Below are 50,220 nucleotides of genomic sequence, written 5' to 3'. Positions count from 1 at the left end.
AATGTCTGGTCAAATACACGTCTTTTCTTCATGGGTACTTTTGGGTTTGTTCCCAAATGTGCCTAAAATCCGTCTCCAGTCAAATGTAGCAAGTCCACGTTTACGTTTGCTGAGGTTACAGCTTTAGGCTCAACAATCGGTGCAAAAACAGATCATGATATAAGAAGCTGGAATAGAAGTAAGTACATTTTTTGAAATCAACATAGAATTGAATGCCTTCCAAACCAAAGCAACTCATCCTTTGGTGCTGGACTTTTCGACTTATGATGCAAACGCAGGAGTACAATCAATCAGAGGATTTCCTGAACGATTTTAGCAGTAGCTGATGTTAATCCAACCTATTCATTGGCAGAGAGTTACGAATTCAATAAATAGCATTAGCCACCCATTTACAGGCCAAAAACGGTCGATTGAGTAGAAGGGGGAGCCTGTACAGACATAAACATGTAAGTTACGCTAAGAAAATGCGACGCAACCTATACTAGAAGCCTGAGAAGGAGTTATCGATCCATTTCTTGTTCTAATCGACTTTACTTCCACAAACACTTGTTTCCCTACGACTATATTACTACCCAACTTTAGCCATTTCCGAGTTGAACCGGTTAGCGCAGGCGGAGAACAGGCGTTAGCCCCGGTGATGATCTGATTTTAGCTTGCCTTGCTGGGGGTTGTACCGTATTTCTTCTTGAAGGCCCGCCCAAAGTAGTTTGGGTCGTTAAAGCCGACTTCAAATGCGGCTTCGGCCACGCTCATTCCCCGCTCAAGCAGTTGGCGGGCCAGTGTGAGCCGGTGATTGTTCAGGTATTCTTTGGTGCTAAGGCCGGTGAGCGTTTTGAGTTTAGTGTGGAGTTGCGATCGGCTACAGTTCATGCGTTGAGCCAGTAGATCGGCGGTGGTATCTTTGTCTTTATACTGCTGGTTCACGAGTATCGAAAACCGCATGATAAACTCTTGCTCTTTGTTGCGTCGCGGCAGTGTCGTCAGGAATGAGTCGGCCAACCCACCCACTAGTTTGTCTTTCAGTACCGCCACCGATTTTAGTTGATTACCAATCATCAGGTCCAACTCTCTCAAGTTGAATGGCTTGCTGATATAGCCATCGGCACCGCTATTAAGGCCGTCGATGATGGAGTTGTCGTCTTCGTCCGTCAACAGTAAAAGAACGGGTATAGTCTGGGTAAGTGGATTATTTTTTAGCATTGCGCACAAGTTTCTGTTTTCTCGGTCGCGCAGGTCGCTGTCGCACAGGATTAGGTCAGGCAGCGTGGTTTCCGCCTTTTTCAAACTTTCAGCGAATGTGTTGGCCAGACTGACCCGGTACGTTTCTCCATAGTGGCGTTTTAGAAACTGAGCCAGATCTTTGCTCCGGTCAATGATCAGAATGGCTGATCTATCATTCGCAAACCGCTCGTCGAATGACTCGTTGACTAACCCGCTTTCGGCCGATATTTCGTCGGGTATGTCCACAATTTGCGTCGGTAGCAGGTCGTTTTTTTTCAGCCCAGCGGCCATTTTATTAACTGGACTTTTCCGAATGGGGAGCTCAATGGAAAACCTGTAGTAGTTATCTACATCGGAGAACGATACAGTTCCCGACAATAGCTTCACTAAACTAAATGTCAACAGCAGGCCGATGGATGAGTTTGTTTGCAAAAAAAGCTCTTCGCTGTCTTGCGCAAGGTGGTAACTGGTTTCGATGCGCTCGAACAGATCGGGTTGTCCGTTGAGAGAGAAGGTGGTCGTGAACTGGCAATTGGAGGGCTCCAACGTGTTCTCCGCCCGTACGTCGAGGATCAGTTCATCGCCTTCGGCTACTTCGTTGGTAAGAAAAAACAAAATGTTGCCAATAATCATTTCTACTTTTCCCGCGTCGAACGACGCCATCAAATAAGGGGGCGACAAATTGAGCCGCCTGTGGACGTGTCGGGACTGGAGCAGCGGATCGAAACCCTGCACGGTTTCCTTCACGAACGCGATGATGTCCGCATCAGTCAGGTGCACCTTCTGCGGTTCACTGCCGGTTTTGCGGAGTTCGGTGATTTGGTCAATTAACGACTGTAATCGCTTTGCATTTTTCTTGATAACGCCGTAATTGGTGGATGAATCGGCCCGCCCGGTTTGGTGAGACCGAATCAGCTCGTCAATTTCAGCCATAATCAGGGTGATAGGCGTCTTGAATTCATTGGAGAGAAACGTGAAAAAATTTAGCTTCTGCTGATTTAACCCCTCGCTTTTTTGCCGTTCAACCCGCTCCATCTGAACGGCTACCTTCTGGTTATTCAAATACGTAATGACTCGCCGATACAGCACCAGCAACCCAATACCAAATAGCGCGTAGAGCAGATAGGCCCAGGTCGTTCGCCAAAAAGGCGGGTTCACAACAAAGTGAAGGGTCCGTTCAATCGGCGACAAATCGCCGTTTGATTGAAACGACCGAACGTGAAACGTATAACTTCCGGGTGATAAATTCGTATAGGTCTGCGAGTTTACGGTGGTTTTAGGCCCCCAAGTTTCTTCAAACCCTTCGAGGTAATACGTGTAGTAATTAGTCTGTTTCGAGAAATAATTAATGGCTACGAAATCGAACGTAATGACATTTTGGGCGTAATCGAAACGTAGTTCTTTTGTTTCGTCAAGGCGCTTTGTCAGCATAAGTTCGCCATTAGCTTTGACTTCTTTATTGAACAGTTTAAGGTCAGTAAAATAAACGGGCGGGTCAAAAACCCGTTTCGCAATGTGATCGGGATTGAAATAACAAAGCCCGTCTACACTCCCAAAATACAGGTAGCCCCGCCGATCTTTTAAGGCAGATCGGAAATTAAACTGGGTAGCCTGAAGCCCGTTGCTTTCATTGAACACCCGATGCATATTCTGCTTTGAATTAAATGAAAACAGACCGCTATTAGTTGAGAACCAATAAGTTCCGTAATTATCTTCCAGCGTTTCGTAGACAGTTTGATTCGCTAATTGTGCCTGCATCGGGTGCCGGATAAACTTTTTTTGCCGGTAATTCCACTGATATACACCGCCGTTCAAGCTGCCAAACCACATGTTATGGCCAGAATCTTCGTATATACTCGTGACCTGGTTGCTCCGCAAAACGGGCGTATTACTGGCATCGTAATGGGTCAGTTTATCGCGTTCAGGATCGTACCGGTACACGCCCGAACGAGACGTAGCAATCCAGATCTGCCCCGACGTATCACCCAGTATGTCAATGATAAAAGGGTCTCCAAGCGCCTGGGGTTTGAAGAGCCTGAAAGTGCCCGTTTTCTCATCAAGAATGTTTAGGCCCCGGGTTGTGCCCACCCAAAGCTGACCGGTACGGTCGCGGTAGAGGGTATTTACGTAATTGCTTGCCAGCGTTGTCGGATCGTCCGGATTGTGCAGAAACACCCGCTTCTTTCCCGTTACCGGATCAATTCGGTTTAGTCCCCCCAGAAACGTACCCACCCAGGCCGCTCCCGACTTATCAATCGAGATGGCGTGTACATTATTATCACTCAGGCCATTCGACCGGTTATGGTACGTATACCGACCCGTAACCCGGTCCTGAACACTGATGCCCCCATCTTCGGTGCCTACCCAAAGCCGTTCCCGCCCATCAATGGTAATTTCGCTGATGGCCTTACCCGCAATGGTTTGCCCGTCAGCGGCCGGAAAAAGATGCTCAAAGGAAACACCAATGGGTTTGGTGTAATTAACACCCCCAAAATAAGTACCCAGCCAAACCATTCCATCCCGGCTGACGTAGCTCGAATAAACGGCCCGGTCGGTCAGGCCGTAGGGCGAGGCTGTAAACGATTTGTCGTAGGAACGGGCACTCTGGCGTTGACTGTCAACCATAATTACGCCCGACTCACCGCCGATCCATACGTTTCCGGCCTGGTCTTCCGCAACGGTACGTACAATTCGTACCTGGTCTTTCACTAATCGCCCAAACCACTCCAACGATTTGAAGACCATCAATCCTTCATCCAACTGGAGCAAATCGGTTTCTGTACTCATCCAAATAGCTCCGCGCCGATTCTTAAAAAGCTTGTGATTGCGGTGGACGTGTGATTTTTCAGGATTACCGCCAACCGTTGGGAGCGTAACAATGGTTTCACCAGCCGCATTTATGACGCAAGGCGTATTATTCCGCAGAATCAGAAAAGAGCCTTTACGAAATTCATGAATACCGTGCGTAAGCTGCCCCGGCAAAATATGATGTATGGCCCCGTGCTCCGACAAAATATATAGTCCATCATGGCCGCCAATCCACAACTCGCCCGTTGACACCCGTTGAATGACCAGTACGTTGACCGGCTTTTTTGACAAATACACGGGCACAAACTCATCCTTGTCGAAGAGGTAACGAAACAATCCGGTAGTAGTGCCTACCCACAGCTCATGCCCTACGGTATAAACGCAGTTAACCCTGGCCGCTTCGGCACTGGGGTTGAAGGCATTCAGCGGATAATTTTTTATTCGCTGGCTATCGTAGCGGCCAAGCCCCGCCCGCGTCCCGAACCAGATAAACCCTTTGTGGTCCTGCGTAATGCTGAAAACACTGTTGTGCGACAGGCCTTCTTCGGAGGTAAGTGCATTGAAATGGAATGGCTGGGCAAGGCACTGGTTTTGGGTGAAAAGTATAAAGGTGACAATCAGCAGAATAAGTTTCATCGGTTTAACTCAGTATTCGGTAGTTTCTAATTACTCCTGCATCAGGCTCCGTGTGTTTCATTCCGCACAAAGATTCAACACACCATTACAAAGGCCCAAAATTGTACATCTATACTATTTGTCTGCACAAAAGTGATGATTTGCATGGCACTATATTCTTAAAATTGCAAAACCAATCCTTTGAATTGTACCAGTATCGTTGCGAAAATGAGTTAATTATGTTACTTCCTTGCAAACCCCAATCACGTCTATGAACAGGAGAAATGTCTACCAAACTCTACCTTTTCGCTTTGTCTGGATCCTGCTGCTACTAATAGCCGGATCGGTTGCGTTCGCGCAACAGCGAACGGTAACGGGAAAAATCAGCAGCGAAAAGGGAGAGCCTCTTCCGGGTGCTACGATCCTTCTTAAGGGAACTACAAATGGCACCTCAACCAACGCCGACGGCAATTATACCCTGTCTATTCCTGATGCGCAGCCGAACGGTACGGTGGTTATCTCGTTTATCGGCTATCTGTCCAAAGAAATTGCCATCGGCAATCAGTCGGTGATTGATGCAACCATCGAGCCGGATGCTAAAGGCTTGCAGGAAGTGATCGTTGTCGGTTATGGTACCCAAAAGAAAGAATCCCTAACGGGGGCTATCTCGGCGGTGACGTCCCGCGACGTGGGGCGGGTTCACTCGGCTACGGTATCGGGTACGCTGGCGGGTAAAATTCCGGGGGTGCAATTCCGCCAACCCGATGGACGACCGGGGGCGGCTGCCAACATTCAGATCCGCAACATGGGCGGTAACCCGCTGTTCATTATTGATGGGGTGCCCAAAGACAAATCGCAGTTCGATAATATATCGCCCAACGACGTCGAGACAATTACCGTGCTGAAAGATGCGTCGGCGTCCATCTACGGGTCCCGGGCGGCTAACGGAGTCATCATCGTGACCACCAAGCGCGGAACTGTTGGTCAGAAAAGCACCATTAATCTGGACGCGTACTACGGATTCCAAAACTGGACCCGGTTCCCTAAAGTTATCAACGCCTACGAATGGAACCTGGGCAAGGCCGAAGCGGAAATCAACCGCAATGGCACAACGGCCTACACGCAGGCCGAGCTGGACAAATACAAAGCCGGAACCGAGTACGGTTACCAAAATTTCGACTGGTACGATTTCATCGTCAAGAATAATTCTCCCCAGTCGAACATCAACCTGAGTGCCAGTGGCGGTTCGGAGCGGATCAATTACTACATCTCGGCCACCCGGCTGGATCAGAACTCGGTGATGGGTCGGGAGTTTTTGTTCAATCGCTCCAACATTCAATCGAACATCGACGCGCGGATCTCGGACAAGCTCAAGGTGGGACTGACGATTGCCGGGCGGCAGGAAACCCGCAAGAATCCGGGTGTGCCGGGTGGGGATGATTACTTCGCGCCTAAGTTTGCCATTCTGCGCAACCGCCCCGGTGAGCGGCCCTACGCTAACGACAACCCACAGTATATCAATACGATTAGTAACCCAGCCTCCAACTGGGGGTATCTGAACTACCAGCGGTCGGGTTTTCTCGAAGAAGTGTACAGTTCCATCACGCCCCAAGTTACCGGCGAATACCAAACGCCCCTCAAAGGGTTGGTGCTGAAGGGCCTGTACTCGTACATGCTCCGGGATGAGCAGCGCGAGGTGTTCGAGTATACCTACGATACGTACACCTACAACCCCACGACGCAGACATATAACCGGACGGGCGGCAGTCAGAATCCCTACCGGCAACGCGTCAACAACAAAATCGACGAAACCGTTGGGCAAATTCAGCTTGCTTACTCAAACGCGTTTGGCAAACATACCATCACCGCCCTCGCCCTGCGGGAGCAGCTTAGGAAACGGGAACGGAGAGTTGAGGCCCGGTCGGTGCCAAAAACCAATTCCCTGCCCATCCAGCAATTTGCCGATTTTGTCGCGTATGACGATCAGGATTTTACCCAGGCGCGGGTGGGCTACGTAGGCCGGGTGAACTACGGATACGCCGATAAGTATTTCGTGGAAGTAGCCGCCCGCCGGGACGCTTCCTGGAAATTCTCGCCCAGCAAACGGTGGGGGACATTCCCATCCGTTTCAGCCGCCTGGCGCATCTCGGAAGAACCTTTCTTCAAGTCGTTCACGGGTGACGGTCGGGTGTTGAGCGACCTCAAACTGCGGGCTTCCTACGGGCAGTTGGGCGATGACAACGTGCAGTGGTTTGACGTAGGACTCAACAGAATCGTCGATCTCGACCCATTTGCCTACACGCCGGGCTATTCTTACAATACGGGCACGGGCATCATCGGGGGAACGGCAACGACAGCCGCCCGCGACCGGGGCATCGCGTTTGACCGGCTGTCCTGGTTGACCGCCAAGGTGACCGATATTGGGTTGGACTTTGCGCTGCTGAACAACAAAATCACGGGTACGCTTGATTACTTCCGTCGCAATCGGGATGGCCTTCCTGTGGTGAAGAGCGATGTGTTTGTGCCGAGTGAATTAGGCTATAATTTACCCCGGGAAAACTTAGAGCGGGACGCCGTAGTTGGTGGCGAGGGTTCATTAGTGTACAATGGCAGCGTCCGGGGCATCCGATTTACCGTTGGCGCCAACATTTCTTACGCCCGGAACCGGTTCATTCGTCCTTACAACCCACTGTACGGCAACTCGTTGCTGGAATACCGCGACTCGCGCGAAAACCGATGGAGTAATATCTTCTGGGGCTACGAGGCCATTGGTCAGTTTAAGTCGCAGGATGAAATCAACGCCTACACGGTCAATAACGACGGACAAGGTAACCGTACCATGCTGCCCGGCGACCTGATTTACCGGGATGCCAATGGCGATGGCATCATCAATAACCGCGACGAACGGCCCATTGGTTACGGGATAGCTCCCGGCGTTACAACAGGTAACACACCGATCTTATCGGGCGGGTTTAACATGACAATGTCGTATAAAGGCTTCGATTTCGCGGCCGACTTTTCGGCGGGGTCAGGAATGTCCATCAACCGGCAGTTTGAGCAGCGCAACGCGTTTCAGAACACGGGTAACGTACCGCGTTTCCTGTTCGATGACCGCTGGCGCCGGGCCGACCCGCTCAACGCCGATAGTCCGTGGATAGCGGGCAGTGAAATTCCCCTTCGCTATAATGACGGAGGACACAGTAATTTAAATCGGAACTCAACCTGGTGGATGCTCAACGTCAAATACCTCCGTAACCGGACGATGGAGTTGGGGTACACCCTACCCGCTACCCTGACAACGAGGGTCAAGATTCAGAAGCTACGGGTGTTTGTCAATACGTATAATCTGTTTTCCATCGACAACGCCCGGCCCTACGGTATTGACCCGGAGGTAATTGACGAGAATGGGTTACAGTACCCGCAAACGAAGTTGCTTAATTTTGGACTCAACGTAAGCTTCTAATCCTAACCCCGCCATGAAAAAACCCAGTTTATTATTCATAGCAGTCTTTTTCCTCACGGTAGGCTGTAGCGATGAGCAGTTCTTAGACGTAAAATCGACGAATATTCTGCTGCTGAACGAAGTCTACAGCGATCCCCGCCTGACGCTATCGGTTGCCACTGACCTCTACAACCGGATTCCCGACCTGGTCGAACCGGGCAACTTCGGCATCTATGCCAGTTTCGATGAAGCGTTTGCCTCCGGCGATTACGGCCGTCACCAGAATCGGGAGTACAGCTACGACGACTGGAACTACTGGGACTATGGCTACATCCGGGAGATCAACTTGTTCATTGAGCGCGTCAACGCGGCCACGGGCCTGACGCCTGCCGATAAGGAACGGTTTGCGGCCGAGGGTCGGTATCTGCGGGCTAATGCTTACTTCGAATTGGTGAAGCGGATGGGTGGGGTGCCGCTCCTTATTGAATCGCTCGAATATGATTATAGTGGCGACGCCAGCTACCTGCGTAAGCCCCGCGCGAAAGAATCCGAGGTATATGACTTCGTTATCAGTGAACTGGAGGCCATCAAAACAATCCTACCTAAAACACCTGGCGAAAAATCACGGGCAACCTACGGTCTGGCGTTAGCGACCAAAGCTCGGGCCGCGCTCTACGCTGGTTCCATTGCCAAGTACGGGGCTACTACGCCAACGGTATCCCTGCCGAATGGTGAAGTCGGCATTCCCGCCGATAAAGCGGCCGGGTACTACCAAACGGCGTTGGCGGCCGCTCAGGAGTTGATTAGCTCCGGGCAGTATTCGCTGTACCAGAAAAGCGCCGACCTGTCGACCAACTTCGCCAATATCTTTTTGGACAAAGGCAACAACCCGGAGGTCATATTTGTCGAGGATTACAAACTACGGAGCGCTAAAATACACGGGTTTGCCTTAGACAATCAGCCCCGCGCCATCACGGAAGAGGGCGAGCGGGGTGGCCGGTTGAACCCGTCGCTGAATCTCGTGCAGTCATTCGAGAAGTTAGATAACACGTTTGCGCCGTTAGCCATCAACACGGGGGCCGCCACAAACTACGTCTATTACGACAAACCCGAAGATCTGTTTGCGGGTCGCGATGCCCGGCTGCGGGGGACGGTGCTGGTGCCGGGTGCCACGTTTAAAGACCGCCCAATTGATATTTGGGCGGGGCTGCTGCTGGGCAACGGCAGCATTTTGTCGGGCGATCAGTTAGGGCAACTCAAGACCGTCAACGGCGTTTCGGTGCAGGCGGTTGGTTTATCGGGGCCAATTGAAGGGTATGACGGGTCGGCGCAGAGCGGCTTTTACATGCGCAAATACAACGATCCGGTGCCGGGGTCGGGTCAGATTGGGACGCAAAGCGAAGTCTGGCACGTGCGCCACCGTTACGCTGAAGTGTTGCTCAACGCTGCCGAAGCCGCCTTTGAACTGGGGCAACCCGGCGTCGCGGCCACCTACATGAATCTGGTGCGGAGTCGGGCCGGGCTAACCGTACCCCTGACAGCGGCTAACATCACCTTCGACCGGATCGTGCACGAACGGAAAGTAGAATTGGCCTTCGAGAATCACCAGCTCTGGGACATGAAGCGGTGGCGCTTGGCGCACGTTGTCTGGGAGGGCAGCAACTCCGATCTGACCACGCAACCCGGCAAGGCGACCGAACCCAGTACGCGGGTCTACAGCCTGTGGCCTTACAAAGTCTACAATCCGGGTGGGGCTAACGACGGTAAGTGGGTGTTCCGCAAGGTGCTGTCGAGCCGGGTCACGCAGAGTCATATTTTCCGGCTGGGAAATTACTACTCCCGGATCAGCGACGCCATTATCAACAACAACCCGTTGATTACCAGAAATCCAAATCAATAACGACCCGATCTATCATTCCTAACCGATTATACCCATGCGATTTCTCATTTTACCGGCGTTGCTGCTAACCGTTGGGTTAGCAGGCTGCGAATTTGATAATTTTGAACCGCCAAAATCAACCTTCGACGGGCGGCTTGTGTACCAGGGCGAACCCCTGCTGATTCAGAGCGCAAACGTGGCCGTAGGCAACAACTCCGACTTCCCGGTTTTTCTGGAACTGTGGCAAAAAGCGTACAATAACCGGAGTTCGATTCGGGTGCCCATCAAGCAGGACGGCTCGTTCTCGTCGCTGCTCTTCGATGGTGATTACAAACTGATCGTACCTAACGGTCAGGGGCCGTTCCTTTGGAAGCGAACGGCGACCAATGCGCCCGACAGCGTAGACGTGGCCATTCGGGGCAGTAAGACAATGGACATCGAGGTAACGCCCTATTACATGGTCCGCAGCCCGCAGTTCACGGTCGCCGGTCGCAAGGTGTCGGGCAGCGTAAAACTTGAAAAAGTAATTACCGACGCTATCAACGGTAAAACGGTGGAGCGCGTCTCGCTGTACGTGAACCGGTCGCAATTCGTGGATGCGGGTAACAGTATCAACAAGGCAGATTTGGCGGGTTCGGCCATCACGGACCTCAATACCGTCAGCCTGACCACCGCCGATATTCCCGCCCTGGTACCGTCTCAGGGCTACGTATTTGTGCGCATCGGCCTGAAGATTACGGGTGTGGAAGATATGCTGTACACACCCGTTCAGAAGGTTGATTTGTGATATTTTGTTTGCGTTAGCAAATAGTCGCGTAGCCGCACCGGCGGACCGGACAGGATGTTTGTAGATTGATGTCTACCGTCGTCAGACCGCTGGTCGCGTAGCGATTAAACGAAGCGTTGGTTTGATCGCTACGCGACCTAAGAAGAATCTTAGCAAGCCTTTCTACAAACATCCTGTCCGGTCCGCCGGTGCGGCTACGCGACGAAACGTCAAACGGATTGGACTGGTAAAGTCGTCTCTTTGCTTTCTTACACCTCGTTATGAATAAACTCTTTCTTCTGTTTTGGTTAATCGGCTCAACTACCTACGCCCAAATCCGCGTTGATTTGTCGAAATACCCCAAGAACAGCCGCACGACCGTCGTGCAGCGGGGCAACGATGTGGTGCTTAGCTGGCCGACGACGGGTAAGGAGACGGGTCGTTTGGTCGTCAACTTAGAAACCGGCAAGCCCCTGTTCAGCCACATTCAACTTTCGAAAGGGGGACGTTTCGCCGAGATTGCGACCGACGTGAACCCGGCGTTTGTCCTGACGGTGGGCAAGCGGGATTTGATTTCGCAGAACGGCTGGAACATCTTTTTCGATAAAACCAACAAACGACCTTCCAAAGCCTACGCCGTTGAGCTGACCAAGCGTCAGGCCAGCGTCAGCACGATGGGTACTCGAACCGTACTGAGAATCGGCGACGTGCAGGCCGCTTCGTTCCGGGGTGCCGTCGAGATTACGGTGTACCAAGGCAGTCCGCTCTTTAACGTAGCCGCCGTGGTAAGCACCGAAATCGACTCGACCGCTATTCTCTACGACGCGGGTCTGGTGGGCAAAAAGCCGGGCTGGGAAACCTTGTCGTGGTCGGACACGGACAACAAAATGCAGCAGATTCCGGCGGACCTGAGCCAGCCCAACAAAGCCCAGGCCGTGAAATACCGGACTATCATCGGCAGCAATGCAGCCGGTAGCCTGGCTCTGTTTCCGGCTCCTCATCAGTATTTTTACCCGCTGGACGAAGCTTATAACCTCGATTTCACGTGGTATGGTACGGGCTACCGGAGTTTGGTGCCTGACTTCGGCATTGGCATCCGGCAGGATTTGATGGGTGACAACCGCTGGGTGCCGTGGGTGAATGCTCCGCCGAAGACGCAGCAGCGGCTCAACTTTTTCTGTTTGCTCAGTACCGGCTCACCGACTGATGCGCTGGCCGAGGTCAAGAAGTTTACCCACGGCGACTCGTATAAGCCGGTGGCGGGTTACAAGACCATGTCCAGCCATTTCCATAATGAATTTACAACGAAAGTAGTGCTGGCGGGTAAGCCTGTACCGGAGAATCCTAATTTTGTCAAAGTCTTCAAAGATCACGGCGTCGATATTGTCCACTTAGCTGAGTTTCACGGCCCTGGCCATCCCAAAGGTCCCGACAGCCTGCGGCTGCTGGAGTTGAAAACGTTATTCGAGCAGTGTAAACGATTGTCTGACGAGAATTTCCTGCTCCTGCCCGGTGAGGAACCGAATAACTTTTTTGGGGGTCACTGGCTGGAGTTTTTCCCGAAAGACGTGTACTGGATTATGTCGCGCAAGCCCGATATGCCGTTCGTGACGCAGGACCCGCAATATGGTACCGTCTATCGAATTGCCGATAAGAACGACATGCTGAAACTGCTTGAAGCCGAAAATGGCTTAGCGTGGACGGCCCACGCCCGCACCAAAGGCTCAACCGGTTTTCCCGATAAGTATAAAGAAGAAGCCTTTTTCAAATCAGACCATTTCTTCGGCGCGGCCTGGAAAAACATACCCGCTGACTTATCGGAACCCCGGTTGAGCCGACGCGTACTGGACCTGATGGACGACATGGCCAACTGGGGGCACAAGAAACACACCATCGCCGAAGCCGATATTTTTACGATGGAGCCGGAAAACGAAACCTACGCCCACCTCAACGTCAACTACCTTCAGATGGACAAACTACCCGAGTACAGTGCGGGTTGGCAACCCGTTCTGGACGCCATGCAGCGGGGTAAATTCTTCGTCTCGACTGGGGAAGTGCTGCTGCCAACATTTACCGTCAACGGAAAGGGCGCGGGCGAAACCCTGTCGCTGCCCGCCGATGGCAAGGCAACGGTGACTCTCGATGTTGACTGGACGTTTCCGCTCAACTTTGCCGAGATCATTTCGGGCGATGGCAAACAGGTATTTCGGGAGCGCATCGACCTTACTAACACATTGCCTTTTGGAAAGAAGCAGTACCAGTTTGCAACCAATCTGAAAAACCGAACTTGGGTGCGGGTCGAGGTGTGGGATGCCGCCGTCAATGGAGCTTTCACGCAGCAGGTCTGGCTGGAGATGTGATCTACCTCACCCCCCGGCCCCCTCTCCTTTTTTCAAGGAGAGGGGGCCGGGGGGTGAGGTAAACAGCCGATAAATTTAATTTACCCAATATCTTAACCGCTCAACCCACTTATGAGAGCATGTATTCTTTTCTTGGTACTGGCCGTTGGGCTGCACCAAAGTTGCACCCGCGCGAGCCGTACGATCCAGCGAGGAACCGATCAGAACCGGTCAGAACAGTCAACCGCCCGTCGGGGTGAGGTACTGTTTCTGGGCAACACCGGCAAGCACCACGATTCGGGAAAATTCGCGCCCTGGCTGGCCATTTCGTTGTTCAAACAGGGCGTCAACCTGACATATACCACCGATCTCAACGACCTGAACGCCGACAACTTAGCCAACTACGATGGCTTAGTTATCTACGCGAATCACGATAGCTTGTCGCCCGCGCAGGAGCAGGCCATGCGGGGGTTTGTCGAGGGCGGGAAGGGACTGATTCCCCTGCATTCCGCGTCGGGCTGCTTCAAAAACTCGGCCTGGTACATCAACGCCATCGGTGGGCAGTTCAAGTCGCACGGCACCGGTTCGTTCACCACGGCGATTGTCGACAAAAAGCACCCCGTCACGCAGGGATTAGACGAATTTACGACCTCGTGGGACGAAACCTACGTGCATCAGAACCTCAACCATGACATGACGGTGCTAACGACCCGCGCGGAAGGCAGCCGAGTGGAGCCGTACACCTGGGTTCGAAATCAGGGTAAGGGACGGGTTTTTTACACGGCCTACGGTCATAACGACAGCACCTGGACGAATCCCGGTTTTCAGAAATTAGTCAACAACGGCGTACTGTGGGCCATCGGTTCGGGCGTTCAGCAGCAGATTGCCAAACTGACCGCGCCCGACGTCGATATTTACGCGTCGTCCAACATAAACATCACTGATTACACCAAGCGCCATTTCGTACCAAAAATGCAGGAGGCTCTGAAACCCGAAGACTCCAAAAAACTGATGCAGGTGCCGGTCGATTTCGACGTGCAGCTCTTTGCCGCCGAACCTGACATCACCAACCCCATTGCAATGGCTTGGGACGAGCGGGGCCGGTTGTGGATCGTGGAATCCGTCGATTACCCGAATACGTTTCTGGAAACGGACGGGGCCGCTAACGACCGCATCAAGATCTGCGAGGACACCAATGGCGACGGTAAAGCCGACAAGTTCACGATCTTCGCCGACAAGCTGAACATCCCGACCAGCATGGTTTTTGGCAACGGGGGCGTGGTCGTCGCGATGGCTCCACACTTGGTCTTCCTGAAAGATACCAACGGCGACGACAAAGCCGACGTGCGGGAAAATATCATGACCGGCTGGGACAAAAACGACACTCACTTTGGCCCCTCGAACCTGCAATATGGGTTCAATAACAAAATCTGGGGTGTGGTCGGCTCGGGTTTTAGTGGCACGACCAAAGACGGCAAAACTATGAGTTTCCGCACGGGCGTCTACAACCTGAACCCCGACGGAACGGGCGTTGATTTCCTGGCTAACACCAGCAACAACACCTGGGGCCTGGGCCTGACGGAAGACAACAACGTATTCATTTCCACGGCCAACAACACCCACAGCGCGTTTTATTCGATGCCCGCCCGGTTCATGCAGCGGAATCTGCCCGGCTCGACGGTGCAGGCCGTGCAGAAAATAGACGGCCATTACGACGCCCACTCGATGACGCCCAACTTGCGGCAGGTGGACGTGGTTGGGGGCTTCACCGCTGCCGCCGGGCACCACTTTTACACCGCCCGCAGCTTCCCCAAAAACTACTGGAACCGGGTGGCTTTCGTGTGCGAACCGTCTATGCGGGTCGTTCATAACGCCATCATCGAACCCAAGGGCGCGGGCTTCACCGAGAAAGATGGCTGGAATCAGTTGGCCAGCTCCGACGAGTGGGTGGGTCCCGTCCACGCCGAAGTCGGGCCGGACGGTGCCCTGTGGGTCGCTGACTGGTACAACTTCATCATTCAGCACAACGTGTTTGTGGAGCGGCAGGCCCCAGCCCGGACGGTACTTCCCTTTAGCGAACAACCCAAGGGTCAGGGGAATGCCTTCGACAGCCCCCTGCGCGACATTAATTTTGGCCGGGTGTACCGGGTTGTCTACAAAAAAGCGAAGCCTTACCAGCCCATGACCCTGAAGCGGGACGACCCCGCCGGACTATTGGCCGCGTTGCAGAGCGACAACATGTTCTGGCGGATGACCGCCCAGCGGTTGCTGGTTGAATCGAAAAATGGGGCCTCTCTGCCCGAATTGTACAAGCTAATTGCCAAAACAGACGTGGACGAAATTGGGTTGAACAGTCCGGCGGTTCACGCCATCTGGACCTTGCACGGACTGGGTGCCCTGACCGGGAGCAACGCCGAAGCCCTGCGGGTGGTGAGCGCGGCCCTGACGCATCCGGCGGCCGGGGTTCGTAAAGCGGCCATCGAAACGCTGCCGACCACCGGTCAGCTGGAGCAGATGCAGAAAGTTGGTTTGCTGAACGATCCCAGTCTCAACGTCCGGCTGGCGGCTGTGCTGGCCACGGTGCTGATGCCGCCCTCCGAAACCGTTGGCGCTGCGCTCTACCGGGCGTCGCTGCAACCCGACAATGGCGCGGACGAGTGGATGACGCGTGCCCTGTTTGCCGCTGCGGCCACCCACCGGACGGGTTTTCTGGCCGAAGCCGCCAAAAATCCCGAAGCCGCTTCGGTGGATGAAAAAAGCTTGAGCCGTCGGCTGCTGGCGGGCCTCGATAAGGAAGTATACGCGCTGCAACGGCGGGCTATCATCACCCTGCCGCCCGACGTGACGGACAAAGAAATCATTGTAAAGGGCAGCGTGGCCAAAGGCAACCGTGATCTGGAAGGCTTCATTGTGGGACAGGGTGGTCAGGATGGCGGTTACGGGTTGTATGTTAAGGATAATCGCCTGACGATGGCCGTGAAGCAAAACGGTAAGGTATACACCGCCACAACGACCGAACCGCTGCCCGAGAAATTCGAGTTCGAGAGTCGCCTGACGACCAACGGCACGATGACCTTGCTCATTGATGGGAAACAGGCCGCTGTCGGCAAAGCTCCATCGCTCTTTGCTAAACCCCTGACCGGTGTGGTTCGGGTGCAACAGGATATTATTGGCGACAATTCGATTGGTGGGTATGCCGGGGCCTACACCAACAGCTTCGATTTTGCGGGCAATGTCCAGAACGCTACACTCGAAGTCCGAAAACCCACCGCAGACAGTCAGGCGTTAATGGGAAAACCATTGGCTAAGGATGCTGCGGTGTTGACCATCAAGGTGGTGGAGGAGCAGATGAAATACGATACGAAGATGATAACGGTACGCGCCGGGCAGTCCGTGGTGCTGACGCTGGAAAACCCCGATATCATGCAGCATAACTTAGTGATCTGTAAAATGGGCACGGTCGACAAGGTGGGGAAAGCCGCCGATGTGATGGCGCAGGACCCCAAATCGGTCGAGAAAGGCTATGTGCCGCAGATGCCGGAGGTGCTGGCGGCTACGAAGCTGGTCAATCCCGGCGAAGCCTACACGCTGGAGTTTACGGCCCCTACCAAACCCGGCGATTACCCGTTTATCTGTACCTTTCCCGGCCACTGGCGCATCATGCAGGGCATCATGCGGGTCGAGAAATCGAATGTGTCCGTCAGTCGATAACCGAGCTAAGCGGGGATACCGCATCCCACAATTACTATAATTACCCTTTTACCTGATCACTATGATTCAAATTCCTTTTCTATTCACCATTCGGGCATTTACCCGCGCTCTGCTGCTGACTGGCCTGCTTTTGGGCTTCGCCGTCTGGTTCACCCAGTGCAAAACAAGTTCGGCCAGCACCGCAAAAGCCGACAAACCCATCCGGGTACTAATGGTGGGTGGCGGCACGTCGCACAATTTCGGCATGTGGTACAAAAACGTGGATGGGCAGACGCTGAGCCGCGACGGCTTCGCGACGGTAAATTACGTGGGCGACCCGGATTCAATTTCCGTTTACCTACCCCAAACCGACGTATTGTATCTGAGTAACAATCGGGCCATCACCAATCCGGCGGTGCGTCAGGCAATTATGGCCCACGCTGATGCCGGAAAGGGCCTGCTGATTGCGCACGCGGCCCTGTGGTACAACTGGAAAGATTGGCCGGAATACAACAGGACCATCGTTAGTGGTGGGTCGCGGGGCCACGACAAGTACGGCTCGTTCGACGTGTCGGTTACGGAGCCGCGGCACCCGGTCACGAAAGGCGTGGCGCCTAAATTTACGCTGAAAGACGAACGCTACTATTACAAACCCGACTCCACCGGGCCGGGCGTAACGGTGCTGGCCAGTTCGAGTGTGGCTGGGGCCGAGACGGTTTTCCCGTCCGTGTTCGTCGTTAAGCACCCCAAAGCCCGCATCGTGGGGTTAGCGCTGGGCCACGACGCCGAGTCGCACAACATCCCCAACTATCAGGCCCTGCTGCGTAATTCCGTAAAATGGGTTGCCCGTAAGTAACTGCTGTAACACCACACCCCCAACCCCCTGAAGGGGGCTAAAACCTGCCGGGTGAGAGGCCCCCTTCAGGGGGTTGGGGGTGTTTATAGTTTGCAAAATTATCTAACTGTCTCAATCCAATCTTACCCTGTTATGAGTGACCAGAAAATTACCGTTGTCATCGTTGGCATGGGCTTCGGCAAAGAATTTATCCCCATCTATCAGCGTCACCCTAACATCAAAGCCGTGGGCATCTGCACCCGCAGCCAGAAAACGCGGGACGAGCTAATGGCTAAGTTCAATTTAGACCCTGACCTGTGTTTTGAGAATTTTGACGATGTACCGGGCCGGGCCGACGTCGATGCCATTCACGTGGTGACGCCCGTGCCGGAACACGCCAAAATGACCATAGCGTCGCTCAATGCTAACAAACACACCGCCTGCACTATTCCAATGGCTATGACGGTGGACGACTGCAAAGCCATTGTCGAGGCCAAACGGCGGTCGGGCAAGGTGTACATGATGATGGAAACGGCCCTGTACACCCGTGAGTTTCTGTACGGGTTGCAATTGGCCGAGAGCGGGCAATTAGGGCGGATTCAGTTCGTCCGGGGATCGCACATTCAGGATATGAGCATGGATGGCTGGGGCGACTACTGGAAAGGCTACCCGCCGATGCTCAACGGTACCCACGCCATTTCGCCCCTGCTACGCATTAACAATACCAAAGCCGAAACGGTGGTTTGCCACGGCTCCGGCCGGTTGAGCGACGATCTGGCGAGCCGGTATAACTCGCCGTTTGCCGTCGAGACCGCCACCTTTACCCTTAAAGATTCCGATGTTATCGCCGAAGCCACGCGGTCGCTGTTCGACGTGGTGCGGCAGTACCAGGAAAGCTATGACGTGTACGGCACCAAAATGTCGTTCGAGTGGGAGCAGTTGCAGGACGAGGAGCACATTATTTTCGACGGGGGCGAGAACGCCCGGCGCATTAACGTACCCGACACCGACGAGATGCTGATTGAGCCAATCAAACACTTTACCAAACGCGAAAAAATCGACGATCCCAACCACGTTTCTTTTCTACAGGGAGCCGGGCACGGCGGCTCGCATCCGCACTTAGTGCAGGAGTTCGTAGCGGCTATTGTGGAAGGTCGTGATTCAGCCGTTGATGCCGAATTAGCCGCTAATTATACGATGGCGGGCATCTGCGCCCACGAGTCGGCCATGAACGGCGGCAAGCGGGTCACCATTCCAGTGCTTTAAATCATAGGTTAGTGATCCTTGTTCTGGTGAGGGCACATGCTTTCACCAGACTTCAATTTGTTTTTTATTTTGGCCGTCCAGGATACGAATAACCGGCTGGTTTCATAACCGAATTGGCCGGTAGAGGTGAAATTCTAAACAGCTCCAAAGAAGCCTAAACAGGTTCGCTAATTTTCAACCATGATTCAGTTCGGGGTTAGTACGTTTGTGTGGGTGTCGCCGTTCTCCACGGCCAACTTTGACCTGCTTCATAAAGTAGCCGATATGGGCTACGACATCATTGAGGTGGCCGTTGAAGACAAAGAGTTGATTGACTGGACGCGGCTGAAAAAAGTAGCCCACGAAACGGGTCTAAAGGTTACCATCAGCGGGGCGTTCGGGCCAAACCGGGACATCTCCAGCGACGATGCCGCCATCCGTAAAAACGGCTTCGACTACATCGTGGACTGTCTTCACATTGCCGAAGCGATGGGTAGTCCAATCTTTACGGGGCCGGTGTATTCGGCGGTGGGCAAAACCCGGATTGTATCGGCTGGGCGGAAGCGTCAGGAGCGGGACTGGTGCATTGAGAACCTGCGTGAAGTGGGTAAAATTGCGCATGCGTGTGGCGTCGTTGTGGGTGTGGAACCGCTGAACCGCTTCGAAACCGATATGATCAATACGGCAGAACAGGCACTGTCGCTGGTGCGTGAGATTGGTCATCCGGCCATCAAAATTTCACTGGACACCTTCCATAATAACATCGAGGAGAAAAGCATTCCGGCTGCAATTCGCGCCATTGGCCGGGAATTGCTGTGCCACGTGCAGGGCAATGAAAGCGACCGGGGAACGCCCGGCACCGGCAACGTTGATTGGCCGGGTATCAAAGCCGCCCTGGCCGAAATTGGCTACGACGGAGCCGTGGTGATTGAAACCTTCGGTGCCCCGTCCGAAGAGATGGCTAAGGCCGCGTCCATCTGGCGTCCGCTGGCCAATAGTCCCGACGAGTTGGCCCGTGAAGGCCTGGATTTTTACAAAACGCTGTTCAGTAGTTAGTGACCACCTTCAATGAATAAATCCATTGTTATTATTGGCTGTTTTGACACGAAAGGCGCTGCTTTTTCCTTCCTGAGAACTTGTATCCTGACCAGAGGGGAATCGGTCATTACGATTAACACGGGCGTGATGGACACGATCGTCGATTTCCCCATCGATTACGGAGCCGCTGCGGTAGCTGAAGCAGCCGGGTGTTCACTAACTGAACTTCGGACGAGTCGTGATCGGGGACAGGCTATGCGGGTCATGGGCGAGGGGGCGGCAACCATTGTGGGGGACTTAGTCCGCTCAGGACGCACAAAGGGAGCAATCGGCATGGGCGGTGGGGGCGGCACGTTCATCGCGCTGTCAGCCATGCAGGCGATTCCGTTCGGCACACCAAAGCTCTGTCTCTCAACGCTGGCCGCCAAAGATTTGTCTCGTCAGGTTGGAGCCAAAGACATTCTGCTGATGCCGTCGGTTGTGGACGTAGCCGGTTTCAACAGCATCCTTGCCCACTTGATTGAGCAGGCTACAGTTGCCCTCTGCGCCATGGCCCATGTCGGGTGGACGCCGGACCGACAGTCAGCGGGCCGGATCGCGGTCAGCATGTTTGGCAATACGACGGCCTGCGTTGAGCAGTGTACTGAACTCCTGGAGCAACAAGGGTATGAAGTCATGGCTTTTCACGCGAATGGCATTGGGGGCCGGACGATGGAAAGCCTTATTCGGGAGGGTTATTTTGATGCTGTTCTGGACATAACTACGACTGAACTGGCCGATGAATTATGTGGCGGCATCTGCAGCGCCGGTCCCGACCGGCTACTAACTGCGGGTCGGATGGGTATTCCGCAGGTAGTGGCACCGGGCTGCTTAGACATGGTTAACTTTGGCCACCGGGATACAGTGCCGGCTCAGTACAGGAACCGGGACTTATGCGGTTGGGCACCGGACGTCACGCTTATGCGAACCGATGCAGCCGAAAATAGATTACTCGGTAGCCTTCTGGCCCAAAAACTGGCTCAATCCAAGGCGGCCGTGACTGTGGTGCTGCCCCTGAAAGGCATTTCTCAGATCGACGCCGAAGGGGGTGTCTTTTATCGGCCCCAAATTGACGACGTGCTTTTTGACGCGATTAAAACCAATTTGCCGGACAACATAACGCTGATTGAGTCGGCGGCTCACATCAACGACTGGTCGTTTTCGGAGTTGCTGGTAACGATGCTATTGACCTTACTTCAAAACGTAAACTCAGCGCGGGCATAAATGTCAACCAACACTGTATAGTATGGCAAATCAATGGACAGGGAAGGGAAATCCTTACACACGACAGGAAGTCGGGGATCGGTTACGGGCAACCCTAAACCAAAAAAAAGCCATCATTGCCGCTGGGGCGGGAACCGGTATCAGCGCAAAATTCATCGAGAAAGGTGGGGCCGATCTAATTATTATTTATAACTCCGGCCGGTTCCGAATGGCCGGGCATGGCTCCACGGCCGGTCTGATGGCGTATGGCGACGCAAACGCCGAAGCGATGGAAATTGGTGAATTTGAGGTATTGCCCGTTGTGGAGGAAATTCCGGTGATTTGCGGGGTACACGGCTCTGACCCGCGCCGACGCATGTGGCATCATCTGCTGAAAGTAAAAGAAATGGGCTTCTCGGGTATTAACAATTTCCCCACGCATTGCATCGTCGATGGGCATTTCCGGCGGGTGCTGGAAGAGACGGGAATGGGTTTTGACAAAGAAGTCGAGATGGTACGATTAGCCAGTAAAATGGACTTGTTCTCCATCGTGTACGTCGCCACGCCCGAGGAGGCCCGGCAAATGGCCGGGGCCGGGGCAGACGCGATCATTGCCCACGTGGGCACCACGGTAGGCGGTTCCGTTGGCGTCACCGCAGCTTCCTGTTCGATGGACGAAGCGGTCGAGCGAACGCAACTAATCATTGATACGGGCAAGGCCGTAAATCCAGCCATTTTCTTTCTGGCGCACGGTGGTCCCATTAATACGCCGGAGGATGTTCGTGTCGTGCTGGAACGAACCAACGTGCAGGGTTTCGTAGGGGCGTCGTCGCTGGAACGCATGGGCATCGAAGAATCATTGACCGAATTAACCCGCAAATTCAAATCACTATCTCTCTGAAAATTCAGAGACCAAGGACCATACAGTTACAAATCAGGAATATAAAACAAGTTATCATTCCTCTTGCCCAAGTGTCCTGTTCCAAAAATATCGGGGGGGTTCCTGAACAGTTTTCATTGACGACCAATCTTAACGCAAATTATTCATCGAGAGTAGATTGCGAGCCTAAAAAATGTTGTTAGCTACCCCTTTATTGGTCGAAATCAACCGGTTGGCGTAAGAGGTAAGCGTGTACGGAAATAAATATAGGTGTCACATAAGGAAAATGCTACGCAACATCCACCAGAAGCTTGACGAGAGGTTATCCGGCTGTTTTTGGCCTGAAGAGAATTGAGCAGTACCGTAGGCCGATAACCACTTGTTTTTTATTGAGAATCACCCAGCTTTCTCCCCTGTATAACGTCCTGCATTATCAACGTAGCCCATATCGAGCGTGTGGAGAATGACCTTCTGGTGGTGGCAGGACGTGAACTGACCCTAGGCGATAGCTACCGCGCTGCTTTCTTCCAGGATGTTATACAGGGGAGAAAGCTGAGTGATCTTTACTGAAAAAAGTAGTGATTTCGGTCCTAATAATTATCTGAGGTTATCAGTCGCCCATGTTGATCATTGAAACTGAGTAGTTTAAAAAACGCTCAACGCTTCTTAGGACGCGGCAACCTATTTCAGGCTAAGGCAGGCTCCAAAGAATGTCGACTGCGGTGGTTATGAGGATCTCAACGGCCCTCGTCTGGCTGATGCCTACTACTGAGGTTCCCCCGTTCAAAAAGCCGCTTGAGGTCTCAGCCTTGCTCAGTCAAGAATTGGTTGGTCGACCGATTTAGATCAGCTTTTAAAGCATTTAATGAAGCGGCACAGGCTTACTGCTCGGCGTTCAGCAATGAAACCTGTGCAAATTAGTCAGTAGTGTCTATAATGGTTTGATAACTTTAACCAGGCTGGCTCGTTGGGCTGTCAATCGATGGCAGCGGCTAACCATCCAATTGGGTAATTACGGTACGTGCCCACATCTCCTTACCAAAGCCACCTGCTTGGCAGGTGGCTGTTTAATCGTAAAGATTTGATTACACGAATTCGGCAATTCCCTGTTTCCTAATACAGATCACATGAAGAGACGCGTAATTCTCAAAACTATTTCACTATCGGCAGGGTCAGTACTGGTGTATCCGAGTGTTTTTGCCGGTTTTCATAGAAATATACCTCCAGATGGTGGCCCACAACGGAGGGTGGCGACAAGGGCAGCGTATCCCGAACTGGCAATGCTACCCAATAAAGTAGTCAGAAAGGGTTGGAAAGCTTTTCCAGTGTCGGCCGTAGCCGATGGGGCAAAAGTTAACCTTTATTTTCCTGAGATAAAGAGCAATAACCAGTCGGTATGGCTTCGACTAACGGCAGCTTTATATTTTGACGAACAGTACATTATTGCCGTTCGCCTGGCAGATAGTGACGTTTTGGTTGGTACGTTCGATATTCGGTATGCTCATTCGTTTCAACCTTTTCAACTCCCCATTGATAAAAAATTCATTTCTGCTATCAACAAAGAAGGCATCTCCCTTCAAATGGAAAAAGGCACGAAAAATGCCTGGTTTTTCTTACCTGATCCGGATAAAACAGATACCACAGGTCTACAGCCCCATCTATTGGTTGGCACAACAAAAAATGCTTTTGAGGCCCTTGAAAAAAATATTCTGTCCGAAAATTCGATAGCCCCTTTTGGCTGGATTGGTGGCTGTGTAAACGATGCGCTTCTGGAAATGTCCCGTACAGGAAACAAACCCGCATTAGCGACGTTGAAAAAGCAACTTTCCGCTTATCTAAACGATGACTCAGGAATCAATTTTGAGAATCCTCGTAATGAACCGCTTCAGGGTACGTTCAATAGTATCGAAGATTTTCTCCCCTTTGCGGCTATTGTTGCCATTTGGCCGCAACATAAGGCAATAGAGTTAGCTATTAGTTATTTAGAGTCAAGAGAACTTCAGGATGGATTGATTTCGGGCGGTAATGAAGCGACAACCGAAGGCTGTTATACCGTAGCGTATCCACTTGCTGCCATCGCCGTTGATCGAAACAACCGTGATCTGGCCGAAAAAGCCCTGACGCAAATTCGTCGGCGTATGCACTATTTAACTGATGGAGTTGCTATTTATCAACGCGCAACACTTGACGGGAAAAGAGGATTTCGCAATTGGGGGCGGGGGGTCGTTTGGTACTTACTCGGAACCGTAAAAACAATACGGCTGCTCCATCAGACTGGGTTAGTGAAACGGGATGAGACGGCGGATATAGAAGCTGCTCTTCGAAGGTCAGTCGCATTGGTAACCAACTGGCAGGACCAGGAGGGCTTTTACTACGCTTACCTTGATCGCAAGGAAACGGGTATCGATGTATCGGCAACGGCAGGCATCACTGCGGCAATAGCCTGGGGGGTCAAGTATGGTTACTTAGATAGAAATTTAGTGCCAGCCCTGAAACAAACCCAAAAGAACCTACTGAAATTTATTACCCCGGACGGGTTCGTAACCGGCATCACCCAAATCAACCGGGGGGGTGAAGTCTTACAGGAAAATGGGTTCCGCGTGATCACGCAGTTTGGCATGGGCTTGGTGCTTCAATTAGCCATGGCCTTAAAAGCTTAATTAGAAAAGGGTCAATAAAAACTAACCAAAAAAGCGTCTAAAAAGTGAAACTAAAACTAATCGCCCTTTTCTGCGGATGTGTAGGCTACTACCAATTGGCTTTGGGCCAACCAGCGTTAAAATCGCGTCAACAATCGATAAAATCTGTTTATCAGTCTCAGCTTCAAACGTGGTGTGACGCGCTGATTGCCCTTCAGGTGCAGGGAGGGACAGACGTTGGCGGTATTCTGTCCAAATCCCATCAATTTGTACATGGCCGTTGTGGGGATGCCGTCTATCCATTCCTGACGCTGTATAAGCTAACCGGAAACGAAAAATACAGAACGGCTGCCCGTAAGGTGTTTAAGTGGTCAGAAGCTCATGTGTCTCAACCCGATGGTTCGTGGGTAAATGAAGCAGGTGGTAAAAATGACTGGAAAGGAATATCCTGTTTCAGCACCATCGCCCTGGGAGAAGCGTTGCGACACCACAGCGATGTTTTGGCATCGACAGAAAATAAACTGTGGCGTGAGCGACTTCGTAAAGGTGGTGATTTCTTATTGTCGTTCATTACGGTTGAAACGGGCGATATTAATTATCCAATCTCTGCTGCTGCGGCTTTGGCGGTTTGCTGGAAGGTACTGGGTGATGAAAAATATTTGGTGCGAGCCCGCGAATTAGCTCATTTCGGGCTGAATTATTTTACGGACAATCAGCTGATTTGGGGTGAAGGTGTGCGGGGTATTAACGATGTTACCCCCAAAGGCTTGCGTCCGATTGACGTTTCCTACAATCTGGAAGAATCACTACCCAATTTGGCTTTGTACGGAACCCTGACGGGTGACACCCACGTATTGGATGTCGTGACAACATCCCTGCAAGCCCATCTGAACTGGATATTACCCGATGGCGGTCTGGACGCGGGTTGGTGTTCCCGCCAATATAAATGGATTTACTTTGGGAGCATGACAACTGATGGTTGTGCCAGTGGTTTTGCCTTGCTGGCCAATCGGGATGAACGATTTGGAGAGGCCGCTTTTCGTAACTTGCAACTCATGCAGTCATATACCCACAATGGCGTATTATATGGGGGTGCCGCTCTGTTTTCCCGGGCGATTCCGGCTTCCAGCCATCATACCTTCACCCGGGCCAAAGGACTCGCGGCCGTCCTTGACGTGGGTATTTCAGAGCCGACAGCTATTTCCCTGCCCAATGACAAAGCGTATGGGGTACGTGAATGGCCTGAAGCGAGTGTTGTTCAAGTTGCTTTGGGCCCCTGGCGTGCGTCCATTACGACCAATGATATTGATTCCTCGCCAAAACGGGGCGGTCATCCAATGGGTGGTGCCTTATCAATGCTTTGGCACCAACTAACAGGCCCGGTTGCGGTGGCAAGTATGAACGATTATGTCCTGTACGAGAAATCGAATATGCAACAACCCACTACGGAGTCAGAACAGGTTTGTCTTACGCCCCGTATTGACTTGGACAAGGATGGCAATCATTATTCGAATCTGTACGATTCAAAAGCTCAAATGACATGGGCTAACAAAGGGGATTCGATCGAGGTTGAAATCAAAGGGGATTTGCGCGACCTAAAAGGCAATGTATTACCGGGTGAGTCCTCTGCTTTTGCGATGAAGTATACCTTTACGAATCAGTCTTTTCAACTTGCAGTTCACGCAAGCGCTAAGGGAGCCAGACTTTTATTTCCTGTTATTTCGCCCGCTTCGGAACCGATTAAACCCACAATCGATGGCGAATTGGTCATTCAAAAGAAATCATCTACCATGCGATTGACCGGCCATAAAACGCCCGAATGGAACAAGCGTACGGGCGACAGGGTCTTTAATTTTGTGCCGGGCTTTGAAGCAGTGGTTGTGGAAAACAAATTAGATGATAATGGCAACGGGCATATCCGGATAGTGATTAAATAAGAACGTGTTGGGGAATTATATTCGGTGTCAGGCCTATGTTCGCTGTAACATGATCTGAATGTTGGCCAGGTAAAGCCAGCTCACCCAAGAAGATACCGTGTACTCGTAATCCTTGACGATTCGCCGGAAGAAATTACTCCAGGCAATGCTTCGCTCGACGACCCATCGCTTGGCCACCGCTACAAAACCCCGAGCGGATTCAGGTCGGGAAGCCTTCTCAAAATCAATACTCCAGTTTGCTAGTGCCTTGGCAAATACTCCGTTGTAAGCCTGATCACCCATCACTTTTTCCAATCGCTCACCAACTCGCCACAGAATGCTGCTCACCATGGTGCAACCAGCAGGACCATCCGCTTCATTAGCCGCGTGAACATAAGCGACCCAAAGGCGGCCCTCAGTATCAACAACGAACTGTCGTTTGCGGCCATTGACTCGTTTGTTAGGGTCAAGACCGCGCTCCTCATTAATCATTGGACTCAGCGTAACGCTTTGGGAGTCAATGCATATCAATGAAGGCGTACCCATTCTGCCTACTCGTTTACGGTCCATTTCATTGAGCGTTGCGTTGATTCTCCCAAAGAGATCATCGGTTTTCCAACGGTCGAAATAGTAGTAAACCGCTTGCCAATGTGGCCATCCATCAGGCAAATTCCGCCACTGGCAACCAGTTCGTAGGAGCCAGAGAATGCAGTTGATAATCTGACGCAAATCGTGTTTACGCTTGCGTTTTAGGTCAAAGAAGGGCGAAATTGCGGCCCATTGAGGGTCGGTCAGTGGTTGCCACTGTTTGGTCATCACTTTGTCGTTTGGTCACAACAAAGTTGACACGACTCTCAACCCTTCTCAATTCCCCAACACGCTCTTAGAAACAGAGACTTATAAAATAGTGAGACCGCTACAGGTACATTACTGGTGCTAAAAATCATGTTCATCCGGTGACGTATCGGCCTCGCGGTCTTCAATATCCCGCACTTTAATGATCTTTCGGCTCAACCGATAGCTGAACCCAATGAAGCCAATCCGGCTTTCCCGTTTGCCCACGGTGTTCGCCAGAAAGTTTGGCCCAAAACTATCGATTTGAAACTGAAGGGTGTTGAAGATGTCACTAATCCGGAAGTTAAGCGTTCCCCGGCCTTTCAACACCGTCTGTTTTACGCCAATATCCACGTTGAAAAAGCTGTGGATGGTCCCCTGCGCAATAATAAATGGCGAGCGGTAATTGACGGCCAATTGAATAGCCGTTCCGCGCCAGGGGCGAAGGTCGGTCGTGACCCGGCTTGTCCAGCTTCGGTTGGTTCGAGTCAGAATGCCTGGTATGTTGGCTCCGCCCTGAATGGACCGCTGAAAAAAGGTGAAGGTACCGTTTACCTTCCACCAGGTGGTAATGTCCTGATTCGCCACTACTTCCAGTCCGTAGTTCTGCGACCGGTTCAGGTTCAGCGATGTTTGTTCGGTAATACCGTCGTCGCGCAGGGTACGGTAACTGGTAATCTCATTATTGGTCTGCCGATAGAAAAGTGATGAATTTATGGATGTCGTTTTGCCATTCCACAGATAACTTAACTCCATGGAGTTGATTAACTCTGGGCTCAACAGGGGATTCCCGAAGCGGATATTCAGCGGATCGGACAGGTCGACAAAGGGGTTGAGGGAACGTACCGATGGCCGGTTGATACGCCGGGAATAGTTGAGCTGCACTTTTTGCTCTTTGGTCAAGTTGTAATTTAGAAATGCGCTAGGAAACAGGTAGATATAGTCTCGTTTGCTTTGCTGACTGGTTGTCCGCTGATCGGTTAAGATGTTGGTATATTCCGTTCGCAATCCCGCCTGATAACTAAATTTCTTCAGCGCGTTGCCAAAATTGACATAAGCAGCACTGGTATGCTCGTTATAAATGAAGTTATTACTGATGTTCGGGTTGAGCACCCAACTATCACTGAACAGGTTTTCGAAGACATAGTCGGCCCCTAATCGGCGGTATGTGTACTTCAACCCCGCTTCCAGCCACTGCTTGCCCTTGAGCGGGTTTACAAAATCCGTCTGCAACACCCCTACGCGATTGTTTTGATAGTTGCTGGCCCGTTGTTGCCCAATTAGGAAATTGGGGGTCAGCAAATTTTCGGGCAACGTTGTGGAGTTGGAAAAGAGTTGATTTTCCGTTCCCCGATTGGTCGACAAGGCAGCATCAACGGTTAGTTCACGCCCTTTCTTGGCAAACGTTCGGCGGTAGCCAGCCGTATAGTCAATGCCGGTTTGTGGTTCTTTTTCTTCGGTCGACCGACGGGTCAGGCCCAGGGATACCCGGTTGGCATCCTGCGTATTAAACGTCTCGAATTCGGAATCGTAGCTGTACCCTGGCCGGTATAAGGCCGATATGGTGATGTTGTCGCGGTCGGTCAGCGCATAGTCGAAACCCAGTCGCAGATTGTTGTTCACACTCCGGCGAACGGCGTCGTTGCGCTGGGAAAGATAACTGGTTGCATCGGTGAAGAGGTTTTGCCGATCCGAAATACGGTACTGAAAACGACGAAAATCCCGAAAGTTATAACTGCCAAACAGGTTGAGTTTTTTTAACCGGGCGTTCAGGTTCACGGATGCATTGTATTTATCGCGGGTACCAACATTTAGCTGAACTGTTCCGTTAAATCCTGATGCCTGCTCTTTTTTCAGGATGATATTGATAATTCCCGATGCGCCATCGGCATCGTAGCGGGAAGAGGGGTTCGTAATAATTTCGACGCGTTCGATGTTACTGGCCGGTATCTGGTCCAACACGGCCTGCCGGTCGAGGCCAGTCAAACCGGACGGTTTCCCATCGACCAGCACAATGACATTGCTGCTACCACGCAAACTTAGGGTTCCATCAACATCGACGGTTACGGAGGGTACATTTTGTAAAATATCAATGGCTGATCCACCCTGGGCAATGGGCAGTTGATCGACGTTAACGACTTTCCGGTCGAGCGAATACTCATACGCCTGCCGCTGCCCCTGAACCACTACTTCATTCAATTGTTTTGCGGTTTCGGTCAGCACAACATTACCCAAATTAATAAAAGTCTTATTCGGGCTGATTGTAATACCCTTTAGGCGTTTGGGCGCGTAGCCCAGACTCTGCACAAGGGCATAATAACCACCGGGAGCTAGATTATTGATGGTAAAAATGCCTTTCTCATCGGTGAGTCCGCCCGTAACGGAACTGGAATCTCTGGATTGGAACAGCCCGATGCTGGCAAATTCAACTGGCTTGCTTTTGCCGTTCTGCGTGGCTGTCAGCCGCCCCGTCAACGTACCAATGGCGGCAGTAGAAGGGCCTGCATCGTTGCTGTCGGATGGCTTTTGAGTGATTGAGGCTGGCATTTCGGGTGTTTCCCTGCCTACTGTATTAAGCCGGTTTGGTACTACAGGACGTGTCGTATCTGGTTGCATACCCAGTGCCCGCAGCATATCTGGCTGGGCAGGAACTGGCTGTTGAGCCCTGACTTCGCCGAGTAATACGTTTGTGGTGATGACTGCCGAAAATACGAGTATGTTGTTCATGTTAGAGCATTTAGATTAGAATACAGACCCCTGTAAGCGACTGATTATCAAGAGAAAAAATGACAGGTAGACTGATCGCCTGTATACAGATGAACCGCGCCTAGTTTGGCGCTAAAATCAGAACCCTAAGAGAGGGCTACAGCGGTCTATATATCTTATGTCTATATATCTTATTCGTATATGTAATTGGAAGCAAAGTTCCTGAACGGGTTTTAAAAGCGGCTTAACAAAACCTTAGAATCCCCTTAGAATCAGGCGCGTTGATTATACAGTTAATGCAATTAAACACCTTTCTCCAGGCGGTCCTTTATGTATAATTCCTAAGTAATCACCAGCAAGACGGCAATGAGCGGAGATGCAAACAGGACCCCTGGCAGCCCGACCAGAATGCCCAGCAAAACCTGGCTGAACAAAAGCAGGGCGGGTGGTACCGAAACGAATTTTTTGTCGAGAAGGGGCGTCAGCACATACCCTTCCAGAGACTGAACACCCATATAAAGCGCAAAAGCGTAGACAACATAGTTTGATCCCTGTAGCAGGGCTACAAGTAAAGCCGGAGCCAGGGCAATGTAAGGCCCAAGATTCGGAATGAAATTGAGTATCCCGGCTATGATTCCCAGGACAATGGGAAAAGGGATACCCAACATGGCCAGCCCCAGACCCGTTACTACGGCCACAACCGTCATAGTAATTGACCGGCTGATAAACCAGTTCTTCAGCGTCGTATAACACTGATCCAGAACACCCAATAGACGATGGCGATACGACGGACTAAAGAGTTTAACAAACCCATTTCGATAAGTGCCGGGGCTGGAGGCCAGGTAAATACCCGTTATGATAACGATCAATACATTGACCAGACCGCCCAACGTACTGGAAAAAATACCGGTAACCTGCGCCAGTACACCCATACCCCGGCCATTTGACGAGAGGAGTTGGCCCGGTTTATTGGGTATGCCTTCCAGTAACTTTTCACCCCATTCAGATTGTAAGCTTGACTTTAGCCCTATGCGGCCCAAGCTATGGCTAAAGTCAAGCTTAAAGAAACCTTAGAATTTGCTTAGACTTTCGTTCACTATCAATTTAATACGAATGACTTGCGTTGGAAGTAAACCTATGTACGACTCTCCACGGCATGACTGACCACGTTTCGCGCTACGCCCGGGTACTGGCTTGGCTCGACCAGCACCTCATTCGTCAATTATACACCGAACGGGTTCGCCGGGCAATTCTCCAGAGCCTGCCGTTTTGGGTAGCCTCCCTGCTCACCGGGCTGATGGCCGTTGGGTATGAAGAAGCGTTCGAATGGGCCGAAAAAATCAGTTTTGACTGGCTGCACAGTCAGCCGTTACTCGCCTTTGTGCTCACACCGCTGGCTTTTCTGACCGCGTGGATGCTGGTGAAACAACTGGCCCCCGCCGCGCGGGGCAGCGGCATTCCGCAGGTCATGGCTGCCATTGAACTCTCGACGCCGACTGCGCATACCCGCACGGGCTACCTGCTGAGTCTGCGGGTCGCCATCATCAAAATTGTGAGCAGCGTTGCCCTGTTGCTGGGTGGCGGTGTTATCGGCCGCGAAGGGCCAACAATCCAGGTGTCGGCGGCTATTTTTCGGGCCATCAACCGGTTGCAGCCCCCTGGCTGGCCGCAGCTTTCCCGGCAAATTGCCCTGGTTACCGGCGGAGCGGCCGGGCTGGCAGCCGCCTTCAATACACCCCTCGGTGGCATCGTGTTCGTGGTCGAAGAATTGACTCGGATCCATATTACCCGGTTTCGCAATGCCGTTTTTACCGCCGTTATCATTGCCGGTATGACGGCGCAGGCCATTCTAGGGCCTTATTTATACCTCGGTTATCCCAAAGTGTCGGCCTCAGCGGGCTGGTTTCTGGGTATTGTGGTGCTGGTAGCCATTGTGTGTGGTCTGACGGGGGCGTTTTTCGCCAAATCGCTGCTGTGGCTCAACAACTACCGCAAACGGTTCAAAAGTTTATCGGCGCAGGCGGTTTGGGTAGCCGGTTGCGGGCTGTTGCTGGCGGGACTGGCCTACTGGCTTGGCCCCGATGCGATGGGCACAGGTAAACCCATCATCAACCGGCTGTTGTTTCAGAACACAGGTTTGACACCCTGGTATCTGTTTCCGGTTCGGTTTATGGGGATGGCCCTGAGCTACAGCGGTGGAGGAGCGGGGGGGGTGTTTGCCACGTCGCTCAGCGCGGGGGCTATTCTGGGCGACGGCCTGGCGCGACTAACCGGTGTGCTGCCGGCCGATCATAACTTGGTCATTCTGGTGAGCATGGTCAGCTTTCTAACGGGGGTGGTCCGGTCGCCCTTCACGGCGGCTATTCTGGTGCTGGAAATGACCGACCGGCACTCGGTCATTTTTCAACTTTTACTGGGCGCTCTGATGGCACAGGGGGCCGCATCGCTCATTGACCCCGTGTCGTTCTACGAGCATCTGAAAGAAGGCTTCATTCGGGAAACGATGGCCCAGCCGCACGCCATTACCCCGGTGATCACGGTACCGGTGGCCGAATAAGAACCGGTCAGGAGGAGCCGCATTATGACCGGATCGTCTTATTCGGGGTAGAGCCGCCGGATCAAGCCTTCCAGCGTCAATCCCTGGCTAAGGACCGAAAACAGCAACACCGCGTAGGTGAGGGTAACGATAATTTCTTTGTGGGGCACCCCATCATCAATCGACTGGGCCATCGCAATCGACATACCACCCCGTAACCCACCCAAGGTCAGCATCAGGGGGCTTTATCGTCGAGGTCGGGCCAGGGTAAACCAAATCAGAATGGCAAGATACCGGGCGAGGAGCACCAGCAGAATCATCAGCAGACAAATTGTCAACTGCGTAACCTGAAACATGATCAGGAGTTGTTCGACACCCATCAAAATAAAGAGCAGAGCATTCATCAAACCGTCGATCAACTCCCAGAATTTATCAATGTAATCCTCCGACACTGCGCTCATCAACCGGTGCCGCGTCTTATCGCTCACCAGCAGCCCGGCAGCGGCCCCGAAACGTGGAGGCTTTGCGCCAGCAGACAGCCCCATCACGCCCGCTACGGTCAGGATTACCTCGGTCTGGTAATGATCGAAGGTTCGCAGCTGCCGGTTCATGCCGTAGCTCAGCACCAGCCCAAACAAAACGCCCTCACCGGCTTCCTCCACAAAAAGCAGGTCAATGCTCCCCGTACTGACATTGGCCGTGCCGTTGGTGACGATATGATATATGAAGGCAAATACCACTACGCCCACGCGGTCGTTGAAAAGCGACTCGCCCACCTCAACAACGAGTAATCTCATATCAGCTACACAAACGGGATACTTCATTACTGGTCTGGGCACTGCCTAATAACGAATTACCAGCCCATTCCTACCCGAAACGGAGTTCCGTAATCTGGCAATCTGGCTTCTAATTAAATTCTAAGGTCTCTTTAAGGCCATCCTTATTCGCCCGCACTACTTTTCCGACCTTACGGGCTGGTTCCCTCAATTTGGAAAGGGGTCTGTAGCCGCTCACACGACTAACGCCAAAACCTATGCTTACGTTTTTCATCATACTGATCAGTATACTGGTCATCGGGTTCATCAGTTACCTGAGCAGTGCCTGGTTCGGTTACCAATCGTCAAATGTTGGTCCAACACCCCCACATTATGGCCACCTGCTTAACCGGTTAAGAAAAAAGAACAACCCGGCTATTCCCCCCGAAAAGAAGCCCGAACAAGAGGAAGCTTCTTCGGGCAATCAATAAGCTGCCTGGATGGCGCATCCGTACTCTATCCTGTTCGGCATGACGTGCATTCTGTGGCGACTTCAGGCTTCGGCCACAGTGTCGCTCATCCGGCTGAGTAGCGTTTCGACATCCCATTGGCGGGCCAGCCGATACCGCGCAAATGATGGCCCCGCCCCAACCTTCACCGTGTAAGCCCAATTGGGCATCTGCCGAAACATATCCTCGTCAGTAGTATCGTCGCCAATACTGACAACAAAATCGTAGGTTTTTTGGGCAAACAGGCTGATTGCCACCGTACCTTTACTGTGAAACGCCGGTTTCACCTCAATCACTTTATTGCCCTGTATTACACTAAGCGGAATGGGTGATGAGGTATTGCGTAACTGAGTGGCCAAATCAATGGCCTGCCCTTCCACATCGTCGGCCCCGGCCATGCGGTAATGCCAGGCAATGGCCGTTTCCTTTTCCTCGATAAATGAACCGGCCAGTCGGTCGGCAGCCTTGTTCATAACGCTCCTAACGGAACCGAGCCAGTCATCGGCCGATAAATCGAGCCGTTCCCAGGGCTGACCGGATTTCTTCAGAAAAGCGCCATGCTCGGCCACTAACTGAACGGGAATACCGGCAAAGGTTTTTTCTAAGAAAGACCGGTTTCTCCCACTGATCACGACCACATCGCTGCTTTCGGCCAGATGCTGCAAGCTTTGTTTCAGTTTCTCCGAAGGCCGGGCATTTGCCGGGTCATTAACAATGGGGGCCAGGGTTCCGTCGAAATCAACCAGCAGCAGCCGCTGGGTAGCATCGCCGAAGGCCGAAATAAATGGCTCAACGGGCAAATCAGTTTCTAAATCGGTTTGATTGGTCATACGGATAGGGAAAGCGGTGAGAAAATCGTGGCTCCAGCGGAACACGTCATGGTTTTGCAGTTGTTGGCGCATGGCCAGCAACCGCTGCTCCTGCTCGGACAAGGGCATATCTAAACCCTGCCGAATAGCATCAGCTACTTCCTGAGTGTCGGTCGGATTGATAATGACTGCCCCGGTCAACTCCTGAGCAGCACCGGCTAATTCACTCAGAATCAATACGCCTTTATAGTCCTGCCGACTGGCTACAAACTCTTTGCAGACTAAGTTCATGCCATCGCGGATGGGTGTAATCAGGGCAATGTCACAGGCCGTGTAAAGAGCCAGTAACTCAATAAAAGTCAGGGAAGTATATGAATAGACGATGGGCCGCCAGCCGATGGTACCAAACCGGCCATTGATGCGCCCGACAGTCTCTTCAATTTCCCGCTTAACTTCCTGATACTGCCCGATTTTGTCCCTCGACGGCACAACGGTCATTACAAACGTCACCTTATCGTGCCAGCCAGGGTTTTGAATCAGAAATCGCTCGTAGCCCTGTAGGCGGTAAGTGATTCCTTTGGTATAATCGAGCCGGTCGACCGAAAAGATGATTTTATTGTGCCGAAGCAGGTTCCGGAAGTGCTGCCGGGTAGCCACAACGTCAGCTTCCTGACCGCTTTGATTGAATTTATTGAAATCAATGCTGATTGGAAATGCCCTTACCAGCACGGAGCGATTGGGGAGAATGATTCGTGACCCAATAACTGGCAGGGCCATCACCTCCTCAACACTTTGCTTAAAATGCTGTACATAGTCGGTGGTGTGGAAGCCCACTACATCGGCTCCCAGTATGCCTTTAATCAGGGACTGACGCCAAGTGCGGGGCAGCAGTTTAACGATTTCGTAAGTGGGGAAGGGAATATGAAAAAAGTAGCCGATAGTTGCTTCAGGGATGGCCTGCCGCACCAGTTGGGGAAGCAGCATCAGTTGAAAATCATGAATCCAGACCAGATCGCCGGGTTCGATAAGTGCTGTCAGTTCCTCCAGAAAATGGGTATTGGCCTGCTGGTAGTTGTCGAAATCGCTTTCTCGAAACGACGCGTACGAGGGGAAGTAATGAAACAGGGGCCAGATCAGGTCGTTGCTGAAGCCCTCGTAAAACCCTTTATGCACCGACTCATCCATAAATACCGGGTGTGCCACGAATGAATCGTTTTCCAGCGCGGCCGGGTCGAGCCGCTGAAGCGACGGGTCGCCATGCCCAACCCAATGGATTTTGGCCGCCAGTTCATTCGGGTTATGGCCCATCTGCTCGGCCATCGACAGCACCGCCGACACTAAGCCCCCTGAATTCTGGACGAGGGAAGGCCCGTTGGTCGTCTGCTGAACCGTGAACGGCAGTCGGTAAGAAACAATTAGTAGTCGGTTAAACGAGGCATTCGATGTCATCATCGGGTTTGTGCGTTGCTGAACGCTCTTTATAGATAAGCAAAGAACGACCCTGCGACTTAGAGGGGCCTTAAGCAAATCTTAGAAACTCCTTAGAAGCCAGGAATGGAGCAGTAAACATACTCGGGATGAGCAAAAACGGCTTTCTAAGCATTTTCTAAGCCGGTTATAAGCAAATTCTTACAGGGATTGGTGTAGTTGCCTTCTCAACAGGTAGGGGACCAGACGGTACAGTAGCACCACCTGTCAATCGAAAACGACTATGCCAACACATAACAACGGAATCGTGCAGGATAATCTTCACTGGTATAAGGATGCAATCATCTACGAACTGCACATAAAAGCGTTCCATGATGGGAATGGCGACGGAATCGGCGATTTTGAGGGGCTGCTCGAAAAATTGGATTACCTCCAGGAGTTGGGCGTAACGGCCATCTGGTTGCTGCCCTTTTATCCCTCGCCCCTGCGCGACGATGGCTACGACATTGCCGATTACTACCGGATTAATTCATCGTATGGCACTATCGGGCAGTTTAAAACCCTGCTCGAAGAAGCGCATCGACGCAACCTTAAAGTTATTACCGAATTAGTCATCAACCACTCCTCCGACCAGCATCCCTGGTTTCAGCGGGCCCGAAAAGCACCGAAGGGGTCGCCTGAGCGGGCATACTACGTCTGGACCGACGACCCGACCCAATACCGGGAAGTTCGGATTATTTTTCAGGACTTTGAAACCTCCAACTGGACCTGGGATCAGGAAGCCCAGCAGTACTACTGGCACCGCTTTTTTCATCACCAGCCCGACCTCAACTATGACAATCCGCTGGTACAGGAGGAAGTCTTCCGAATGATCGACTACTGGTGTGGCCTGGGCGTGGACGGGTTCCGCTTGGATGCCGTTCCCTACCTGTTCGAGCGGGAAGGCACCAACGGCGAAAACCTGCCCGAAACACACGCATTCCTGAAAAAACTACGGTCTCATGTCGATGAGTATTTCCCCGGCGTTGTCTTTCTGGCCGAGGCCAATATGTGGCCCGAAGATTCGGCTTCCTATTTCGGTGAGGGCGATGAGTGCCACATGAACTATCACTTCCCGGTCATGCCTCGTATGTTCATGGCCCTGCAGATGGAGGACCGCTATCCGATTACCGACATCTTCGATCAGACACCCGCCATTCCCGATACCTGCCAGTGGGCCATTTTCCTGCGTAACCACGACGAGCTCACGCTCGAAATGGTTACCGATGAAGAGCGGGACTATATGTATAAAACCTACGCCAAAGATCCGAAGGCCAGAATTAACCTCGGTATCCGGCACCGGCTGGCTCCGCTGATGGACAATAACCGTAAGAAAATTGAACTCCTCAACAGCCTGCTGTTTTCGCTGCCCGGTACACCCGTGATTTATTACGGCGACGAAATTGGCATGGGCGACAACGTTCATCTCGGCGACCGCGACGGGGTACGAACGCCCATGCAGTGGTCGCCCGACCGCAACGCCGGTTTTTCCAGCACGAATCCCCAAAAACTCTACCTGCCCACCATTCTCGACCCGGAGTACCATTTTGAGTCCGTGAATGTTGAAAACCAGCGACGCAACACGTCATCGCTGTTCTGGTTTATGAAACGGATGATCAATCTGCGTAAAAAGCATAAAGCCTTCGGTCGGGGTGATCTGGTTTTTCTGCCCGTTACGAACCCTAAAGTGCTGGCCTTCACCCGTAGCTTCGCCGACGAAACACTGCTAATCATCGTGAACCTGTCGAAATACGCGCAACCAGCCGAGGTGGAGTTACGGGGCTATAGTGGGTATGTGCCGGTTGAAGCATTCAGTAAAAATGCATTTCCGGCGGTTACCGACACCGAGGGGTATTTCTTTACCCTGGCCCCGCATGATTACCAGTGGTTTGTGCTGGAGAAAACCCAGATCGACACCGATAGTACCTACTCACTGCCGACCGTACATATCAACAACTGGAGCGAACTCCTCCAAAACGGCAACCGCACGGTGCTGGAAACGGTGGTGCTGCCCGATTATCTGCTTAAAGCTGATTGGTTCGCCGAAAAAAAACCGGCCATGCGTGACCTGAAAATTCTGAGCCACGCCACCCTGACGCTGGCTGAAGGAACGGCGTATGTAATACTGATTGAAGTAGCATACGAACGGGGTTTGCCCGAGATTTTCCAGTTATTCATGGCTTTTGCACCGGAAATACAGGCGACGAAACTAATGCGAAACTGCCCGCAGGCCGTGCTGGCCACCGTCGATATGGGCGGTGATAGCGGTGTCATCTGCGACGGGCTGTATCTGCCCGATGTGCAGTATGCACTGCTGCACCAGATGGGGTCGGAACGGGTCGATCCGGTGGGTGGTCTGCTGTTTCACCAAAAACCGGAACTCGTCGCCTACGTTGGGGCGAACCGTGACATAAAAACGAAACTTATCAGGAACGGAGCCGACTATGCGTCGATCAGCTACGATAGCCACTTTCTGCTAAAGTTGTACCGTAAGGTCGATTTGTCCATCAATCCTGATGCTGAACTGACGCAGTTTCTCTCCGAAACGGCCCGGTTCGCCCACGTACTCGCCCTGACCGGGACGCTCGAACTTATTTCGGGGGGTGAGCCAGTCATGCTGGGTAACCTGGAAGAGATGATTGCCCGGCACGGCAACGGAAAAGAGTACGTGCTGGAACGGGTCAACAACTACATCGAACGGATTCTGGCACGCGACAAAAAACAGTTGGCCGATGCTATGGCGGCTCCGCCTGGTACACTGAGCCAACCCGTTGCGTATGGCGACCTGCCCGAGGGGACGCAGGAATTGCTGGGTCGGCGGGCGGCAGAGCAGGCCCGGTTGCTGGGCATTCGTGTTGGTGAGATGCACCACGCCCTGGCCTCTAATGCTACGCTGAAGGATTTCGCGCCCGAAGCCTTCTCGTTGCATTATCAGCGGTCGCTTTTCTCAGGTTTACAGTCGCTGGTCCGGGAAAGTTACCACCCTCAGCCACAGGCCATAGAGCGACTCCCGATCGACATCCGGGATGACGTTATGCAGATACTGAGCCAGAAAGAAGTTGTCTTGTCCATTCTCCGACGGATTTACGGCCGGAAAATAGATACCATGAAAATTCGCATTCACGGCGACTTACAATTGGAGAAAATTCTGCTCACAGGCCGGGACATTGCCATCCGTGACTTTGGCGGTGACCCCAGTCGCAGCTACAGCGAACGGCGGCTGAAACGCTCACCCCTGCGCGATGTGGCGGCCATGATCCGGTCGTTCTATTATGTTGGTTACGAAGGCTTTCTGCAAAATAACCAGGTGGCAGACGAGGAAACGCTCCGGCTGCTGCCCTATGCAGAATTCTGGGCACGCTACATGAGTGGCTTTTTTACGAAGGCTTACATCAATACGGTTCAGGGTAGTAGTTTTGTTCCTGCCAATCCCGACGACTTACAACGGCTGCTCGACACATTCCTGCTTGAAAAAGCCGTTGCTGATTTACAGCACGAGCTTAACCACCGCCCCGACTGGGTGCGGGTTCCGCTGCAACTCATACAATCAATCGTTGCCACTCCGGTCACACCAATTCCCGAACCGGAATGGGCAGGTATTGGCGAATACATACCCCATGTATCCTCGTAAGCAAATTGGCACTCCGATTGATAGCTGGCTGGCTACAAAGTCCCGGTATACAATGTGTTGCTTATCAGCTGTAGGATTGTAACTACTAATCAGGGCCACCGTGGCGCGGCCAGCTATCAAATGGGAGTATAAACGTTCCTTTTACTTTGCCCCGAAGTCAAATGAAAACGTACAATTTCAATTGTCTAAAAAGGCCATCGCTTCAGCCGGTACGCCGGGGCGGCTCCGATTTAACGCTTATTTACGCCTTTTCGGTTGAATTGAAGCGGGCTGCCGCTTCGGCCGGTGCGGCTCCGATTGATAGCTGGCAGCAGCGGCTGACTGCCCGCTTTAGTGGTTGCAACCTACTCTCTACAATGTCAATACGACAGTCGGTCTAACGAAGAACTCCTTGATTTGGGGATACACTCTCTGCCAGCTTTTGCCGCTTATACATCTCTGCTTCGATGAGAGTTTCCCCTGGCCTTCCAGACCGACCGGCCGTTTATCTGCCAGGCTAAAAATATAATGACTGGGGTAAAGGATGTACGTGAGCCGCCGTTCGGCCCCGTGCCGTTTGCTCATGGCCACGGCTAGGTATAAGGCATTGAGCGAGCGACGTAGTGCTGTAACCAACGGAAACCAATAGCAGCCCGGTTAGCGTCAGATTTTCCATGCACATGCGATTTCACCCTGTATCGCAGACTGACTGAATAAGTTGATAAGAGACAACACGCCAGAGCTTAGTGGTGGGCAATATGCTACAAGCAGGCTTTGTAAACGACAATGGATTCCGGTTGAAGTGTTACTGGACCACCCTCCGGAAGGCTGTCAGGTGATGCGCCGGGTCCCAGCCATTCCGGGTCGGCAGAATCGAACAGTTTTTGCCACGCCGTACCGAGTGATGGGGTCGTGATGGACTGCCGGTCATGGGCAAAGTTCATCAGGCACAGCACGTGATGTTGGTTGTGCCAGCGGTGCAGCAGCACCGTTTGCTGCCCCGGCTGGTTTATGACGGTCGATTGTTGCTGATTCGTCGTATGGAGGGCCGGCTGCTGCCGTCGCAGGGCTGTCAATGCATGATAATAGCGGTACAGGATTGCGGTCGTCGGCTGGCCCGAAGCCGCGCTGTCCGGCAACACCGGCATGGCACCGGCTCCTTCCTGGTCGGGTTGTACCAACTCGCCAAATAGATTGGCCGGATCCCATTTATCGCCCATAAACAACGTTGGAATGTGCGGACTGACCATAATCGCTCCGGCCGTCAGCTTCTGCACCTCCGTACTAATTAACTCCACTGAGTGCCCGCTTTTGGGTGACCGCTGGCGCGACAGACAGCTTATCGGCCCATGGGGGGGGCGGTCGAAGCACTCCTGCAGAATGCCATAAAAACGCTGGTCGTAGAGGTAATCTTTGTGGTACGTTCTGAGCAGAAAGTTAGCATAAGGCCAGTCAGCACTAACTTTGGGGGCGGACGTATCTTCAGCAAGCAGATAATATTGTCGACCGGTCAGAGTCGAGAGCGTGTCGACCCGTTCCCTGATTGATCGAAGCAGCAGATCAGTGTCGGGTCGGGAGATAAGACCGTTCAGGCGGAGGGCATCGGCGTGAAAATCCCGCAACCACATTAGCGCGTTCTCGCTAACATACCGTCGGCCAGCTTCGCGCTGGACTTCTTGGCTGTCGGGGGAGGTATCCTGTGTATTCCGCTGTCGGCGGGATCGATCCGTCCGAAAATCAGAGAAAAAATCACCCCGATGACCAACCGGGCTAACGTCCAGTTCCAGCAGTACGGCTATACCTGCGTAATGGCAGGCATTGATCAGGTGCTGTAGTTGAGCAGGGCCGCCGTAAGCAGCCGAAACTGCGTATAGAAATACATTTCCGACAACTTTCGTATCTGAATTACCCATTGTCGCTAGGGGCCTGATGGCGATGGCATTGACCCCCAGTTTTTTTAGGTAACCCAGTTTTTTGCTGACTCCCTTGAAGGTACCTTCAGGTATAAAATTCTCAATATCAAGCTCATAGGTGATATATTCGTCGAGGGGCGGGTTAACCCAGCACGAATCTTCCCAGTAAAAAGTGGTTAAATTAACAGCCTGCGAAGGGCCAAATACGCCCTGCGGCTGTGCACGTGAGGCCGGATCGACGCAGATTAGCTCATCGTCCAGCAAGAATGTATATAAATCCCCGGGGCTGATTTGATCGGTCGTAAGTTGCCAATAGCCGGTATCATCTTTAGTTAAAGGCAGATTAGTCTCCTGGTTCTGAAGGGAAAGGGCAACCTGTCTGGCAAAAGGTGCCCATACCGAGACCGTAGCGGGCTGGTTGGGCCTGAAGGTGATACCGGGCGTTTGTTGGTATAAGGCTGCTTGAGTCATAGCCATGGCAATTGAATTACGTGGTCACGATGCATTCCCCATTGGCGGGTTGTCACTGTTACCCCTCACCACATCAGAAAATCCTTGATTTGGACTCGTCTTCGGATTTTCGACGCGAGTTTACAGGCTTCGACTGTACCAATCAATAAACCCAGAAACGAAATGGCCAGGGTAGCCTGTGAAAGTCTGGTAACGAGTTTCATAGCGTCATGCGGGGTTCTGCCTGTGCAACTTGTACAGCCACAAAGTAAGGCCTGTCGACTTAGAATTAGCTTAAGAAGAACTTAGAAAGTCTTTAGAGAAATGGGCCAGTGTATTCAACAATTGCCTCCTTAAGAGGCTTAATACATTCCAGGTCAGATTTTAGGAAGGACTTGCGAGTACCAGTAATGTTGAGGGACTTGTGACTGAAGTTCTGACAAGACAGGAAAATAGCTCAAGCTGCCCATTTCAAGTTGTCCTTGGTATTCAATAGTGCCTGCACAATCGGATGATTTTAGGACGATACAATCCTGGCTAGTCCCGGTCGGAATCGGAGGTTTAAATGAACGGTGATAGGGTAGTGGAGAAGAGCGAAAACTGTTATTAATTGTCAACTACAATCCGTAGCATACGCCCGAACGTTACGGCGATATGCTGGTGAAAAGCAGTGGCGGCAAAACACCATGAAGCTGTTGCCCGTACCGGCCGAGTTCGTGCTGGATACGAAGGGAGTCATCAAATACGAGCACATCAACCCTAACTTCAAAGAGCGCGTGTCGGCCAAAGTGCTGCGGGCCGTGACCGAGGCACTACAGTAATGGGCTGCTTTAACCAAATAAAAAGTTAGTTGTCTACGGTGAATTATTTTACCGAACGTTCGGTTTAAAAAATATCCAACCGCAAGGACAACATGGCAAATGTAAAAGTAGAGCAGGACGTAGTGATCGACCGATTGATGGGCGTTTTCCAGTCGGTTGGTTACGACGGAGCCAGTTTGAGCGAACTTGCTGCCGCTACCGGTCTGCAAAAAGCGAGTTTATATCACCGCTTTCCCAACGGCAAACAGGCCATGGCAACTGCCGTACTCGACCACGTAGCCGAGTGGAACCGCACCCAGCTTGCCGACGTGCTGCATTCATCGGCCCCGACGGAAACCCGCCTGACCACCGCGCTGACTGCTATCCATCAGATTTACGACGGGGGGCGGTTGGCTTGCGTGCTGCGGGCGTTGTCACACGGCACAGCCGCTGACCTGTTTCGGGAGCAGGTTGCCAGTATTTTCAGTGAATGGGTTGCTGCGTTTACTCATTTGGCCTATGACTTTGGCTTTGCGGCCGGAGCTGCTCAACGCTTGGCCGAATCCACACTGATTCGGGTGCAGGGATCGCTGATTCTGGCGCAGACGCTGCAACAGCCGGGTATTTTTGAGCAGAGCCTGCGCGACATAGAAGCCGATTTTCGTTCCGAATAGTAAATCAATTGGTAGTACCGATGATTTATTGTGGTTAAAATACTTACCGAACATTCGGTAAAGTTATTCAATCCGTTTCAGCCAATTCAGTTTATCAAATCAACCAGAACCATGTCACAATTCACTGTCCCAACCCGCGACCAGGTGTCGCCCGCATCGCAGGAAGCCTTCGATGGCCTGCGAAAAGCCCTCGGTTTTGTCCCGAATCTGTACGCCACCATCGCTTATTCCGACAACGGCCTGCCCAAGTACTTGGCCTTCCAGGGGGCTAAAACGTCGCTGTCTAACAAGGAAAAAGAAGCGGTTAACCTCGTGGTGAGCGAAGTAAACGGGTGCCGCTACTGTCAGAGTGCACACACAGTTCTGGGCAAGATGAACGGTTTTTCGGATATCGATATTCTCGACCTGCGGGCGGGCCACAGCAGCAACGAGAAGCTGAACGCGCTGGTTACCCTGGCCAGAGACGTTACCGAAAACAAAGGCCGGGTATCGCCCGCGAACCTCGAAGCCTTCTACGCAGCCGGTTATACCAACGGCAATCTGGTGGATGTGATTTTGCAGGTGAGCGATAAAATCGCGATGAACTACCTCCATAACCTGACCGAGATACCCATTGATTTTCCGATAGCACCGGCTCTGGAAACGGAAGCCGCCTAACGCATAGTGATGACGCTACGCTGTCATTGGTCATGAGAATCATTAGCCAATGACGACAGCTTAGCACACTGACTAACGACCAATTAACGATGAATCCAACTGACGAATTTTACGATGGTGTTCCCTTCGTGCGTGAAGAATGTGGCGACACGATGTGGGACGAGACGGTACTAAACCAACTAACGGCTGATATGACTCCGCAACGACCACCCCTGCCGCCTTTCACGCTCGAGACGGCCCAACAAAAAGTACAACTGGCCGAAGACGCCTGGAATACCAGAGACCCCGAACGGGTCAGTATGGCCTATACGCCCGACAGCGAATGGCGCAACCGCGCCGAGTTCATCAATGGGCGCGACGAGGTGAAAGCTTTTTTGACCCGCAAGTGGGAGAAAGAACAAGGCTACCGGCTAAAGAAAGAACTCTGGGGATTCCGGGAGAACCGTATGGCGGTGCGCTTCGAGTATGAGTGGCATGATGAAAGCGGTCAATGGTTCCGCAGCTACGGGAATGAGTTGTGGGAATTTGACGAGAACGGCCTGATGGCTAAACGATTCGCCAGCATCAACGACGCACCCATCGCCGAAAGCGACCGGCGCGTTTTCTAATCTTTCAACTTATGGACCGTAACTACGCCAGGGTGGAGCAGTAGACCGGTCTTGACGGGTCAATAGCCACTACGTCTCTGCTTTATACAGTAGCCGACTGGCTCCGTTGGACGTGAATCAGACCCCAGGCAGACATGGCTTCGAGCACAGGGCGGAGGGTTTGACCGTAGGGTGTCAGGCTGTATTCGACACGGGGGGGCACTTCGGCATATACCTTACGCTTCACAATGCCATCATCGGCCAGTTCTTTAAGCTGCTGAGTCAGCACCTTCTGTGACACGGCGGGCATTAGCCGCATCAGTTCGCCAAAGCGCAGAGTGTGATCTTTCAGATGCGTCAGAATAAAGGGTTTCCATTTGCCGCCCACCGTTTCGACGGATGCCAAGATAGGGCAAGTATGTACTTTTTTTGTTATTTTATTTCTTGCAACCATCTCATTATCAACATTAGTTACTTAAATACCATTGCACGACAAAAAGGTGCCTGCTTGACAAATGTACGCTAACCCGACTACTTTTGTCAAGTAAGCAAATAAAAAATTATACCAAAACAACCAATAGTATGAGTCGTTTAGCGGGTAAAGTCGCCGTCATTACGGGAGGTAACAGTGGAATTGGGCTGGCAACGGCTTACGAGTTTCTGGCTCAGGGAGCTAATGTGGTCATTTCCGGTCGGAATGCTGAGACCTTACGTCAGGCCATCGACGGGCGCGAAAACATCGTTGCCGTGCAGGGTGATGTGCTGGAATTGAGCAGTTTAAGTCGACTTTTTGAGCAGACGAACGAGCAGTTTGGCAAGATTGACATACTGGTTGTCAACGCCGGTATTTTCAAAGGCGCACCGTTGGCCCAAACCGAGGAGACGCTCTACGATGAAATCATGGACATCAACGTAAAGGGTGCCTTCTTCACAGTTCAGAAAGCAGTCCCTTACCTCAATGCCGGGGCTACAGTAGTGCTGGTCTCCTCGACGGTCAATGAGATGGGTCTCCCTGATTCGAGTGTGTATGCCGCCAGCAAAGCCGCCCTGCGGTCGTTGGGCCGTACGCTGGGTAACGAACTGATTCCGCAGGGCATTCGGGTAAACGTATTTAGCCCCGGTCCGGTCAATACGCCGATTTACGACCGGCTGGGAATGCCCGCCGAAGCCCTTCAGGAATTCACCACGGGCATTCTGAACCAGGTGCCGATGCGCCGGTTTGGTTCGGCTGAGGAGATCGCCAAGGGGATATTATTTTTAGCCTCCGACGATTCATCATTCATGCTGGGAGCCGAGATTGTAGCCGACGGTGGGTTTGGTCAGGTCTAAGCGGGTACGCACTGGCCTGAATTTATCTGACTTTGATTTAAAGGGGCAATGTATACGGTTGTAACCTACGCATTGCCTCTTTATCGCTTTAGAAGTGATTAGTGTTAACCGCTTCTAAAAGTGTCGTATTGACCGGCAAAGCAGTATTCATCATTAATCGTCCACAACTCATGGCCCGCAACTATGCATCCCTTGCCTTTACCGAACCCGTCAAAGCGGTACAGGAGGGTTTTGGCAGCCGGAGCACTTACGCCCGCGTTGAGCAACAAACCCACTTCAATGGCCTGACCGACAATGAGATAGGCTTCATTGCCGAGCGCGACAGTTTCTACATGGCCTCAATTGGCGAAAACGGGTTTCCCTACATTCAGCACCGGGGTGGGCCAACCGGATTTCTGAAAGCGGTTGACTCGATGACGCTTGGCTTTGTCGATTTCAGCGGCAACCGGCAGTATATCTCAGTCGGAAACCTGCTGACCCACCCGCAGGTATCGCTCTTTCTGATGGACTACCCCCACCAAACCCGCCTGAAAATCTACGCCAACGCCGAACTCGTGGAACTCACCGACCGGCCCGACCTTTTCGAGCGGTTAGACCCGACCGACTACAAACACCGCCCCGAACGGATGATGTTACTGCACGTGGAAGCCTACGACTGGAACTGCCCGCAACACATTACCCCGCGCTACACCACCGACGAAATTAATGAAGCACTGGCCCCGCAACGCGATTACCTTGCCCAACTTGAAGCTGAAGTAGCGCGGTTGCGGGCGGCTGTGACAACGGACTAATGGCGGACGGGGGCTGTCTTGCTGGCAGCAACTACAAAAATCAGTTTTCACTGGACTAGAATTATATGTATGGGTGCATTTAATACTGATTTGAACTTGGTATGACGTATTTTTGAGTATGGATTATAGCCGCCACATCACCGAGTCCGTCTCTGAACTCAAACAACTTGAGACCCGTCAGAAACTCGCCCGTGATCGGGATCGCGTTCGATTTCTACGCCTGCTTAAAGAAAAAACCGCTTCTTCTCAAGGGCAAGCCGGAGAAACTATCAATCTCGCCCAGCGACAAAGCCAACGACTCTGGCAAACATACACCCAATTCGGCATCTGCGGTCTTATCGGCCAACCACACCAGCCCGGATTTGGCAAGCTCTCCGCTACCCAGATCAGCCAACTGCAAGCCTGGTTACGACTTGATCAGGCCCAAACTTTAACCCATATTCAGACCTATGTCCAACAGCGATGGGCTATTACCTACTCCATCAGTGGACTCAGCAGACTTTGTAACCGCCTGAAAATAAAGACTAAAACCGGTAGACCTGTTAACCGTAGGCAGAAGCCGTGGGATGCTGAGGTCTTTAAAAAAACTTCGCTCAACTAGCCCAAGCCTACCCACCTGAAGCCATTTTTTTTCAGGATGAGATGCGCTTAGGTACCCGCACTGAGTTGGGCCGCAAGTAGGGGCCAAGCGGACATCGCCCCCTGGCTCCGCTTCACATCGGCTACAGTTTTACGCATCTGTTTGTGGCGTTGGCTCCCTTGACAGGGCAGGTTTTCGCTATGTTTTTACCTACTTTGAACCGGGCCTGTTTCCAGCTATTTGGCCAACAACTCGATCAGGAGTTGACTCAGCCAAGCTTACTGGTCGCAGATCGGGCCACGGCGCATCAGGCTAAATTATTGACAGCTACCCGTTTAATTTTGACTCATCTGCCTACCGCCTGCCCTGAACTAAATCCGGTGGAGCGTTTTTTTGAAGAGTTAGGGCGGGCGTTGAAGAGTCGGGTATTTGAGACCTTAGCTGAGGCACAAGCTGGTGTAGAGTTGGTTTTGGTCAGCTATTTTCAAAACCCCGACTGGGTGGTCCAACTAACGGCCTACCCCTACATCAAGAATACGTCATAATCGATTCAAATCAGTATTAATAACTACATAGTCCTGTTCCCCGTTTAAGCAACGCCATCAGGCCCGGAGCACTAGTGCTCCGGGCCTGATGGCGTTGCTTAAACGGGGAACAGGACTGCTAATACCAGACCGGCTACGTCGATTAGGGAGCGGCCACGGTCAATTTATCAATGTTAGGCCCACCCTGCCCCGTCGTCAGCAAACGCACTACATTGGGGCCTGCTTTTAAGGGCACTCTCAGCGATATGTTACCGGTTGTGGTAATTCCGTCGGACGTAGTTGTTATCTTGCTGAGTGGTGGAAACGTAACTGGATAGCTGGTTCCGTTAACGTCCAGCACCAATTGGAAAGCCGGGTCGCTGGTCGTGAGGGGAGAGTAATCAAAAATCAGAATGTTCTCACCCACCTGCCCCGGTGTGACGTTAAATCTGATAATACCACCTGATGGCCTGGTGTACCTGACAAAGGCCCCGCCAGAAAATGATGCCTGGTTGGATCTGGCATCTACGACGACGGCTCTGGTCAATCGCGCGTTCTCGGCTTCCAACACCTGCAGCGGTGGTCGTGGGTCTGAAGCTGGGCGAGGCAGGATAACGATCGTCCTCAGATTGGAGACAAACGGTGCCGGACGGCCAAACAGGATATCAATCGTATTGCCGATGACGGGTAAGGTTTGAATGATTATTCTGGCCGCCGTATCGCCCTGAGGTACGACCAGTGACCGGGGCAGGTCCAACAAGGGAGAGTTGGTCGAGTTCTTGGTAATTGTCACCGTCAGGCCACCAGCGGGTGCAGGCTTGTTGAGAAAAGCAGTGGCGGTAATTTTTTCGCCACCGATCACCTCATTTGCTGACAGTACGATCCCTTTTACGAAGACGGGAGGATTAAGGTCAACGCCTAACCGTGCTCCGCTGAATCCGGTGCCTGGCGTAATTTCTGATTGTTGCTGGCAGGCCGCCAAAGCCAACACCAGACTGGCACTCATGGCCAGACGGGAAAATTTGTGTGTTTGTTTCATACAATTGTAGAGTTTGCTAAGCTGTAAAAACGATAAACTGCGTTAGACTAAAACAGGCACATTGTATCAACTATGCTTAGGGGTGAAAAGCAGAAAAGTTGAACCGGTTCATTCGCCTATACGAACAGATTGGGAAAGGGTTGCGTCAGTCCCTGAAAAAGTGTGTAACGCCATCAACGCATTACTTGCGTATGCGACGGATTGTTTTGGACAGTTATTAAAATTCTGTGCATCGGGTTATGATTCGAATCGCTTGTGACTGTTGCACAACGCTAATAGCCTAATATTGAGGTAGATACTTATCTTGAAGGATGGTAGGCAAAAAACTCAACGCTCCCCAACAAGGTCATAGTCTGCTACTTGACCAATGTGTACCCCAGCAGAACCTATACCGACCGCACCGGCGGACCGGCTTAAAAAACGCCATTGATTTATCCTTTCTGTATCAAGTCGTCGAGCCCTTCTATGGCCAATGCGGGCAACAATCGATTGATCCGGTTGTTTTCTTCAAGTTAATGCTGGTGGGGCATTTAGAAAACCTCACCTCTGATCGGGCTATTATTCGCTGTTGCCAACTCCGATTGGACATCCTGTATTTCTTGGACTATGAGTTGGGAGCACCCTTACCTTGGCATAGTACCCTATCGCGCACTCGGCAGCGCCTGCCCGAAAGTGTCTTCGAACAGTGCTTCCAGTATGTGTTGACCCACTGTGCTGAGCTAGGGCTGGTTGATGGGCACACCCAAGCCATCGATGCTGCTTTCGTCGAGGCCAATGCTTCCCTGGATAAGTTAGAAGCCAAGCCGTTGGCAAAATGGACACTGGAGAAAAATGAGCAGCCACTGGCTGAAGCTTCGGATCGGGTGTCTTTTGATAAGAAGAAACAATATATTAATCCAAAGAAAGTAACTCGCAATAATCGAGTTTATTATAGTCCTAACGATCCACAAGCCTGCTTAGCGACCAAACCCAACAAGGCCTTCCGGCTCTATTACCTGGCCAGTATGGCCGTCGATTGTGCCGCTTCGGCGGTCCGATCACCACGTAATTACGCATATCCAGGCTGACTCAGCCGATCAGAAAGATTCACGCCAT

Annotated in this window: 36 protein-coding genes; 25 read left to right on the top strand and 11 right to left on the bottom strand. The window is 52.2% G+C overall.

From position 1 onward, the window contains the following. Positions 1-648: 648 nt before the first annotated feature. Entirely contained in the window at positions 649-4,665 is a 4,017-nt protein-coding gene (locus ACYVHB_RS31330; RefSeq protein ID WP_461055986.1) for a hybrid sensor histidine kinase/response regulator transcription factor, read from the bottom strand. Positions 4,666-4,915: 250 nt separating this feature from the next. Here ACYVHB_RS31330 and ACYVHB_RS31325 point away from each other — a divergent pair, with 250 nt between their 5' ends. From ACYVHB_RS31325 to ACYVHB_RS31270, 12 genes are all read left to right on the top strand, one after another. Next, positions 4,916-8,107 carry a SusC/RagA family TonB-linked outer membrane protein gene (locus ACYVHB_RS31325; protein ID WP_461055985.1) on the top strand — a complete coding sequence of 1,064 codons (3,192 nt, stop codon included), beginning with the start codon at positions 4,916-4,918 and terminating at the stop codon, positions 8,105-8,107. Positions 8,108-8,120: 13 nt separating this feature from the next. Further along, entirely contained in the window at positions 8,121-9,986 is a 1,866-nt protein-coding gene (locus ACYVHB_RS31320) for a RagB/SusD family nutrient uptake outer membrane protein (RefSeq protein WP_461055984.1), read from the top strand. A gap of 34 nt (positions 9,987-10,020) precedes the next feature. Further along, complete coding sequence (locus ACYVHB_RS31315; RefSeq protein ID WP_461055983.1) at positions 10,021-10,752, top strand: DUF3823 domain-containing protein; 732 nt, start codon at positions 10,021-10,023, stop codon at positions 10,750-10,752. 260 nt (positions 10,753-11,012) lie between these two features. Beyond that, positions 11,013-13,091, top strand: coding sequence for a CehA/McbA family metallohydrolase domain-containing protein (locus ACYVHB_RS31310; RefSeq protein WP_461055982.1), 2,079 nt, complete (start codon positions 11,013-11,015; stop codon positions 13,089-13,091). Positions 13,092-13,202: 111 nt separating this feature from the next. Continuing rightward, the gene (locus tag ACYVHB_RS31305; protein WP_461055981.1) at positions 13,203-16,781 is read left to right on the top strand and encodes a PVC-type heme-binding CxxCH protein; all 3,579 of its coding nucleotides are present in this window, start codon (positions 13,203-13,205) and stop codon (positions 16,779-16,781) included. Positions 16,782-16,842: 61 nt separating this feature from the next. Continuing rightward, on the top strand, positions 16,843-17,616 hold the full coding sequence (locus ACYVHB_RS31300) for a ThuA domain-containing protein (RefSeq protein ID WP_461055980.1): 774 nt from the start codon (positions 16,843-16,845) through the stop codon (positions 17,614-17,616). A gap of 132 nt (positions 17,617-17,748) precedes the next feature. Then, complete coding sequence (locus tag ACYVHB_RS31295) at positions 17,749-18,861, top strand: Gfo/Idh/MocA family protein (RefSeq protein WP_461055979.1); 1,113 nt, start codon at positions 17,749-17,751, stop codon at positions 18,859-18,861. A gap of 180 nt (positions 18,862-19,041) precedes the next feature. Continuing rightward, on the top strand, positions 19,042-19,896 hold the full coding sequence (locus ACYVHB_RS31290) for a sugar phosphate isomerase/epimerase family protein (protein ID WP_461055978.1): 855 nt from the start codon (positions 19,042-19,044) through the stop codon (positions 19,894-19,896). Between the two features lie 12 nt (positions 19,897-19,908). Then, entirely contained in the window at positions 19,909-21,141 is a 1,233-nt protein-coding gene (locus ACYVHB_RS31285) for a Tm-1-like ATP-binding domain-containing protein (protein WP_461055977.1), read from the top strand. A 22-nt stretch (positions 21,142-21,163) separates the two neighbouring features. Next, on the top strand, positions 21,164-22,021 hold the full coding sequence (locus ACYVHB_RS31280; RefSeq protein WP_461055976.1) for a phosphoenolpyruvate hydrolase family protein: 858 nt from the start codon (positions 21,164-21,166) through the stop codon (positions 22,019-22,021). 1,106 nt (positions 22,022-23,127) lie between these two features. Continuing rightward, a complete protein-coding gene (locus ACYVHB_RS31275; protein WP_461055975.1) occupies positions 23,128-24,660 on the top strand; it encodes a glycoside hydrolase family 88 protein in 1,533 nt (510 codons plus the stop codon). A 44-nt stretch (positions 24,661-24,704) separates the two neighbouring features. Continuing rightward, a complete protein-coding gene (locus ACYVHB_RS31270; RefSeq protein ID WP_461055974.1) occupies positions 24,705-26,576 on the top strand; it encodes a hypothetical protein in 1,872 nt (623 codons plus the stop codon). A gap of 33 nt (positions 26,577-26,609) precedes the next feature. On the opposite strand, the gene ACYVHB_RS31265 is transcribed toward ACYVHB_RS31270, so the two are convergent. The 3 genes from ACYVHB_RS31265 to ACYVHB_RS31255 form a co-directional block, all read right to left on the bottom strand. Continuing rightward, on the bottom strand, positions 26,610-27,371 hold the full coding sequence (locus ACYVHB_RS31265; protein WP_461055973.1) for an IS5 family transposase: 762 nt from the start codon (positions 27,369-27,371) through the stop codon (positions 26,610-26,612). A gap of 120 nt (positions 27,372-27,491) precedes the next feature. Then, positions 27,492-30,116 (bottom strand): TonB-dependent receptor, encoded by a 2,625-nt coding sequence (locus ACYVHB_RS31260; RefSeq protein ID WP_461055972.1) that lies wholly within the window; start codon positions 30,114-30,116, stop codon positions 27,492-27,494. Between the two features lie 320 nt (positions 30,117-30,436). Beyond that, positions 30,437-31,027: an AI-2E family transporter gene (locus ACYVHB_RS31255; protein WP_461055971.1), complete on the bottom strand. Its 591-nt coding sequence runs from the start codon at positions 31,025-31,027 to the stop codon at positions 30,437-30,439. A 224-nt stretch (positions 31,028-31,251) separates the two neighbouring features. On the opposite strand from ACYVHB_RS31255, the gene ACYVHB_RS31250 reads away from it, so the two are divergent. Further along, positions 31,252-32,652 (top strand): chloride channel protein, encoded by a 1,401-nt coding sequence (locus ACYVHB_RS31250; protein WP_461055970.1) that lies wholly within the window; start codon positions 31,252-31,254, stop codon positions 32,650-32,652. Between the two features lie 38 nt (positions 32,653-32,690). On the opposite strand, the gene ACYVHB_RS31245 is transcribed toward ACYVHB_RS31250, so the two are convergent. Beyond that, the gene (locus ACYVHB_RS31245) at positions 32,691-32,867 is read right to left on the bottom strand and encodes a hypothetical protein (protein WP_461055969.1); all 177 of its coding nucleotides are present in this window, start codon (positions 32,865-32,867) and stop codon (positions 32,691-32,693) included. A gap of 9 nt (positions 32,868-32,876) precedes the next feature. Beyond that, entirely contained in the window at positions 32,877-33,428 is a 552-nt protein-coding gene (locus ACYVHB_RS31240; protein WP_461055968.1) for a cation:proton antiporter domain-containing protein, read from the bottom strand. A gap of 236 nt (positions 33,429-33,664) precedes the next feature. Here ACYVHB_RS31240 and ACYVHB_RS31235 point away from each other — a divergent pair, with 236 nt between their 5' ends. Further along, positions 33,665-33,877, top strand: a complete 213-nt coding sequence (locus ACYVHB_RS31235; RefSeq protein ID WP_461055967.1) for a hypothetical protein — start codon at positions 33,665-33,667, stop codon at positions 33,875-33,877. A 62-nt stretch (positions 33,878-33,939) separates the two neighbouring features. On the opposite strand, the gene ACYVHB_RS31230 is transcribed toward ACYVHB_RS31235, so the two are convergent. Further along, on the bottom strand, positions 33,940-36,156 hold the full coding sequence (locus ACYVHB_RS31230; RefSeq protein ID WP_461055966.1) for a bifunctional alpha,alpha-trehalose-phosphate synthase (UDP-forming)/trehalose-phosphatase: 2,217 nt from the start codon (positions 36,154-36,156) through the stop codon (positions 33,940-33,942). 259 nt (positions 36,157-36,415) lie between these two features. On the opposite strand from ACYVHB_RS31230, the gene treS reads away from it, so the two are divergent. After that, entirely contained in the window at positions 36,416-39,802 is a 3,387-nt protein-coding gene (treS, locus tag ACYVHB_RS31225; protein ID WP_461055965.1) for a maltose alpha-D-glucosyltransferase, read from the top strand. Positions 39,803-39,963: 161 nt separating this feature from the next. After that, positions 39,964-40,182, top strand: a complete 219-nt coding sequence (locus ACYVHB_RS31220) for a hypothetical protein (RefSeq protein WP_461055964.1) — start codon at positions 39,964-39,966, stop codon at positions 40,180-40,182. A gap of 360 nt (positions 40,183-40,542) precedes the next feature. Here ACYVHB_RS31220 and ACYVHB_RS31215 read toward each other — a convergent pair whose 3' ends face one another. After that, positions 40,543-42,165, bottom strand: coding sequence for an alpha-amylase family glycosyl hydrolase (locus ACYVHB_RS31215; protein WP_461055963.1), 1,623 nt, complete (start codon positions 42,163-42,165; stop codon positions 40,543-40,545). Positions 42,166-42,230: 65 nt separating this feature from the next. Continuing rightward, positions 42,231-42,368 (bottom strand): hypothetical protein, encoded by a 138-nt coding sequence (locus ACYVHB_RS31210; RefSeq protein WP_461055962.1) that lies wholly within the window; start codon positions 42,366-42,368, stop codon positions 42,231-42,233. A 462-nt stretch (positions 42,369-42,830) separates the two neighbouring features. On the opposite strand from ACYVHB_RS31210, the gene ACYVHB_RS31205 reads away from it, so the two are divergent. The 4 genes from ACYVHB_RS31205 to ACYVHB_RS31190 all read left to right on the top strand — a co-directional run bounded on the left by ACYVHB_RS31205 (position 42,831) and on the right by ACYVHB_RS31190 (position 44,883). Beyond that, a complete protein-coding gene (locus tag ACYVHB_RS31205; protein WP_461055961.1) occupies positions 42,831-42,965 on the top strand; it encodes a hypothetical protein in 135 nt (44 codons plus the stop codon). Positions 42,966-43,057: 92 nt separating this feature from the next. Next, positions 43,058-43,618 (top strand): TetR/AcrR family transcriptional regulator, encoded by a 561-nt coding sequence (locus tag ACYVHB_RS31200; RefSeq protein ID WP_461055960.1) that lies wholly within the window; start codon positions 43,058-43,060, stop codon positions 43,616-43,618. 111 nt (positions 43,619-43,729) lie between these two features. Then, the gene (locus ACYVHB_RS31195; RefSeq protein WP_461055959.1) at positions 43,730-44,275 is read left to right on the top strand and encodes a carboxymuconolactone decarboxylase family protein; all 546 of its coding nucleotides are present in this window, start codon (positions 43,730-43,732) and stop codon (positions 44,273-44,275) included. 89 nt (positions 44,276-44,364) lie between these two features. Further along, positions 44,365-44,883, top strand: a complete 519-nt coding sequence (locus tag ACYVHB_RS31190) for a nuclear transport factor 2 family protein (RefSeq protein WP_461055958.1) — start codon at positions 44,365-44,367, stop codon at positions 44,881-44,883. Positions 44,884-44,965: 82 nt separating this feature from the next. Here the strand turns inward: ACYVHB_RS31190 and ACYVHB_RS31185 are convergent, their stop codons facing one another. After that, on the bottom strand, positions 44,966-45,268 hold the full coding sequence (locus tag ACYVHB_RS31185; RefSeq protein WP_461055957.1) for a winged helix-turn-helix transcriptional regulator: 303 nt from the start codon (positions 45,266-45,268) through the stop codon (positions 44,966-44,968). 176 nt (positions 45,269-45,444) lie between these two features. Between ACYVHB_RS31185 and ACYVHB_RS31180 the strand changes: the two genes are divergently transcribed. The 4 genes from ACYVHB_RS31180 (at position 45,445) to ACYVHB_RS31165 (ending at position 48,107) form a co-directional block, all read left to right on the top strand. Continuing rightward, positions 45,445-46,191, top strand: a complete 747-nt coding sequence (locus ACYVHB_RS31180; RefSeq protein WP_461055956.1) for an SDR family oxidoreductase — start codon at positions 45,445-45,447, stop codon at positions 46,189-46,191. A gap of 170 nt (positions 46,192-46,361) precedes the next feature. Then, positions 46,362-46,982, top strand: a complete 621-nt coding sequence (locus ACYVHB_RS31175; RefSeq protein ID WP_461055955.1) for a pyridoxamine 5'-phosphate oxidase family protein — start codon at positions 46,362-46,364, stop codon at positions 46,980-46,982. 118 nt (positions 46,983-47,100) lie between these two features. Next, on the top strand, positions 47,101-47,583 hold the full coding sequence (locus ACYVHB_RS31170) for a helix-turn-helix domain-containing protein (RefSeq protein ID WP_461055954.1): 483 nt from the start codon (positions 47,101-47,103) through the stop codon (positions 47,581-47,583). A gap of 143 nt (positions 47,584-47,726) precedes the next feature. Beyond that, positions 47,727-48,107, top strand: coding sequence for a transposase (locus tag ACYVHB_RS31165; protein ID WP_461055953.1), 381 nt, complete (start codon positions 47,727-47,729; stop codon positions 48,105-48,107). A 142-nt stretch (positions 48,108-48,249) separates the two neighbouring features. Here ACYVHB_RS31165 and ACYVHB_RS31160 read toward each other — a convergent pair whose 3' ends face one another. Continuing rightward, positions 48,250-49,125: a carbohydrate-binding protein gene (locus ACYVHB_RS31160; RefSeq protein WP_461055952.1), complete on the bottom strand. Its 876-nt coding sequence runs from the start codon at positions 49,123-49,125 to the stop codon at positions 48,250-48,252. Positions 49,126-49,436: 311 nt separating this feature from the next. Between ACYVHB_RS31160 and ACYVHB_RS31155 the strand changes: the two genes are divergently transcribed. Then, positions 49,437-50,192: a transposase gene (locus ACYVHB_RS31155; RefSeq protein ID WP_461055951.1), complete on the top strand. Its 756-nt coding sequence runs from the start codon at positions 49,437-49,439 to the stop codon at positions 50,190-50,192. Positions 50,193-50,220 lie beyond the last annotated feature (28 nt).

The organism is Spirosoma arcticum (assembly GCF_054779955.1).
Note: the sequence above shows the minus strand (reverse complement) of the source record. Positions and strands in the feature narration are given on the sequence as shown.

Bases quoted from the DNA above. Each gene is read 5' to 3' on its own strand.
- ACYVHB_RS31330 (WP_461055986.1), bottom strand. From the start codon at position 4,665: ATGAAACTTATTCTGCTGATTGTCACCTTTATACTTTTCACCCAAAAC.
- ACYVHB_RS31325 (WP_461055985.1), top strand. From the start codon at position 4,916: ATGAACAGGAGAAATGTCTACCAAACTCTACCTTTTCGCTTTGTCTGG.
- ACYVHB_RS31320 (WP_461055984.1), top strand. From the start codon at position 8,121: ATGAAAAAACCCAGTTTATTATTCATAGCAGTCTTTTTCCTCACGGTA.
- ACYVHB_RS31315 (WP_461055983.1), top strand. From the start codon at position 10,021: ATGCGATTTCTCATTTTACCGGCGTTGCTGCTAACCGTTGGGTTAGCA.
- ACYVHB_RS31310 (WP_461055982.1), top strand. From the start codon at position 11,013: ATGAATAAACTCTTTCTTCTGTTTTGGTTAATCGGCTCAACTACCTAC.
- ACYVHB_RS31305 (WP_461055981.1), top strand. From the start codon at position 13,203: ATGAGAGCATGTATTCTTTTCTTGGTACTGGCCGTTGGGCTGCACCAA.
- ACYVHB_RS31300 (WP_461055980.1), top strand. From the start codon at position 16,843: ATGATTCAAATTCCTTTTCTATTCACCATTCGGGCATTTACCCGCGCT.
- ACYVHB_RS31295 (WP_461055979.1), top strand. From the start codon at position 17,749: ATGAGTGACCAGAAAATTACCGTTGTCATCGTTGGCATGGGCTTCGGC.
- ACYVHB_RS31290 (WP_461055978.1), top strand. From the start codon at position 19,042: ATGATTCAGTTCGGGGTTAGTACGTTTGTGTGGGTGTCGCCGTTCTCC.
- ACYVHB_RS31285 (WP_461055977.1), top strand. From the start codon at position 19,909: ATGAATAAATCCATTGTTATTATTGGCTGTTTTGACACGAAAGGCGCT.
- ACYVHB_RS31280 (WP_461055976.1), top strand. From the start codon at position 21,164: ATGGCAAATCAATGGACAGGGAAGGGAAATCCTTACACACGACAGGAA.
- ACYVHB_RS31275 (WP_461055975.1), top strand. From the start codon at position 23,128: ATGAAGAGACGCGTAATTCTCAAAACTATTTCACTATCGGCAGGGTCA.
- ACYVHB_RS31265 (WP_461055973.1), bottom strand. From the start codon at position 27,371: ATGACCAAACAGTGGCAACCACTGACCGACCCTCAATGGGCCGCAATT.
- ACYVHB_RS31260 (WP_461055972.1), bottom strand. From the start codon at position 30,116: ATGAACAACATACTCGTATTTTCGGCAGTCATCACCACAAACGTATTA.
- ACYVHB_RS31255 (WP_461055971.1), bottom strand. From the start codon at position 31,027: ATGGGTGTACTGGCGCAGGTTACCGGTATTTTTTCCAGTACGTTGGGC.
- ACYVHB_RS31250 (WP_461055970.1), top strand. From the start codon at position 31,252: ATGACTGACCACGTTTCGCGCTACGCCCGGGTACTGGCTTGGCTCGAC.
- ACYVHB_RS31245 (WP_461055969.1), bottom strand. From the start codon at position 32,867: ATGCTGACCTTGGGTGGGTTACGGGGTGGTATGTCGATTGCGATGGCC.
- ACYVHB_RS31240 (WP_461055968.1), bottom strand. From the start codon at position 33,428: ATGAGATTACTCGTTGTTGAGGTGGGCGAGTCGCTTTTCAACGACCGC.
- ACYVHB_RS31235 (WP_461055967.1), top strand. From the start codon at position 33,665: ATGCTTACGTTTTTCATCATACTGATCAGTATACTGGTCATCGGGTTC.
- ACYVHB_RS31230 (WP_461055966.1), bottom strand. From the start codon at position 36,156: ATGATGACATCGAATGCCTCGTTTAACCGACTACTAATTGTTTCTTAC.
- treS (WP_461055965.1), top strand. From the start codon at position 36,416: ATGCCAACACATAACAACGGAATCGTGCAGGATAATCTTCACTGGTAT.
- ACYVHB_RS31220 (WP_461055964.1), top strand. From the start codon at position 39,964: ATGAAAACGTACAATTTCAATTGTCTAAAAAGGCCATCGCTTCAGCCG.
- ACYVHB_RS31215 (WP_461055963.1), bottom strand. From the start codon at position 42,165: ATGACTCAAGCAGCCTTATACCAACAAACGCCCGGTATCACCTTCAGG.
- ACYVHB_RS31210 (WP_461055962.1), bottom strand. From the start codon at position 42,368: ATGAAACTCGTTACCAGACTTTCACAGGCTACCCTGGCCATTTCGTTT.
- ACYVHB_RS31205 (WP_461055961.1), top strand. From the start codon at position 42,831: ATGAAGCTGTTGCCCGTACCGGCCGAGTTCGTGCTGGATACGAAGGGA.
- ACYVHB_RS31200 (WP_461055960.1), top strand. From the start codon at position 43,058: ATGGCAAATGTAAAAGTAGAGCAGGACGTAGTGATCGACCGATTGATG.
- ACYVHB_RS31195 (WP_461055959.1), top strand. From the start codon at position 43,730: ATGTCACAATTCACTGTCCCAACCCGCGACCAGGTGTCGCCCGCATCG.
- ACYVHB_RS31190 (WP_461055958.1), top strand. From the start codon at position 44,365: ATGAATCCAACTGACGAATTTTACGATGGTGTTCCCTTCGTGCGTGAA.
- ACYVHB_RS31180 (WP_461055956.1), top strand. From the start codon at position 45,445: ATGAGTCGTTTAGCGGGTAAAGTCGCCGTCATTACGGGAGGTAACAGT.
- ACYVHB_RS31175 (WP_461055955.1), top strand. From the start codon at position 46,362: ATGGCCCGCAACTATGCATCCCTTGCCTTTACCGAACCCGTCAAAGCG.
- ACYVHB_RS31170 (WP_461055954.1), top strand. From the start codon at position 47,101: ATGGATTATAGCCGCCACATCACCGAGTCCGTCTCTGAACTCAAACAA.
- ACYVHB_RS31160 (WP_461055952.1), bottom strand. From the start codon at position 49,125: ATGAAACAAACACACAAATTTTCCCGTCTGGCCATGAGTGCCAGTCTG.
- ACYVHB_RS31155 (WP_461055951.1), top strand. From the start codon at position 49,437: ATGGTAGGCAAAAAACTCAACGCTCCCCAACAAGGTCATAGTCTGCTA.